Below are 53,536 nucleotides of genomic sequence, written 5' to 3'. Positions count from 1 at the left end.
CCCGCCCCCCCCCCCCCCCCCCCCCCCCCCCCCCCCCCCCCCCCCCCCCCCCCCCCCCCCCCCCCCCCCCCCCCCGGGCCCCCCCCCCCCCCGCCCCCCCCCCCCCCCCCGTCACCGGGGGACCGGGTGGAAGGTCACGTCGTGCAGCGCGCCGTCGGCGGCGACCGCCGTCACGAAGGTGCCGTGCGGCTGGCGGCGGCGGTCGGTCGGCGACCCGGGGTTGAGCAGCCGCAGCCCGGTCGCGGCGGTGGTGTCCCACGGGATGTGGCTGTGCCCGAAGACCAGCAGCTCGGCGTCCGGGAAGCGGGCCGCGCAGCGGGCCTCGCGGCCCTTCCTGTCCCCCGTCTCGTGGACGACGGCCAGGCGGATCCCCTCGATCTCGGCGCGGGCCACCTCGGGCAGCCGCTCGCGCAGCGCACCGTGGTCGTTGTTCCCGTGGACGGCGACCAGGCGGCGGGCGCGCGCCTCGATCCGGTCGAGGAGCGTGACGTCCACCCAGTCGCCGGCGTGCACGACGACGTCGGCCGCGTCGATCGCGGCCCACAACGCATGAGGTAGGTCACGCGCGCGCTTGGGGACGTGCGTGTCCGAGGTGAACACCAGGGAGGACGGCACGTGTCCATGCTCGCAGGCGGCTAGGTTCCTCTGTCGTCCGGCGACCGGACACTCCCCCTGGACGACCTCGAGGACTCCCCCACATGACAGACCCCATGACCACGCGCGCCTCCGGCGCCGGCCACGTCGGCGAGGAGCCGTACCCGAGGCGGTGGCTGGCCCTCGGGGTCATCGCCATGACCGTCCTGCTGGTCATCCTGGACGCCACCATCGTCAACATCGCCCTGCCGGCGGTCTCCGCCGACCTGGGCGTCACCGCGGCGACACAGCAGTGGATCGTCACCGCCTACACCCTCACCTTCGGTGGCTTCCTGCTGCTGGGTGGGCGGATCGCCGACTTCTGGGGCCGCAAGCGCACCTACCTGGTCGGCGCCGGCGGCTTCGCCGTCGCCTCGGCGCTCGGCGGGGTGGCGCAGAACGAGGGCATGCTCTTCGCCGCGCGGGCGCTGCAGGGCGCCTTCGGGGCACTCCTCGCCCCCGCCTCCCTGGCGCTGCTCACGGTGCTGTTCACCGACGCCAAGGAGCGGGCGAAGGCCTTCGCCGTCTACGGCGCGATCGCCGGCGGCGGCTCGGCCGTCGGGCTGCTGCTCGGCGGCGTCCTCACCGAGTACGCCGACTGGCGCTGGTGCTTCTGGGTGAACCTGCCCGTCGCGATCGTCGCCGTCGTGGCCGCCATCCCGATCGTCCCGGAGAGCCGGGCGCCCGGGGACACGAAGTACGACATCCCCGGCGCCGTCCTGGTCACCGCCGGCATCGCCGCGGTCGTGTACGGCTTCACGCAGGTCGCCGAGAAGTCGCAGGAGAACGCGGCCGCCGGCATCCCCGAGAACGGCTGGACCGACCCGTCCGCCCTGGCGTTCATCGGCGTCGGCGTCCTGTTGGTCGTGGCGTTCGTCGTCGTGGAGCTGCGGGTGCGCAACCCGCTGCTGCCCATGCGGATCGTGCTGGACCGCAACCGCGGCGGCGCCTACCTGACCTCGACGCTGGTCGGTGCCGGGCTGATCGGCGCCTTCTTCTTCCTGAGCCTGTACTTCCAGCAGGTGCTGGGCTACCAGCCGGTGCACGCCGGGCTGGCCTCGCTGCCGACCACCCTCGGGGTGCTCATCTCGGCCGGCACGGCCAGCGCGATGGTCCCGAAGGTGGGGCCGAAGCCGCTGATGGTGCTCGGCGGCCTGCTCGCCGCCGGCGGCCTGTTCGTGCTGTCCTTCCTCACGGTGGACAGCAGCTTCTGGACCCACGCGTTCCCCGGTCAGCTGCTCCTGGGCCTGGGCCTCGGCTTCACCTTCGTGCCGCTGTCCAACCTGGCCCTCGTCGGGGCCGGCGCCCACGACGCGGGCGCCGCCAGCGCCATGTTGAACGCCACCCAGCAGGTCGGCGCCTCGATCGGCACCGCGCTGCTGGCGACGCTGTCGGTCGGCGCGATCACCGACCACGTGACCGGCGTGGCCACCTCCGGCGGGGACCCGCAGGACCCTGCGGTGGGCCTCCAGGCGCAGGTGGAGGGGTACACGACCGCCTTCACGTGGGCGGCCGCGCTGCTGGTGCTCGGGGCGCTGGCCTCCGCGGTGCTCATCAAGGCCACTCGGGCCGACCTGCCCGCCGAGGGCGACGCCGTCGTCCACGTGGGTTGAGGCCGTCCACGACCAGGTGACCTGATCCCGGCGCGTCCTCCCGCAGCGCACACCGTGCGGGAGGACGCGCCGCGGCACGGGAGGACGGCCGGGTCGCTGCTCCGGTCAGCCGTCCCGGGCCGCGAGCGCCTTGAGCCGCTCGTTGTAGGCCTGCAGCTCGGCGTCCTCGGTGCGCGCGGCGGCCCGGTCCAGGCGCCTGCCCTTGCGCTCCTCGGAGCTCATCCAGGAGAACAGCACGATCGCCATCACGAAGACCGTCGGCAGCTCGCCGAAGGACCACGCGATGCTGCCGGCGGTGCTCTGGTCGCTGAGCGGGTCGACGCCCCACCCGGCCGGCGGGTGCGCGAACGTCTGCACGACCAGCGAGCCGGCCATCATGACCGCGACGCCGAAGAAGGCGTGCAGCGGCATGGGGATGAGCAGTTCGAGCATCCGGCCGCCGTGGCCCGTCGTCCGCGGCCACGGGTCCTGGCTCAGGATCGGCCCGAAGAACAGCAGCCCGGTCACGGTGAAGTGGGCCAGCATGAACTGGTGCCCCACGGGGTTGCCCATCAGCGCGTCGAAGAGCGGCGTGAAGTAGACGCCGTAGAGGCTGCCGAGGAACAACGGCAGCGTGAACACCGGGTGGGAGACGAACCGGGCCACCCGGCTGTGCAGGGCGTCGAGCAGCAGCGCCCGCGGGACGCCGGCCACCCCCTTGCCGCGTGGCAGCGTGCGCAGCGCCAGGGTCACCGGGGCGCCCAGGAGCAGCAGCAGCGGCGAGATCATCGACAGGACCATGTGCTGGGCCATGTGCACGCTGAACAGCACCATGCTGTAGCCGTTGAGCCAGGTGCCGGTGACCGCGAACAGCGACAGGCAGCCGGCGATCCACGACGCGGTGCGCCACCACGGCCAGGCCACGCCCGAGCGGCGCAGGACCACCAGGGCGAGGAGGTAGCCGACCACCCCGAGCAGGCTGAGCACCGCGAGCACCGACCAGGCGTCCAGGTGCGGCAGGAACAACCGCCCCCAGGTCGGCGGCTCGGCGGGCACCCACATGCCCGAGTGCGAACCGTGGTCCACCGGTACCTCCTGCCCGTCTGTCGAACTGCGCCTCCACTGTCCCACCGGGCGGCGCCGCCCCGGGTCCCGCCCCGAGCCCGGTGACGTGCTGGGACGGGCATCCCCAGGGACCCGCGCCGAGCCGGCGAGGGGTGGGGAGGACGGGGTCCGTTCTCAGTCGTGGACCGGCGCCTCGTGCCCGGCGTGGGTCCGCGCCTCCAGCTGGAAGGTGCAGTGCGCGACGTCGAAGTGGCCGCCCAGGCACGCGCAGAGGGCGTCGAGCACCCGCCCCCCGTGCCCGGCCTCGAGCGCGTCGTCGGTCACGACGACGTGGGCGGAGAGGACCGGCAGCCCGGAGGTGATCGTCCAGGCATGCAGGTCGTGCACGTCGAGGACGCCGTCCACGCCGAGGATGTGTGCCCGGACCTGGTCCAGGTCGACGCCCCGGGGAGCGGCCTCGAGCAGGACGTCGACGGCCTCGCGCAGCAGCGCCCAGGCGCGGGGCAGCACGAGCGCGGCGATGACGAGGGACGCGACGGTGTCCGCGGGCGTCCAGCCGGTGGTGGCGACGACGACGGCGGCGACGATGACCGCGACCGAGCCGAGCGCGTCGCCCAGCACCTCGAGGTAGGCGCCACGGACGTTGAGCGAGTCCCGCCGGCCGCGGTGCAGCAGGGCCAGGCCGCCGAGGTTGACCGCGAGGCCGGCCGCGGCGACCGCGAGCATGACGCCCGAGCCGATCTCCGGGGCGTCGCCGAACCGGCGGACCGCCTCCACCACCACGTAGCCGGCGACCCCGACCAGGAGCAGGCCGTTGGCCACCGCGGCGAGGATCTCCACCCGCTGCCAGCCGAACGTCCGCCGTCCGCGCGCGGGCCGCTGGGCGAGGGAGACCGCGCCCAGGGCCAGCGCCACCCCGAGGGCGTCGGTGGCCATGTGCCCGGCGTCGGCGAGCAGCGCGAGCGACCCGGACACCACGGCGCCGACGACCTCGGCGACCATGACGGCGACGGTCAGGCCCAGGACGACGGCCAGCCGCCGGCGGTGCCGGGCCGACGGGGTGCCCGGGACGTGCCCGTGGTCGTGGCCGTGCCCCATGAGCCCATCCTCCCCGTGGTCCACCCCCCTGGAGTGTCCCGCAACGCACGGCGCCCTCCGCCCGGGACGAGCCGGGAGGAGGGCGCCGTGCGGCCCCGTTGCTGGGGGGGACCTCCCTCAGATCTGGACGCCGCGCTCCCGCAGCCACGGCAGCGGGTCGATCTTCTGCCCGTTGATGCCGCCCACGTGCACCTCGAAGTGCAGGTGCGGCCCGGTGGACTGCCCGCGGTTGCCGAGCAGCGCGATCGTGTCGCCGGCGCGGACCACCTGCCCGGGCGAGACCAGGATCTGCTCCATGTGCCCGTAGACGGTGACGTCGCCGTTCTCGTGCTGGATGTAGACCGCGTTGCCGTAGCCGCTCGCCGGGCCCGCCTCGAGGACGACGCCGTCCACGGCGGCGTACTCGGGGGTCAGCATGGGGGCGGCCAGGTCGATGCCCGCGTGGAGGGTGCCCCACCGGGCGCCGAAGGTGCTGGAGAGCCGGGCACCGGACACGGGGAGCACGGCCTTGGGCCGGGCGGCCTCCGCGGCGGCCTCGGCGGCGAGCCGGTCGGCCTCGGCCTGCGCCTGGGCGGCGGCGGCCTGTTCGGCCTCGCGCGCGGTGCGGCTGGCGGTCATCTCCTCCAGCCGGGCGGCGTCGGACTCGACCAGGGTGGCCTGCGACTGGGTGTCCAGGCCGAGCTCGGCGGCCACGCTCACCGACTCGCTGACCGCCTCGGCGGAGTCGGCCTGCGCCATCCGGTCGCCCGCCGAGAACAGCCCGAGGCCGGTGGCGCCGACCAGGGCGGCGGCCAGGTACATCGCGGGACGGCGGTGGCGGGCCGGGGGTGCCGTGCGGCCGCGCCGCCCCCGGGGAGCGGCGGGCGCCGCCGCGGCGTCGGCCGGGCGGGTGTCCTCGGCGCGGACCTCCGGGAGGTCGATGCCGGCGCGGGCGGTGGCCTCGGCCAGCCCGGTCAGGCCAGCCAGGTCGGTGACCTCGGCCAGCTCGCGCGCCGGCCGGTCCTCCCGCGTCGTGGCCGGGGTGTCCTCCGACGGCTGCGCATCCCCCGAGCGCGGCGTCGGAACGGTCTGGGTCGACGGCTCCGTCGCGGGCAGCCGTCGCGAGGACGGGGCCGCGGCCGGGGTCTCGGCGCCCGGTACGGGCGCCGACCGCTCGGCGAGGAGGCGGTCGAAGTGGAGCTGAGTCATGCACCTGGCTTCCGGAGGGGACGGGACGTCGTGCAGTGCTCGGGGGAGCGAGCGGGACCCATGTAAACACGTCGTTATCGATTCGTGATGTGGACATTGGGGTATTGACCTGCGGTTTCGTGATCTGCACCACAGGGTTCCAGCATTGTCATTGAACGCTGCGTCGAAATGACATGACCGTGCGTGCCTGACTCGCCGGGTGCGGCCCGATACAGGGGCGATCCAGCTCACGACAGGGCAGAAGGCCCCTGTCGCAGCCCCTTGACAGCCGACCTGAGGAGCAACCCCCCATGCGCGCAGTGACCTGGCACGGCCGTGCCGATGTCCGGGTGGAGACCGTCCCCGACCCGACCATCCAGGAGCCGACCGACGTCGTCGTCGAGGTGACCTCGAGCGGGATCTGCGGGTCCGACCTGCACCTGATCGAGGTGATGGCGCCGTTCATGACCGTGGGCGACGTGATGGGCCACGAACCGATGGGCGTGGTCCGCGAGGTCGGGGCGGAGGTGACGGCCGTCCGGCCCGGCGACCGCGTGGTGGTGCCGTTCAACATCTCCTGCGGCACGTGCTGGATGTGCTCGCAGGGGCTGCAGTCGCAGTGCGAGACCACCCAGAACCGCGACCAGGGCTTCGGGGCCTCGCTGTTCGGCTACACGAAGCTCTACGGGCAGGTCCCCGGCGGGCAGGCGGAGTACCTGCGCGTGCCGTTCGGCAACACGCTGCCGATCACGGTCCCCGAGGGTCTCCCCGACGACCGCTTCGTGTACCTCTCCGACGTCCTGCCCACCGCCTGGCAGGCGGTCCAGTACGCGGCGGTCCCGCCCGGCGGGACGCTGCTGGTCCTCGGCCTGGGCCCGATCGGCGACATGTGCACGCGGATCGCCCACCACCTGGGCATCGAGAAGGTGTTCGCGTCCGACATCGTCCCCGAGCGGGTCCAGCGGGCCGCCGCACGCGGCACGGAGGTCATCCGCTCGACGCGGAAGGACGACGTCGTCAGCGCGATCCAGGACGCCACGGCCGGCCGCGGCGCGGACGCGGTCATCGACGCCGTGGGCATGGAGGCGCACGGCTCCCCGCTGGCGAGCATCGCGCAGAAGGCCACGGCGATCGTCCCGGACGCGATCATGGAGCGGGTCATGCAGGTGGCCGGGGTCGACCGGCTGGCCGCGCTGAACACCGCCATCGACGCGGTGCGCCGCGGCGGGACCATCTCGCTGTCGGGCGTCTACGGCGGCGCGACCGACCCGCTGCCGCTCATGCGCATGTTCGACAAGCAGATCCAGCTGCGCATGGGCCAGGCCAACGTGTGGCGCTGGGTGCCCGACATCCTGCCGATCCTCACCGAGGGCGACCCGCTCGGTGTCGACGACTTCGCCACGCACCACGTGCCGCTCGAGCAGGCGCCGGAGGCCTACGCCAACTTCCGTGAGAAGAAGGACGGCGCGGTGAAGGTGCTGCTCAAGCCCTGAGTCGGACAGCGGGACCTCCCGGGGGACCGGGAGGTCCCGCGTGTGAGGAGACCCACCCGGGGTTACGGGCATGCCCTGACCGGGCAGTGCCTTGGCCTGAGAGAGGGTCGGACACCGACCCCGGCAGGACGACGCAGTCCACGCCACACCCGTACTCGCCGTCGTCCCCCAGGAGTCCGCCCCGTGCCCCGTGGCCTGCTCGCCCTCGCCATCGGCGCCTTCGGCATCGGCACCACCGAGTTCGTCGTGATGGGCATGCTGCCCGACATCGCCGCCGGGCTCGGGGTGTCGGTGTCCGCCGTCGGCATGCTCATCTCCGCCTACGCGATCGGCGTGGTCGTCGGCGCCCCCACGCTGACCGCGCTCGGGGTGCGCTTCTCCCCCCGCCAGACGCTGGTCGGCCTGATGGTGGTGTTCGTCGTCGGCAACGCACTCTCCGCGCTGGCGCCGACCTACGAGACGCTGGCCGCGGCCCGCGTGCTCACCGCGCTGGCCCACGGCTCGTTCTTCGGCGTGGGTGCGGTCGCCGCGCGCCGGCTGGTCAGTCCCGACCGCGCCACGCAGGCCATCTCGCTGATGATGGTCGGCCTGACGCTGGCCAACGTCATCGGTGTCCCGCTCGGCACGTTCGTGGCCCAGCAGACCAGCTGGCGGGTCGTCCTGGGCGCCATCGCGGTCATCGGCCTGGTCACCATCGCCTGCCTGCTCGCGTGGATCCCCCGCGGCATGAACGAGCCCGGGGACCTGCGCAGCGAGCTCGCCGCCTTCCGGCGCGGCCAGGTGTGGCTCGTGCTCGGGCTGACGATGGTCGGCTTCGCCGCGCTGTTCGCCGTCTACAGCTACGTCAGCCCGATCCTCACCGAGCTCGGCGGCATCCCGGTCGAGTGGGTGACGCCGGTCCTGGCGCTGTTCGGCATCGGGACGACCGTGGGCACCCTGGTCGGGGGCCGCTTCGGGGACCGGTACGGCTTCTCCTTCGTCGCCGTCGGCCTGGTGGGCACGGCGGTGGTCCTGGCCGCGTTCGCCTTCCTGGCCCGGACGCCGGTCGCCGCGGTGGTGCTCCTGGTGCTGTTCGGCGCCATCGCCTTCTCCCTGGGGCCGGTCGTGCAGAACGGCGTCATCGTGGCCGCCCGGGTGCCCGGCGGCAGCCTGGTGTCGGCGGCCAACCAGGGCGCGTTCAACGTGGCCAACGCCGTGGGCGCGGCGCTGGGCGCGCTGGTCCTCTCGCTGGGGATGGGCTACACCGCGCCGATGTGGGTCGGTGCCGTCGTGGCCCTGGTGGGTGCCGCCATCGCCGTCCTGGCCCGGCCGATCGGGCGGCGGGAGGCGGCCCCGGTCGCCGCCGCCCCGCAGGCCGTTGCTCCGCAGGTCGGTGCCGAGGTCCACCGCGCGGCGGCGTGACCCGGTGGCGGTGGCCTCCGCCACCGCCTGAGCCGGCGCCGGCCGGGGTAGGGCGGGGTCATGACGACGATCACCGCGGAGCGCTCCGGACTGTTCCCCCTCGGCGACCGGTCGGTGCACCGGCTGGGCTACGGCGCGATGCAGCTCGCCGGCCCGCACGTCATGGGGCCGCCGGCCGACCGCGACGCCGCCGTCGCCGTCCTGCGCCGCGCCATCGAGCTCGGCGTGGACCACATCGACACCAGCGACTACTACGGGCCGCACGTCACCAACGAGATCATCCGCGAGGCGCTGCACCCCTACCCCGAGGACCTGGTCATCGTCACCAAGGTCGGCGCGCGCCGGACGCCGGACGGCGCCTGGCCCGAGGCTCTCTCCCCCGCTGAGCTCCGCTCCGCGGTCGAGGACAACCTGCGCAACCTCGGCGTGGACGCCATGGACCTGGTGGACCTGCGGATGCCGGGGTTCGCCGAGCCGGTGGAGCGGTCGCTGGCCGAGCCGTTCGAGGCGCTGGCGGCGATGCAGCAGGAGGGGCTGGTCAAGCACCTCGGGGTCAGCAACGTGACTCCCCAGCAGCTGGCCGAGGCCCGGGCGATCGCCCCGGTCGTCAGCGTGCAGAACCACTACAACCTCGTGCACCGGCACGACGACCCGATGATCGACGCGCTCGCCCGCGAGGGCATCGCCTACGTGCCCTACTTCCCGCTCGGCGGGTTCACGCCGCTGCAGTCGGCCGCCCTCGAGACGGTGGCCCGCCGGCTGGAGGCCTCCCCCATGCAGGTGGCGCTCGCCTGGTTGCTGGCCCGCAGCCCGAACCTGCTGCTCATCCCCGGCACCTCGTCGGTGGCCCACCTGGAGGAGAACCTCATGGCGTCCGCGCTCGTGCTCGGCCCGCGGGAGCTGGAGGAGCTCGACCGGATCGGGGGCACGCCCGCGGCGTGAGGGGTCACCGGCCGGGCGCCGGGCCGAGCAGCCGGTCGAGGTGGGCGTTGGCCAGCACGCCGGTGGGGTCGAGCTCGTCGCGGACGGCGAGGAACTCGTCGAACCGGGGATAGCGCTGCCGCAGCGCGTCGGCGTCGAGTCCGTGCAGCTTGCCCCAGTGCGGCCGGCCACCGACCGCGCCGGCGATCGACTCCAGCGCGCCGAACCAGGGACCGGGGTCGGTGGCGGCCGGCACGTGGGCGGCGATGTAGGCGGTGTCGCGGCCGGAGGCGGTCGACAGCGGGATGTCGTCGGCCGCCGCCAGCCGGACCTCGACGGGGAAGGCGGTGCGCCAGTCGCCGGCCTCGTGCACCCGCCGCAGCTCGGCCAGCACCGTCGGGGCCTCACCGCGCGGGACGGCGTACTCCATCTCGAGGAAGCGCACCCGCCGGCGGCTGACGAAGACGCGGTGGGAGTGGTCGGTCCAGCTTCGGGCGCCCAGCGCGCGGGCGGAGACGCGGGCCAACGGCGGCACCAGCGCCGGGACGCGCCGTCCGGCCGCGACCACCCCGGCGAAGGCGGCGTTGGCGAGCACCTCGTCGTTCCAGACCGCCCGCCACCGCGGCAGCGGGTCGAGCCCCCGGGCGAGGGGGACGCGGGTGTTGCACTTGACCAGCGTCGCGTCGGTGTGCGGGAACCAGTAGAACTCGACGTGGTCGGTACAGGTCATGAGCTCCTCGAAGCCCCGGAGTGCGGTGGTCAGCCGCCCGGGACCCTCCACCGCGTGCAGGGCGAAGGCCGGCTCGGCCTGCAGGGTCACCGCGGTCACCACGCCCAGCGCGCCCAGGCCCACGCGCGCGGCGGCGAACACCTCGGGGTGGCTGTCGGCGTCGCAGTGCAGCCGCTTCCCCGACGGGGTCACCAGGTCGAGGGCCCGGACCTGGGTGGCCAGCCCGCCGAAGCGGGCACCGGTGCCGTGCGTGCCGGTGGCGAGCGCACCCGCGACGGTCTGCCGGTCGATGTCGCCGAGGTTGATCAGCGCCCAGCCGGTGCGCGACAGCTCCGCGTTGAGCCGGTACAGCGGCGTCCCGGCGCCGACGGTGACCAGGCCGTCACCGGTCACCGAGACGCCGCACAGCTCGTCGAGGACCAGCTGGACGTCCTCCGGCCGCCCGATGGGCGAGAAGGAGTGGCTGCTTCCGATGGGCCGCACGCGCCGGCCGTCGTCGGCCGCGGCGGTGAGGACGGCGGCGACCTCGTCCGGTGAGGAGGGGTGCACGACCACCACCTCGGCCCGGTGGTTGCCCGCCCAGTTGCGCCACCGTCGCACGTCCACGGGGCCCGCCGGTCCGTCCGCCACGCCGACCTCCTCGTCCGCGATCGGTCCCGGGCACAATGCACGGGCGGGAGAGTGCAGGTCAACGGCCTGTCCGGGGGGTTGACCCTCCGCTGTCGGGCGGCCACGCTCGCCGGGGTGACCGCCGTCCTCCAGCCTCCGGCCGAGGCGGCCCGCGACCGGCTGGACCGGGCCACCGCCGACCTCGACCCGCCCCTGGCCGTGGTCGACCTCGATGCGCTGGACGCCAACGCCGCCGACCTGGTGGTGCGCGCGGGCGGGCGGCCGATCCGGGTGGCGAGCAAGTCGGTGCGCAGCCGCGCGGTGCTGCGCCGGGTGCTGGCGCGGCCGGGCTTCGCCGGCGTGCTGGCCTACTCCCTCGCCGAGGCGCTGTGGCTGGCCGGCGGGGACGACCCGGTCGCCGACGACGTCGTCGTGGCCTACCCGTCGGTGGACCGGTGCGCGCTGCGGCAGCTGCTCACCGACGAGACGGCGGCGGCGCGGGTGACGCTCATGGTGGACTCCCCCGACCACCTCGACCTGGTCGACTCGGTCCTCCCGCCCGAGGGCCGGCCGGTCGTGCGGACGTGTCTCGACGTCGACGCCTCGCTGCGGGTCGGCCGGCTGCACGTGGGGGTGCGCCGCTCACCGGTGCACGCGCCGGCGCGGGCCGCCGACCTCGCGCGGGCCGTGGTGGGCCGGCCGGGGTTCCGCCTGGTCGGGCTCATGGCCTACGAGGCGCAGATCGCCGGCGTCCCCGACGCGCCCCCGGGCCACCGGACGCGGGGCCTGGCCGTGCGCGGGGTGCAGGCGCTGTCGGCCCGCGAGCTGGCCGGTCGGCGGGCCGCCGCGGTGGCCGCGGTGCGGGCGGTCGCGCCGCTGGAGTTCGTCAACGGCGGCGGCACCGGCAGCCTGGAGCGGACCGCGGCCGATCCGTCCGTGACCGAGCTGGCTGCCGGCTCCGGGCTCTACTGCCCCACGCTGTTCGACGGGTACCGCGCCTTCTCCCCGCGCCCGGCCGCGTTCTTCGCGCTCCCCGTCACGCGGGTGCCGGCGCCGGACACCGTGACCGTCGCGGGAGGCGGCTGGATCGCCTCGGGCCCGCCGGGGGCGGACCGGCTGCCTCGGCCGGTGTACCCGTCCCGGCTGCGGCTGCTGGGCACCGAGGGCGCCGGCGAGGTGCAGACGCCGCTGCGCGGGCCGGGCGCCTCCCGCCTGCGGGTCGGGGACCGGGTGTGGTTCCGGCACGCCAAGGCCGGGGAGCTGTGCGAGCGCGTCGACGTCCTGCACACGCTGGCCGGCGACGCGCTCGCCGGCGCCGTCCCCACCTACCGCGGCGAGGGCCAGGCGTTCGGCTGACCCCGGCGGTCCGCCGGTCAGGCGGTGCCGACGTCAGTCGGCCTCGGAGCCGGCGAGCGCCCGGGCTGCCGCGGCGTCGGTCTCGTCGAACCCGATCGCGCCCACGGTCCCGTGCTGCGCCGCCTGCCCGTCGATCCACCGGCGGTGCGCCTCCCACGCCGACTGCCGGGTGGTGCCCAGGGCGTGCCCGATCTCGGCCCAGGAGGCGCCCGCCGCCCGCGCCGTCCGCACGGTCAGCTGCCGCCCCTGGCCCGCCCGACGGGCGATCACCTCTCCCAGCGCCAGCAGCTCCAGCGCCTCGGCGCGGTCCAGCGGGCGCGGACCGCCGGGGTCGTCGGGGTCGGTGAGCGAGTCGCGCGTGCGCAGCTCCTCGTACCGGCGGACGGCGGTCAGCAGCGTGTGCTCGCGTTCGAGCGTGTCCACGTCGACCATGTTCCCCAGCGTCCGTCAGGCCAGCCTGACTGTCAAGGCGCCCTGACATGCCTCAGCGGGCCCGCGCGACCCGCCCCTCGTCGAACACCGGCTCGGCCGACTCGTACACCCGGCCGTCGGCGCCGAAGACGAGGAACCGGTCGAACGAGCGGGCGAACCAGCGGTCGTGGGTGACGGCGAGCACCGTCCCGTCGAACGCGGCCAGCGCCTCCTCCAGGGCCTCCGCGGAGAGCACGTCGAGGTTGTCGGTCGGCTCGTCGAGCAGCAGCAGGGTCGCGCCGGAGAGCTCCAGCAGCAGCACCTGGAAACGTGCCTGCTGCCCGCCGGAGAGGGTCCGGAAGAGCTGGTCGCCCTGGGCGGTCAGGCCGTAGCGACGCAGCGCGGCCATCGCCCGCCCGCGGTCGACCCCCGGCCGTCCGGGCTCGCCGTGCCAGAGCAGGTCGACCAGGGTGCGCTCCAGCCACTCGGGGTGGGCGTGGGTCTGCGCGAAGAAGCCCGGGACCACGCGGGCGCCCAGCCGCCACGAGCCGGTGTGCGCGACGTCCTGCCCGGCCAGCAGCCGCAGGAAGTGCGACTTGCCCGCGCCGTTCGCCCCGAGGACGCCGACCCGGTCGCCGTACCAGACCTCGAGGTCGAACGGCTGCATGAGGCCGCTGAGCTCCAACTGCTCGGCCACCACCGCCCGGACGCCGGTGCGCCCGCCGCGCAGCCGCATCGCCACCCGCTGCTCGGGCGGGCGGTCCGGCGGCGGACCCTCGGCCTCGAACCGGGCCAGCCGGGTCTGCATGGCGCGGTAGCGGGAGGCCATGTCCGGCGAGTTGGCCGCCTGCTGCTGGAGGGTGCGCACGAGCTCGACCAGCCGCTGGTGCTCCTCGTCCCAGCGCCGGCGCAGCTCGGCCAGCCGGTCGTGCCGCGCCGTCCGGGCGTCGGCGTAGGAGGCGAAGCCACCGCCGTGCACCCACGCGGTCCCGCCCTCGACGGTGACCACCCGGTCGGCGACGCGGGACAGCAGCTCGCGGTCGTGGCTGACGAACAGCACCGTCTTCCGGGTCTCGAGCAGCCGCTGCTCCAGCCAGCGCTTCCCCGGGACGTCGAGGTAGTTGTCCGGCTCGTCGAGCAGGAGCACCTCGTCGGGACCGCGGAGCAGCGCCTCCAGGGCCAGCCGCTTCTGCTCCCCGCCCGACAGCGTCGACAGCTCGCGGTACTTGCAGCGGTCGTAGGGGACGCCGAGCGCGGCCACGGTGACCGTGTCCCAGGTGACCTCGGCGTCGTAGCCGCCGGCGTCCCCCCACTGTCCCAGCGCGTCGGCGTAGGCCAGCTGGGCGGCGTCGTCGTCGGTCTCCATGAGGGCCAGCTCGGCTGCCTCGACGGCGTCCCACGCGGCGCGGACGGCGGGCGGGGAGAGCTCGACGAGGAACCGCTGCACCGTCGTGTCGTCGCGCACCGAGCCGATGAACTGCCGCATCACGCCGAGCCCGCCGCTGCGGGCCACCGCCCCGGCCTCGGGCACGAGGTCGCCGGCGACGATCCGCAGCAGCGTCGTCTTGCCCGCGCCGTTCTCCCCGACCAGCGCCGCCCGGGCGCCCTCACCGATCCGGAACGACACGTCGCCGAGCAGCACCCGCCCATCCGGCAGGGTGTGCCGCACCCCGGTCACGTCGACGTAGCCCACCGGGACATCGTCCGGGTGGCCGCAACCGGGTTACCCGGGCCCCTGCAGCGGGGCCTCCCTCACGCCACCGACTGCAGCCGCTCCCGCGCCAGGCGCTCGACCAGCTCCGGCAACGCCGTGGCCGGCACCCCGCTGAGGTCCCGGCGGCAGCTGCGCACCACGGTGCCGATGACCTGCGGCCGGAGCCGGGCGCGGAACTCGTCGGCGAGCCGGGCGACGGCCTGGTCGACGGCAGGGTCGTCGGTCAGCGTCATGCGGGGAGCCCCCTCGTGCGGGCGTGCCGGGGATGGCACCGGTGGCGCCGTGGGCGCCCGGTCGGTCGGTCCCGTACACCGTTGCTGGCCCTCCGCGCTCCCACCAGGGACCTAGGTCCCCGGCAGCCCCGGCTGCGGTGACCAACGTCCCCTGTCGGCGACCGCCGCCGGCGCGGAGCATCGGGGCGGGAGGTGCCCGTGCCGTTCCTCGACCGCCGGGACGCCGGACGGCGGCTGGCCCGGCTGCTGGCCCCGTTGCGCGGCAGCGACGTGGTCGTCCTCGGCCTGCCCCGCGGCGGGGTGCCGGTCGCCGCCGAGGTCGCCCGGGCCCTGGGCGCGCCGTTGGACGTCGTCGTGGTGCGGAAGCTGGGCGTCCCGGTCCAGCCGGAGCTGGCCATGGGCGCCGTGGGCGAGGGCGACGTCACGGTGGTCGACGCGCGGGTCCTCGCCCTGACCGGCGTCGGCCCGGCCGACCTCGCGCGGGTGGAGGAGCGGGAGCGGGCCGAGGTCGACCGGCGGGCCCGCGCCTTCCGCGGCGGCCGGCCGCCGGTGCCGCTCGCCGGCCGCACGGCGGTCGTGGTCGACGACGGGATCGCGACCGGGTCCACCGCGCGGGCGGCCTGCGCTGTGGTGCGGGCGCAGGGGGCCGCCCGCGTCGTCCTCGCCGCCCCGGTGTGCGCCCGCGACGGCGCCCGGGCGCTGGAGGCCGAGGTGGACGAGCTGGTGTGCCTGGAGACGCCGCGGCGGTTCGCCGCGGTGGGGCAGTTCTACGACGACTTCGGTCCCACCGAGGACGCCGAGGTGGTGGAGCTGCTCACCGCCTGCGCGCACCCGGCGACCGCCACCCGGTCCGCCGTCGACGAGGAGGTCGCGGTGCCGGCGGGTCCGGCGGAACTGGCGGGCTCCCTGAGCGTGCCGCCGGACGCCCGCGGGCTGGTCGTGTTCGTCCACGGCAGCGGCAGCAGCCGGCACAGCCCGCGCAACCGGTACGTGGCCGGGGTCCTGCACGAGGCCGGGCTCGGGACCCTGCTGTTCGACCTGCTCACCCCGGCGGAGGAGGCCGACCGCGCCACCGTCTTCGACATCCCGCTGCTGGCTGCCCGCCTGGGCGAGGTCCTCGCGTGGGTGCGCAGGTCCCCGGCGGTCGGCGGGCTGCCGATCGGCTGCTTCGGCGCCAGCACCGGCGCGGCCGCGGCGCTGGTGGCCGCCGCCGACGACGACGGGGTGGCCGCAGTGGTGTCCCGCGGCGGCCGGCCGGACCTGGCCGGGCCGCGGCTGGCCGACGTCCGCGCGCCGACCCTGCTCGTCGTGGGCGGCGCCGACGAGCAGGTGCTCGAGCTCAACCGGCAGGCGGCGACCCGGTTGCGGTGCGAGCACCGGCTGGCCGTCGTCCCGGGCGCCACCCACCTGTTCGAGGAGCCGGGGACCCTGCAGGCGGCGGCGGAGCTGGCCCGCGACTGGTTCCTCGCCCACCTGGCCCGTGCACCCGGGCACAGCGGCTGAGGGCGCCGTGACCGACCGGTCGGTGACGCTGTTCCTCGGCGGCGACGTGATGCTCGGCCGCGGCGTCGACCAGGTGCTGCCCTCCCCCGCCGGCCCGGAGCTGCGCGAGCGGACGGTCCGGGACGCCCGCACCTACGTCCGCCTGGCCGAGGAGGCACACGGGCCGATCCCCCGCCCGATGCCCCCCGCCGCGCCGTGGGGCGACCTGCTCGCCGTCCTCGACGCGGCGGCACCGGACGTCCGCATCGTGAACCTCGAGACCAGCGTGACCGCCGACGGGGACCCCGCGCCGGGCAAGCCGGTCTGCTACCGCATGCACCCGGGGAACCTGCCGTGCCTGGCGGCGGTGCGGCCGGACGTCTGCGTGCTGGCGAACAACCACGTGCTCGACTTCGGCCCCCGCGGCCTGGCCGACACCCTGGGGGCGCTCGCCGCGGCCGGGCTGCGCGTGGCCGGGGCGGGGGCGGACGAGGACGCCGCGTGGACACCGGCCGTCGTCCCGCTGCCCGGCGGTCGCCGGCTGGTGGTCACCGCCTTCGGGACGCCGTCCAGCGGCATCCCGGCGGAGTGGGCCGCGACCGGACGGCGGGCCGGCGTGGCCCGGCTCGACCGTCTCACCGACGCCACGGCCGACCGCGTCCTCGCCCGGGTGGCGGAGGTGCGGCGCCCGGGCGACGTCGTGGTGGCCTCGGTGCACTGGGGGTCGAACTGGGGCTGGCCGGTGCCGCCGGAGCAGGTGCCCTTCGCCGCCCGGTTGGTCGACGGCGGGGTGGACGTGGTGCACGGCCACTCCTCGCACCACCCGCGCCCGGTCGAGCTGCACCGCGGCCGGCTGGTGCTGCACGGGTGCGGTGACCTCGTCGACGACTACGAGGGCATCGGCGGCCACGAGTTCCACCGCCCGGACCTGCGGGTCGGCTGGCTGGCGACACTCGACCCGGACGGCGGCCTGGTCGAGCTGCGGGGAACGGTCCTGCGGGCCCGGCGGATGCGGCTGGAGCGCGCGCCCGCGGCCGACGCGGCGTACCTGGCCGAGCGGCTCAGCGACGCCGGCGGCCGGTGTGCGCTGCGGCTGCGCCCGACCCCGGCGGGCGAGCTGGTGGGCCGGCCCGGTCAGGCGGCGGAGTAGGCGTTGCGGCCGGCCGCGGTCGCCGCGACGGCGTCCTGGAGCAGGGTGCGCAGCTCGGCCTGGTCCACCTTCCCGAGCGCGGTGAACCGGATGCAGCTCTTGCCGCAGGAGACCTTCCCCAGCCGCTCGGCCCTCGCCTCGGGCAGGTACTCCCCGTCGACGACGGCACAGACGTAGAGCGACAGGTGCCGCTTCTGGGCGGCCAGCGCGATCAGCGGCCAGGAGGTGGTCTCCCTCGCCGACCTCGCCCGGTAGGGCATGAGGCCGTAACCCAGCATCGTGCCGGTGCCGACCGGGACCAGCTGCCGGTCGATCCCCGGCGCGGCCGCCATCACGAGCGCGTCGGCCCGGCGCAGCTCCTCCTCGCGCGGGCCGGCCGCAGCGAACCACTGCTCGATCTCGTCGGACCCGGTCACCGGCGTCTCCTCAGCCCAGGGCGAGCGACAGCACCGTCGCCGCCGCCGCCAGCACCAGGGCCAGCACGACCACCGCCGCGACCAGCCGCCGTCGCCGCTCGGCTCGGGGGCCGCCGGCACCGCCCATCCCCATCACGAGCGGCACCGTACCGCCGGAGAGCGACCGGTCAGCCCCTCCGCCGTCCCCACAGCAGGGTGTCCAGCGCGGTGCCGTCCGCGGTCTCCCGGCGGACCTGCTCGAGCCGGTCGACGTCGAGCAGCTCGGCGACCGGCGCCAGCCGCTCGACGCTGGACAGGATCGCCGGGTCCTGCGGCCCGCCGACGCCGTGCGCCACGTTGTCCACGTCGTGGCCGAGGACGAGCAGCCGACCCCCGGGCCGCAGCCAGCCGACCGCCCGGCGCAGCAGCGCGGTGGTGTCGCGCTCCGGCAGGTGCAGGTAGGCGACCAGCACCAGGTCCAGCGCGTCGCCGGCAGGCGCCCAGGTCAGGACGTCGGCGGTGACCCAGGTGACCCGCTCGGCGCCGGGGCGCGCCCGGCCGCGGGCCAGCCCGGCCGCGGAGAAGTCGACGGCGGTCACCCGCCAGCCGCGCCCGGCCAGCCACAGTGCGTGCCGCCCCTCGCCCGCGGCCAGGTCGACCGCGGCTCCGGCCGGCACGTCCCCGAGCAGCTCGGCCACCAGCGCGTTGGGCCCGGGCGACCACTGCTGCTGCTCGGCGTAGCGCGCGTCCCAGTCCGATGCCTGCACACCGGGAGTCTGTCAGTGCAGGAGCATGCCGCCCGCGACGTTGAGCGCGTCCCCGGTGAGGTAGTCGGCGTCGCTGGAGGCCAGGAACAGCGCGGCGCGGGCGACGTCCTGCGGCTCGCCGAGGCGGCCGAGCGGCGAGAGCGCCGACCAGCCGGCGACGTGCGGGCGGCTGAGCGCCGCGGCTTCGGCCGGCTCGACGACGTAGCCCGGGCACAGGCAGTTGACCGTGATGCCGTGGGGGCCGAGCTCGTGCGCGGCGGCGCGGGTCAGGGCCATGACCGCCGCCTTCGACGCCGCGTAGTGCGCCTGCCCGCCGCCGGCGGTGCCGCCGGCACTGGCCACGTTGACGATCTTGCCGGCGCAGTCGTCCCCGGGGGCGCGGAAGCCGACCATGGCGCAGGCCGCGGCCTGGATCGCGATGAGCATCGACTGCGTGGGCATCGCGAAGGCCTCGCCCAGTTCCGCGGGGTCCATCTCGAGCAGCGGCGCGAACCGCTGCACCCCGGCGTCGTTGACCAGGACGTCGATCCCGCCCAGGCCGGCGATGGCCTTCTCCATCGCCTCCCGGGTGTCGGTGACGTCGGAGAGGTCGACCGGGTAGGACCGCCCGCGGACCTCCTCGGCCAGGCGGGCGGCCTCCTCGGCACGCGGGTCGAGCACCGCGACCGTGGCCCCCTCCGCGGCGAACGCGCGGACGATCGCGGCACCGATGTCCCGGGCGCCGCCGGTGACCACGACCCGTCGTCCGAGCAGCCGCATCACCGGGCCGCCCGGCCGGGACGGGAGGAGTCCGCGCCCGGGGACGGGCGTGCGGGGGCCAGGAGGAAGTGGATCATGGGGAGGTCTTCCGTCGGGTGCAGTCCGCGGACGCCGATACCCATTCCCATCCCGGACTCACATGCGTGCGCCACCGGACCGGCACGTGTCGCAACGGCGCTCAGCGTGGCCCCAGCGGTCACGGTGGGTGACCGGATCGGCCCAGAGTCACCCGAAGAGGGGACGGCTCTCGGCGCGCGGACCCGGCACCTGCGTTCCTAACCTCGGGTGACGAACCGGTCACATCTGGTGGAGGGAGCGCGATGTCCGACGCTCCGCCTGCCCTCCTCCGCGCCGGTCGTCGGCGCCGCCGGGTGCTCGGCCGGGCAGCGCTCCTCGGGGGGCTGGGCCTGGGCCTGTGGCTGCTCGGGACGTCGTCCGCCGCGGCCGACGACGCCCGCTCCCCCCTCACGGCTCCCCCGTCGCTCTCCGGGCTGGTCGAGTCCGCAGGTGCCGCGCCGCGGGCGCTGCAGGTCGCGGTCGCCGAGGCCGCGGTGGCTCCGGTGGACGCCGTCTCGTCCCTGGTGCCCGACCTGCCCGAGGTCGCCCCGGTGACCGGGGCCGTGCGCGCCGCCGTCGAGCCCGTGGTGGCTCCGCTGACGGCCGCCGTCCCGCAGGTCGTCCGGTCGGGCACGGCGGTCGTCGAGCCGGTGATCGAGCCGGTGACCGAGCCGCTCCAGCCGTCGCTCGAGGTCGTCGTCCCGGCCCTGACCCCGCCGGGGACCGGCGGCCTCGAGCGACCCGCGGACGCCGGGGCCGCGCCGGCCCCCGTCCCGGACACCGAGCCCGCAGCGGCAGCGGCGCCCGCTGCGGCACCGATCGCTCCCCCCACCGTCGAGCCGGGTGCACCGGCGGCCGACCTCCCGGTCGTCGCGCACGCAGCGCCCACCGCCGAGCCGGCGTCGGGCCCGGTCCCCGCCGCGGCACCGGACCGCCCGCTCGCCGCCGGGCCGACCCCGCCGCCGGGCACCCCGCCGGCCGCCCCGCCCGCGCCGTGGACCGGGAGCACCCCGCCGCCGTCACCCGCGGCCGGCCCGGGCGGTTCCACTCCCGACGCCGGCAGCGCCGTCCTGGCCGCGGGCGTGCCGGCCGCCGTCCTCGTCGCGTCGCGAGCCCGGTGGGCCGACGCCCGGGACGCGACCGCCGACCTCGCCCCCGACCCGTCCTCCTCCCCCGACTGAGTGCCCCGGGCCGGCTCGCGCAGCCGGCACGGCACGTCACCGGTCCCGGCCGGGGCCGGTCCACTCAGACCCGGAGAGAGACAGCGATGAACACATGGGTGCAGCGCGGCCTGCGGACCGCCCTGCTGACCGGCGGCCTCCTGGCCGCCGGAGCGGGCGTCGCCGCAGCCGACGAGAACGACGTCACCGCCGACGTGCTGGGGGTGACCGCGACCGTCCCGGTGGAGGACGGCGCGCTCCTCCAGACCCCGGTCGTCACCGGGACCGGCGAGGACCTCACCGTCGGGGACGGGGCCGGCGACGGCCTGGTGCTCCCCGTCGACACGAGCACGGAGCCGGGGACGACCGCCCTCGGCGACGACGGGAGCGGGGGGCTGAGCGCCCCGGTGCGCGTCACCGAGGCCGACGACGCCCCGCCCGACCCGACCGACGGCCTGACCGTCACCGTCCCGGTCGGCACCTCCGGCGGCGGGACCGCCGGCACCGAGGTGACCGTGCCGATCGCGACCGGGGACCTCGGCGAGGTCCTGGACGGCGACCCGAGCACCGGCACCGTGGTCGACGTCGACCTGACCGACCCGGTCGTGCCGGGCCCGGGCGGGTCCGGCGTGCTCCTGGACCTCGAGGACGCGGTGTCCGTCGGCGACGGCGACCCGGCGACCGGCCGGGAGCCCGTGCTCGAGATGCCGGTCTCCGTCGACGGGGACCGCCCGACCACGGTGGAGCTGCCCGTCCCGGGGACCGAGGACGACGGTCCGCTGTCCGGGGACTCCGTCGAGGTGGACCTCGGCGGCCTCCTGGGGACGGGCCGGACCGACGAGGACCAGGACGACGGCGACCGGGACGACGAGGCCGACCTGTCCCTGCCGATCGGGACCGGCGACCTGCTCCCCGACCTGCTCGGCGGCACCGCGGCCTCCGACAGCACCGTCGACGTGGACCTCGGCGGCCTGCTGGGCGACGACGGGACCGTGGTCGCCGTGCCGGTGGACGAGGGCGGGGCGGGCACCGGCAGCGACCTGCTGGTCCGGGTCACCCTCCCGATCGGCCTCCCCGGCCTGTCGGGCGGTGCGGACCGCGACGGCACCGAGGACGGGCACGGCTCCGGCCAGGGCGACGGCTCCGGCTCCGGCCAGGGCGACGGCACCGGCACCGGGACCGGCGACGGCGACGGCACCGGGACCGGCGACGGGCCGGCACCCGACTCGGGCGCTCCCGGGACCCGCACCGAGGGCAGCGGCACCGGCACCGGCACCGGCGGGACCCGCGCCGGCGGATCCGGCACCGGCGGCACCTCCGCCGGCGGTGCCCACGGCGACTGCACCGGCACCGGCGGCGTCCCGGGCACGGCCGGGGGCGACACCTCCTCGGGCACCGGGCCGGCTCCGGGCGGGGCCTCCGCCAGTGGTGCCGCCGGCAGCGACCCGGGCCGCGCCGGTGCGGCGACCGGGGACGCCTGCGGCACCGGCTCGCCCCAGGCCGCGGCGACGCGGCCGGCGTCCACCACGGCGACGCTCGGCGGGCCGCTGACGGCCTCGGCCGGCCTCCTGGTCACAGCCGGGCTGCTGCTGGCCGCCGGTCGCGGCCGGCTGTGGCGGGACCCGGTCCGGCGGTAGCCGCGATCCGGCGGTCCGGACGTCCCGCGCGGGGCGTCCGGACCGCCGGCGTGCGCGCCCTCCCTCCCGGCGGCATCGTGACCGGGTGCGCCCCGAGCACCCGGTCCGCCTGGTCCCCTTCGAGCCGGAGCACCTGCTCGCCGTCCTGCCGTGGTTCGACTCCCCCGAGGTCCAGCGGCGACTCGGCGGGCGGGAGTGGCCGGAGCGCGAGCTCGCGCTGCGCACGACCACCTGGACCGATGAGTTCCGCGGGCGCCGGGTGCTGCGGGCGCACACCTTCGTCCTGCTCGACGCCGACGACCGGCCGGTGGCCCAGATCGGCGGTGACGTCTACGACCGGTGGACGATGTGGGACCCGGTGCGGGAACGCGTCGTCTCCACCGACCCGCTCCGGACGATGGGCGCCGCCTACGTCGTGGACCCGGACCGCTGGGGTCGGGGGTACGGGCGGGCCGCGCTGCGCGCGCTGGTCGAGGCGCCGGAGACCGCCGACGTCGAGCAGTTCGTCCTCGGCATCGAGCCGGACAACACCGCGAGCCTGCGCGCCGCCGCCGCGGCCGGGTTCGAGCCGCTCACCACCGAGCCCGACGCCGAGGACATGGTCCACCTCCGGCTGCGGCGCTGAGCCCCCGATCGTCGGACCTGCCTGCCAGGCTCCGGCCATGACGACGGCACGCGAGCCGGCCCTGCTGCGGCTGGTGGCCCAGCGGATCGCCGGGCCCCGGCCGGCCACGGCGGCCGAGGCGGTGCGCAGACTGACCTGTCTGCAGGCGCAGGAGTTCCCGGGCGCGCTGACCTCGGTGGCCCTGCGGACGGCGGAGCGGTCGCGGGCCGGGGTGGAGGCGGCGCTGGAGACCGGGGAGGTCGTCCGGTCGTGGCCGATGCGCGGCACCCTGCACCTGCTGCTCGCCGAGGACCTCCCGTGGATGCTGGAGCTGCTCGGGCCGCGGGTCCTGGCCGGCGCGGCGCAGCGGCGGGCCGGCCTCGGGCTGACCGATGCGGAGGTCGAGCGGGCCCGCGAGCTGGTCACCGCCGTCCTGAGCGGCGGCCGGCGCTGCGGCCGCAAGGAGCTCCTCGCCGCCGTCGCCGAGGGCGGGGGGGCCACCACCGGCCAGCGCGGCTACCACCTGCTCAGGTACCTGGCGCAGACCGGGACCCTCTGCCTCGGCCCGGTGCGCGACGGCGACCAGATGTTCGTGCTCCTCGACGAGTGGGTGCGCGCCCCACGGCGGCTCGCCCGCGACGAGGCCCTCGCCGAGCTGGCGCTGCGCTACCTCACCGGCCACGGCCCGGCGACCGTCGCCGATCTCGCGCGGTGGGCCGGGCTGCCGGTGACCGCCGTCCGGGCCGGGGTGGCCGCCGTCCGGGAGCAGCTGGCCGCGGTGGAGGTCGACGGCCGCGAGCACCTGATGGCGCCGGAGACGCCCGACCTGCTCGCCGAGCACCGCGCCGAGGCCGCCGGGCTGTTCCTCCTGCCCGGGTTCGACGAGTTCGTCCTCGGCTACGCCGACCGCAGCTGCGCCGTCCCGCCCGAGTTCGCCGACCGCGTCGTCCCCGGCAACAACGGCGTCTTCCGGCCGACCGTCGTCCACCGCGGGCAGGTGCTCGGGACCTGGCGGTGGGACGGGCAGGGCGCACGGCGGGCGGTCGCCGCGACACCGTTCACCGCCTTCCCCGAGGAGGTCGCGGCGGCTCTCCCCGCCGCGGCGGCGGCGCTGCCCTGACGCGCCCGCGACCGGGTGGGCGAGGGCGCGGGGTCCTGGGCAGCCGCCGGTACTCGCGCACCACGAGGACGGCGATCAGGAGGTCGAGCGCGGCGGCGACCCCCAGCAGCACCGACCCGGTCTGCACCGCTCGCTGGGCCTCGTAGACGACGAAGACCCCGAGGACGGCGACCGCGACCGGGTAGGCGGGCCGGATCTCGCGCAGCAGGGCGACGACCAGACCGAGCTTCACCAGGCCGTGCAGGGTGAGGTAGACGATCGCGAACGTCCGGTCGCCGCCGGCCAGGGCGGCCTCCCCTGCGGCGAACCGCTCGGCCAGCTCACCGCGGGGACTGCCGAGCAGGTGGTGCTCGACCACCCGGCGGGTCAGCCCGGCGAGCGCCTGCGGTCCCGCGACGGCGAGCGCGACGCCCGCGAGCAGCTCGACCGCGCCGTCGAGTCCCTTGAGGAACAGCGCGGCGCGCAGCAGCCGGTCGGTGGTCGTGGCCGCGATCGTCCTCGGCCCGGGAGACGCCGTCCAGGGCCGCAGGGACCCAGGGACGCGGGACCCAGGGACGCAGGGACCCGGGACGGGGACCGGGGACCAGGGACGGGGATCACGGCGCCGCCGGACGGTGTGCGGCCTGCCCAGCGGTGAGGATGAGGGTCGTGTCCGCTGCCCCCTCCCGCGTGCGGCGGGTGCGCCCGCACCTGGTCGGCCCACCGCTGCCGGGGCTGTCCGCGCTGTGGCGGTCCGGCGGGCGGCGGGGGGTCACGGCCGCGGTCTGCATGACCGTGCCGCTCGCCCTCGGGGTCAGCCTCGGCCGGGCCGATCTCGGCTCCGCCGCGGCGCTCGCCGCCCTGACCGCCGTCTACGGGCACGCCCTGCCCTACCGGCGCCGGGCGGTGGTGGTCGCGGCGGTCGCCGTGTCGTCCACCGTGGCGAGCACGCTCGGCGCCCTGGCCGGCGGGCACCCGGTCGTCCTCTCCCTGCTGCTCGGCGGGCTCGCCGCGGCGGCGGCCGCGGTCACCGTGCTGTGGCGGGTCGGCCCACCCGGGCCGCTGGGCGTCGTCCTGGTGGCGGGCGGGTCCAGCGCGCTGGGCACCACCCCCGCCGACCTGGGCCTGCACGCCCTCGCCGCGGCCGGGGGTGCGGCGCTGGCCTGGGCCGGCTGCATGCTGCCGTGGCTGTGGGACCCCACCGGGCCGGAGCAGCGGGCGCTGGCCGCCGCCGAGGCGGCGGTCGGGGTCGTCGAGCGCGGGGAGCCGGGCACCCAGCGGCCCGGCGCGGTCGCCCGCGCCATCCGCGTGGCCGAGGCCGCGGTCGGCAGCGGCAGCCGGCGGGGCGACGGCACGCTGCGGCGGCGCCTCGACGAGGTCGAGCAGCGGTTCATGCGGACCCTCCCCGAGAGCCACCCCGACCCGGCCCCCCTGCCGGAGGCGGAGGTACCCGACCACCGCTGGTGGCACTCCCCGTGGGCGGCGACGGCGCTGCGCATCGGCGTGGGCGCCGCGGCGGCCGGGCTGGTCGCCACGGCGCTGGGCCTGCAGAGCCCGTACTGGGCGGTGACGACCGCGGTCGGCGTCCAGTTGGGCACCGACGCGCGGGCCACCCGGGCGCGCGCACTGCACCGGGCGACCGGCACCGTGCTCGGCGTCCTGGTCGCGGGCCTGCTCATCTGGCTGGACCTGCCGGTCGGCGTGGAGATCGCGCTGGTGGGCGTGCTGCAGCTGGCCGTCGAGCTGCTCATCGCGCACCAGTACGTGCTGGCGGTCTCCTCCATCACCCCGCTGGTGCTGCTGCTGGTGCACATCGGCCTGCCCGGGCGGTCGGGGGCCGACCTGGTCGGCGAGCGATTGGCCGAGACGGCGGTCGGCATCGTCCTCGCCCTCGCCGTCGGGCTGTCGCTGCTGCCGCGCGCCGCCAGCCGCCGACTCCCGGGCGCGGTCCGCGCCACCGCCGATGCCGCGGTCGCCGCCGCCGCGGCCGACCCGGGCACGGCGGCCGACCGCCGGCTGCACGACACGCTGGTCCACCTCAACGAGGTGGCCACCGCCGCGCGCGCCGAGCTGCTGCCCACCCCGGCGGGGACCGCCTGGACCTCCCGGTCGCGCTGGGTCGCCGACCTCGGGTGGGGGCTGCTCGGCGCCCGCGCCCGCGGCGACACGCAGCTGGGCGGCTCGCTGGCCCGCCGGATCACCGACGAGCTGGCCTGACCGGGGTCAGGACTGCAGCCGGCCCGCGATCTGCTCCAGGTCGTCGAGCACCAGCCGGGCGCCGATCGGCCCGATCGCCAGGAACCAGCGGTCGTCGTCCACCTCGAAGGCCCGGCCCTGCTGCACCGCCGACATGCCCTGCCAGAGACCGCCGGCGGTGACCTGCGCGGCGGCGGTGCGGCCGTCCTCCCCGTAGGCGGCGGAGAGCACCAGGTCCGCGTCGGCCGCAGCGACCTCCTCGGGGCTGACCTCCACGAAGGTCTCCGCCGTCCGTTGCTGCTCGGGGCGGGCGAAGCCGACGTCGGCGAGCACCGACCCGATGAAGGAGCCCTCCCCGTAGAGCCGGACGGCGGTGCCGTCGAGGAAGCGGACCACGCTCACCTCGGTGCCCGCGGGGTCGCCGAACAGCGCGCCCACCTCCGCGGCCCGGGCCGCGTGCTCGTCGAGCAGCCGCTCGGCCTCCTCGGAGCGGTCGAGGGCCTCGCCGGCCAGGCGCAGGTTCTCCTGCCAGCTCTCACCGATCGACTCGGCGAACACGGTCGGCGCGATCGCCGAGAGCTGGTCGTACACGTCGGTGTGCCGGACGGCGTTGGACAGGATGAGGTCCGGATCGAGTGCGGCGATCGCCTCCAGGTCCGGCTCGGCGATCGTGCCGACGTCCGCGACGTCGGCCGGGTCGGCGCCGGCGTCCTCGATGTAGGCGGGCAGCTCGTCGCTGACGTCGGTGCGCACCGCGCCGACCGGGGTGACGCCGAGGGCCAGCACGGCGTCCAGCTCGCCGGTGTCGAGGACGACGACCCGCTCGGGCGCGCCCTCGATCTCGGTCGTGCCCAGCGCGTGCTCCACGGCGCGGGTCTGCGCGGCCGGCGCCGCCTCCGTGGTGCCGTCGTCGGCGCCGCAGCCCGCGAGCGCGAGCCCCGCCGTCAGCGCCAGCACCCCCGCGTGGAACCGCCCGATCCCCTGCACAGTCGTCCTCCGGTCCGCCGGTCCCTCCGGCTCTTCGGAGAACTTAGGACAGCCTCACCTAGCCGGGATCACGCGGGGCGCCGCTCGACGACGAACACCGGGATCTCCCGGTCGGTCCGCTGCTGGTAGACGGCGTACTCGGGGTACACCGCGACGGCTCGCTCCCACCACTGCGCCTTCTCCTCGCCGGTGACCTCGCGGGCGACGCCGTCCCACGGCTCCGGGCCGTCCTGGACGGTCACCTGGTCCGGGTACCGGCGCACGTTGGCCACCCACGCCGGGTCCTTGGGCGCACCGCCGACGGAGCCGACCATCGCGTAGGCGCCCTCGTGCTCGACCCGCATGAGCCCGTTCTTGCGCACCTTCCCGGTCTGCGCACCGCGGGTCCAGAAGATGGCGATCGGGATCCCGGTGTCCCGCAGGGTGTTGGCCTCGCGCCCGCCGGTGGCCTCGTAGCGCTCCACCTGGTCGCGGACCCACTGCTGCGTGCTCGGCTCGTACTCACCCTCCAACGGCATGCCCGGACCCTAGGTCGGCCGCCGCCCGCCGGCCTGGGGAGCCCGGAAGTCGATGGTGTGCGGCACGAACCAGCTGAGGTTGTCGGTGATCAGCCCGTCGCTCTCCCGGATGCCCAGTCCGGCCGGTTCCCCGTCGACCACCCAGGCACCCAGCACCGGGTGGTGCGGGCCGTCGGCGCCCGGGAAGTCGGGCAGCGGGGCGAACTCCTGGACCACCCAGCCCTCGGTGCCGTAGCGGCCCGGCTGGGCGACCTGGACCTGCCCGCCCCGCACGATCGAGACGTTGGCCCCCTCCCGGCCCCACAGCGGCTTGCGGACGTAGTCCCGCCAGGACGAGGGCATCTCGTCGGCGAAGTAGGCCGGCAGCAGCAGCTGCGAGAGCTCCGCGTCACCGCCGAACAGCTGCCAGAGCACCGGCAGCAGCGCCTTGGTGCTCCACAGCATCTTGTAGGCCGGCTCCACCCAGGTGGTCCCGCCGGGCCGGGCGGCGTCGGCGAGGACGGCCTCGCCGAACTCGTCCTCGATCAGCCACTCCCAGGGGTAGAGCTTGAAGACGACGTCGAGGTGGCGGCCCTGCGGGTCGTAGAAGCGGCCGTCCCCGTCGTCGAGCGCGATGTCCTCGACGACCAGCTCGATCGCCTCGTACCCGGCCTGCACCACGGTGTCCATCAGGTAGGCGACGGTCATCCGGTCCTCGCCGGAGGTCTCCTCCGACGTCCAGGCCAGGTGCACCCGGGGACGCACGCCGGTCCGCCGCTCCCAGCGGGTGAGGTTGCGCTGCCAGGCGGCGACCAGCCGGTCGTGCAGGGCGTTCCACTGGTCGGTGCCCTGGCCGGTGAACAGGTGCCAGTTCCACTGGGTGACGGCGGACTCGACCAGGCCGGTCGGGGTGTCGGCGTTGAACTCCAGCAGCTTGGGCGGCCCCTGCCCGTCGTAGCGCAGGTCGAAGCGGCCGTAGACGCTGGGCGGCTCGGCCTCCCAGGTGCGGCGGACCTCCGGCCGGGCGACCGGCGGGATCCGCATCCGGTCGAACAGGTCGTGCTCGACGACGTGGTCTCCGGCGGCCACGCACATCTCGAACAGCTGGGCGACCCAGCCCTCCAGCCGCTCCACCTCGGCCATCGTGAAGTCGTAGAAGGGTCCCTCGCGCCAGTAGCTGCGGACCTCCCCGCCGGGCGTGGTGGTGCGGTTGTAGACCAGGCCCTGGGCCTCGATCTCGGCCTCCCACCCCGGCCGGACGACCCCGCCCTCGACCCGCCTCACCAGACCTCCTCTCCTCTCACCCGCGAGATCTGCACACTCGCGGTCGTGCCGCGGCTGAGGGCCGCCACCGTGCACATCTCGCTGACAGGGAGTCCTCAGCCGCCCGCCGTCCCGACCCGTCCGCCGGTGCCCGACCCGATGCCCCCGGTGATGCGGGTGCCGCCGGTCACCTTGCCGGTGGCGGGCAGGCCGGCCCGCTGCCGGGCGGCGGTGTCGGCCGGGTTGATGCGGGTGCCGCCGGCGGGGAGCACGGTGCCGAGCGGCAGGCCGGGGCGGAAACCGCCGAGGTACAGGAAGAACAGGCCGGCGCCGGGACCGCGGTAGCCGTCGTCGCAGTAGTCGTCGTCGACGATCTCGCCGTCCTCGTTGGTGCAGTAGGCGACCTGCTCCTGCTCGTCGTCGTCCGTCCCGCACCCGGCGAGGAACCCGGTGGCCGCGGTCGCGAGCACCGTCGTGGTGAGGGCGCTGCGGACGCGGTTGGAGACGGCCATGTGTTCTCCCGGCTGTGTCGAGGATGTCGCCCGACCCTAGATCGACACCCGCGGGCGGTCACCCTCCTCCCGTCGTCGACGAGCCGGAGCGGCCGCCGGGCACTAGCGTCCGGACTCCGAGGCCCGCTGCCGCGTGGAGGCGCGATGTCCGACCGCCAACCCCCCGAGATGGCCCAGGTGGCCAGCGAGACGGGAGCCAAGAAGGTCCACCGGACGTGGGACCGCGTCCTGGTCAGCGCCTTCCTCGGGGGTGCCTACATCGCCTTCGGCGCGCTGGTGGCGATCACCGTCTCCTCCGGCCTGGACCCCGGCACGTGGGGCACGCTGCCCACCCTCTTCATGGGCGCGGCCTTCACCCTCGGCCTGGTCCTGGTGCTCATCGCCGGCTCCGACCTCGCCACCGGCAACATGCTGCTGGTCCCGCTCGGTGCGATGCAGGGCCGGCTCAGCACCGGCGACGTCGCCAAGAACCTCACCCTGGTGCTGCTGGGCAACCTGCTCGGCGCCCTGTTCGTGGCGTACTTCCTCGCCGTCCAGACCGGGGTCATCGGCACGCCCGGCGCCTCGGGCAGCGCCGCGCTGACCCACGACCGGCTGGCGGCGATCGCCGAGGCCAAGGGCCTGCACGAGTCGCCCTGGCAGGTGTTCCTGCGCGGCGTCGGCTGCAACTGGCTGGTCTGCCTGGGGGTGTGGATGTCGCTGGCGGCGTCCACGGTGTCGGGCAAGGTGCTGGCGATCTTCTTCCCGATCATGGCGTTCGTCGCCATGGGGTTCGACCACGTCGTGGCCAACATGTTCTTCCTGCCGGCAGCGATCTTCGCGGGGGTCCCGGACCTCGGCTGGGCCGACGTCCTGCTCAACTGGCTGATGGCCGGGCTCGGCAACCTGGTCGGCGCGGTGGTCTTCGTGGCGACGTCCTACTGGTACCTGTTCCTCCGCGACCAGCCGACCGAGCAGCCCAGCCGGACGCCGACCGGCGGGGAGGCCGCCGAGCGCGCATGACCGGGGCCCGCCCGGGGCACCGCCGCTGAGCCGGGCACCGCCCTGGCGGGTTCCACGACCGGGAGGGAAGTGCTCGATGAGGTACAGCGAGGGCGCCGACCTCGACACGTCCGGCGTCCAGGACCGCCGCGGCGGGGGCGGGTTCGGCGGCGGCCGCGGGCTGGCGGTCGGCGGCGGGGGGCTGGGCCTGGTGGGTCTGCTCGTCGTCGTCCTCGTCCAGGTGCTCGGCGGCGGGGGCGGCGGCGGGACCGGCGCGGCGCTGGGCCAGCTGGGCAGCCTCGGCGAGGGCCAGACCGCCGACAACGGCCAGCTCGAGCAGCAGTGCCGGACCGGGGCCGACGCCAACGAGTCGGTCGACTGCGCGGTGGTCGCCGACATCGAGTCGATCCAGGACTACTGGTCCGGCGTCCTCGGCGACCGGTACCAGCCGACCGACACCGTCTTCTTCAACGGCTCGGTGCCGACCGGCTGCGGCGGCGCCACCAGCGGCTCGGGTCCCTTCTACTGCCCGGGCGACCAGCTGGTCTACATCGACCTGTCCTTCTTCGACACGCTCCAGCAGCAGTTCGGCGCCGAGGGGGGGCTGTTCGTCAACGCCTACGTGATCGCCCACGAGTACGGCCACCACGTGCAGGACCTGCTCGGCACCAACCAGCAGGTGACCCCCGGGGAGACCGGCCCGGCCAGCGGCACCGTGCGCCTGGAGCTGCAGGCCGACTGCTACGCCGGCGCCTGGGCGAACCACGCCGAGACGGTGCCCGACGAGTCCGGCCAGCCGCTGATCGCCGAGATCACCCAGGACGACGTCGACCGGGCGCTGGACGCCGCGGCGCGCATCGGCGACGACTTCATCCAGCGCAACCTGGGCGGCGGCACCGTCGACCAGGACGCGTTCACCCACGGCTCGTCGGAGCAGCGGCAGCGCTGGTTCACCACCGGGTACGAGACCGGTGACCCGGCGCAGTGCGACACCTTCGCCACCGACGACCTCGGCTGATGGCGGAGGACCGGGTCAGACCGCCAGGACCCGGTCGTCGGCCTCCACCGCCGCGTTCCACTCGGCCTTCTCCGCGCGCCAGGTCTCGTCGGTCCGACCCAGCCGCCAGTAGCCGGAGACCGACAGCAGCTCGCGGGGCACCAGCCGCTCGGCGCGGAGGAACCGGCGCAGGTCCCGCACGAAGCCGGCCTCGCCGTGCACGAAGGCGTGCACCGAACCGGCCGGCAGCTCGGCGGCGAGGACGGCGGCGACCAGCGCGGTGCCCGGCTGCCCGGCGCGGTGCACCCAGACCAGCTCCACCCCCGGCGGGAGGACCAGGTCCTGCTCCTCGGCGGGGTCGGCCACCTCGACGAAGGCCCTCGCCGACGCCCCCGCCGGGAGCCGCTCCAGCGAGGCGGCGATGGCCGGCAGCGCGGTCTCGTCGCCGACGAGCAGGTGCCAGTCGGCGTCCGGGCTCGGGCTGTAGGCGCCGCCCGGGCCGAGCACCTGCACGGGGTCCCCCGGCCGGGCGGCCACCGCCCACGGGCCGGCCACCCCCTCGTCCCCGTGGACGACGACGTCGAGGGTGAGCTCGCCGGCCGCGGCGTCCCACGCCCGCACCGTGTAGGTCCGCAGGCACGGCCAGTGCTCCTGCGGATGGGTCGCCTTGACCTCCTCGACGTCGAACGGCGGCGCGTAGGGCGCGCCGGACGGCGGCAGGACCAGCTTCACGTAGCTGTCGGCGTGCTCCGGCGCGAAGCCGGCCAGCCCCTCCCCGCCGAGCACGAGGCGCACCAGGTGCGGGGTCGGCCGGGAGGTGCGCAGCACCGTGGCCAGCCGGGGGGTGCGCCGGCGGCGCGGGGCCTGGTCGGCCATGGAGGCTCCTCTGCTCACGAGTAAGGCGTGCCTCACCTTAGTCCGTCCCCGCCCGTCGTGGCGGCCGCCCAGCGGACGCGGTCGTTTCGCCGCTCCGAACAGGGGGTATCCGTCGGTCTGCGACACGGCGCCACCAAGACGCGGTGAGCACGACCGGCCGCGCAGTCCGGGACCCGGGATCCCGGAGCTGACGGCCACCGCGACGACTCCTCCGCCGGCCCGCGACGACGCGTCCGGCGGTCGATCACCGCGCGATTTGGCCCACCTCTCCCAGGGGGCCGGCACCCCTGACTACCTGCACGTTCGGCCGCGACGACCGTCCGCCGGATGTGTGGGTGATCGCGATCTGGGTAGCGCCTGCACCGACCACGACGCACGCCGAGGAGGAACCATGACGCACTCCATGGACACCCCGCTCCCGCCGCCCCCGTCCACGCCCGGTTCGGGCGCGACCGCCGGGACGAGCACGACGGGCACGACGACGATCGGCACCACGACCACCACGTACGGCTCGGACTCCCCGTCGACGACCGACGTCGCCAAGGACGAGGCCCGCAACGTGGGGCAGACCGCGGCCCAGGCCGGCAGCCAGGTCGCCTCGACCGCCGCCGACCAGGCCAAGGAGGTCGCCTACGAGACCAAGCAGCAGGCCCAGAACCTGCTGGACCAGGGCCGTTCCCAGGTGCGCCAGCAGGCCGTCACCTCGCAGCAGAAGGCCGCCGAGGGGCTGCAGGGCATCGCCTCGCAGCTGCGCGGCATGGTTGACGGCACCGGCGCCCCGTCCGGGCCCGCCCGCGACCTGGTGGAGCAGGGCACCGCCAAGGTGGAGGAGCTCGCGACCTGGCTGCAGAACCGCGAGCCCGCCGACCTGCTCGAGGAGATCCGCTCCTTCGCCCGCCGCAAGCCGGGCACCTTCCTGCTCGGCGCCGCCCTGGCCGGCGTCGTCGCCGGCCGACTGACCAGCGGGGTCAAGGCGGCGCACAGCAACTCGGGCACCTCGACGGGGCAGCACCGGGCCGCTGCGACGAGCTACACGCAGACCAACTACGTGGAGCCGGCGCCGGCCTACTCGACCTACACCGGCACGACGACCGGGTACACCGAGACGACCGGTTACGGCGAGACCGCGGGCTACAGCGGCGCCCCGACCACGGGCACCGCGCCGGTCCCGCCCCCGCCGTACGGCACCGTGCCGCCCGAGGGTGCCGCCGTGCCGCCGACCACGGCGTCCGGCTGGGACGACCCGACCCGCCGACCCGGTCAGGGGGTCTGACCGATGACGTCTCCCTACTCCGGCGCGACGCCGGTCGGGTCGCCGCAGGGCTACCAGGACCCGTCGCAGGGGACCTACACCCAGGGGAACTACGCCGTCTCCCCCGACCAGGCGCAGGCCTACGGCGCGCACAGCGGCGCCATGGGCACGCCCGTGACCGAGCAGGGGCGCCCGGACGTCGAGGGCACCTCGGTCGGCCAGCTGATGGGCGAGGTCGCCAAGGACCTGTCCACGCTGATGCGCCAGGAGCTCGAGCTGGCCAAGGCCGAGGTCAAGGCCGAGGCGAGCAAGGCCGGCAAGGGCGCCGGTCTCATGGGTGCGGCCGGGTTCGCCGGCTACATGGTGCTGCTGTTCCTCTCCATCGCCCTGTGGTGGGCGCTGGAGAACGTGATGGACGCCGGGCTGGCCGCGCTGATCGTGGCGGTCATCTGGGGCGTCATCGCGGCGGTCACCTTCGTGATGGGCCGCAAGCAGCTCAAGCGCGTGAACCCGAAGCCCGAGCGGACCGTCGACACCCTCCAGCAGGTGCCCGACGCGCTGAAGCCCCACTGACCCTCGGCCACCGGCCCTCCCAGACATCGGAGTTGGAACATGACCACCAGCAACGACCCTGAAGTCATCCGTCGGCAGATCGAGGCCACCCAGCGTGAGCTGAGCTACGACGTCGACGCGCTCAACGAGAAGGTCAACCCCGCCCGGGTGATGGACCGGCGGGTCACCGCGGCCAAGGGCCGCATCACCCGCGCGAAGGAGAGAGTGATGGGGAGCGCCCAGAACGCCCGCAGCTCGGTGATGGGCAGCGCGCACGACACCCGCTCGACGGCGCAGTACCACGCGCAGAACGTGTCCGGGACCGTGCAGGACAAGGCGCACAGCGCGGCCGAGACCGTGCAGGACGCCGCCTCCTCGGCGGCGAGCGCCGTCCAGCAGGCGCCGGACACCATCGTCCGGCAGACGCAGGGCAACCCGCTGGCCGCCGGGCTCATCGCCTTCGGGGTGGGCTGGCTGGTCTCCAGCCTGATGCCGGCCACCGAGAAGGAGCGGCAGCTGGCCCAGCAGGCCGAGACGGCGGTCCGCGAGAACAAGGACGCGCTCCTCGCGCCGGCCAAGCAGGCCGCGCAGGAGATCGGTGACCAGCTCAAGCCCGCCGCGCAGCAGGCGGCGGAGGAGGTCCGGTCCACCGCGCAGGACGCCGCCCAGACGGTCAAGGAGGAGGGCCGGTCCGCGGCCCAGGACGTCCAGGGCCAGGCCCAGGAGTCGCGGCAGACGGTGCAGAGCCGCACCAGCAGCTGAGCGCTGCCGCGCGCCACTCCCCCACCGCGCCCCGCCGGGTCCCCGGCGCGGCGCGGTGCTGTCCGGGGTCACCCGCCGGGGTGAGCGCCGCCCCCGGCGGGTCCAGGTCGGGGCCCGGGACGCCGACGTCGGAGGGGAGAGACACACCGGCGCGGGCCAGCGGGCACCGGCCGCACGACCGAGGGAGCCCGCCCGTGCCGACCGCGCCGCCCCGCGTGCTGGTGGCCGACGACGAGGACGACATCCGCGCCCTCGTGTGCCTGGCCGTCCGCAGGGCCGGCGGGACCGTGGTCGCCGACGTGGCCGACGGCACCGCGGCCCTGACCGCGGCGATGGCCGGTCCGCCCGACCTCGCCGTCCTCGACGTGTCCATGCCGGGCGCGAGCGGGCTGGAGGTCTGCGCCGCACTGCGCGCCGCCCCGGCCACCGCCGCCGTCCCGGTCCTGCTGCTGTCGGCCGGGGCCTCCGCCGACGACGTCGCGCGGGGGCTGGCCGCCGGTGCCGACGCCTACCTCGCCAAGCCGTTCTCGGTCGCCGGCCTGGTGGCCCGCATCCGGGACCTGACCTCCGGAGCAGCCGCATGAGCACCGCAGAGGCCTCCCCCGCTCCCTCCGACGTCCGGTCGCTGCAGGCGGAGGTGGACCGGCTGCGGGCGGAGAACGCGGCCCTCGCCGCCCGGATGCAGCACCGCGACGGGGAGCTCGAGGTCGCCACCCGCATGCTGCAGGCCCGGGCGCAGACGATGACCAGCGTCATCGACGCGGTGACCGAGCAGTCGATCATCGGCACCGACGTCGACGGCGTCGTCCGGGTCTGGAACCCGGGAGCGGAGCGGATGCTCGGCCTGCCCCGCGCCGACGTCGTCCGCCGGCGGCGGATCACCGACTTCCACCTGGCCGAGGAGCTGGCGGAGGCCGGCGGCGGCCTGACCGCGCTGGTGCGCACCGCGCAGGAGCGGGGCAGCGACGTCCGCGACTGGACCTACGTCACCGCCCGGGGCGAGGAACTCACCGTCTCCGTGGCGGTCACCCCGCGCACCGACGACACCGGCGCGCACGCCGGCTGGAACTTCGTCGGCACCGACATGACCGAGGTGCGCGCCACCGAGCGGATCAAGGACCAGTTCGTCAGCCTCATCAGCCACGAGCTGCGCACCCCGCTCAGCTCGATCCTGGGCTACCTGGAACTGGTCCTCGACGACCCGGACCAGCCCCTGACCGACGACCAGCGGCAGTACCTCAGCACCGTGGAGCGCAACGCCCAGCGTCTGCTGCGACTGGTCGGCGACCTGCTGTTCACCGCGCAGGTCGACGCCGGCCGGTTCAGCCTGCAGCCCGAGGACGTCGACCTCGCCGCGGTGGTCCGCGCCGCGGAGGAGACCGCCCGGGTCACCGCGGCCGGGGCGGGCGTCGAGGTGGCGGTGGACGTGCCCGACGGCGGCCTGGCCGTCCGCGGGGACGCCGTCCGGCTCGGTCAGGCCTGCGACAACCTCGTCTCCAACGCGGTGAAGTTCACCCCGCGCGGCGGCCGGGTCACCCTCGCGCTGCGCGAGGGCTGGCAGGCGCCGGACGGCGAGGTCGCCGGCGACCCGCGGCCGGGAGCGGTGCCCGTCGCGCGGCTGGCGGTCAGCGACACGGGCATCGGCATCCCCGCCGCGGAGCAGGCGCAGCTGTTCGCCCGCTTCTTCCGCGCCTCGACCGCCCGCCGTGCCGCGGTCCCGGGCGTCGGGCTGGGGCTGGCGATCACCAAGGCGATCACCACCGCGCACGGCGGCACGCTGGACGTGAGCAGCGTCGAGGGGCGAGGCACCACCTTCACCCTCACCCTGCCGCGCTGAGCCCCGCCGGCGCCGCACGAGCCTCCCCGGGACCGTTCCCCGCGGGAGGCTTGCGGCTTTCTTGCGGGAGGCGGGCGGGCAGCCTGCGGTTCGGTCCCCAGAGTCGTCCCTGTCGCCGGAACAGCCCGTTCCGGTCCCCACGACAGGAGACGCAGGACATGAGCAGCAAGGCCCGCACCACCACCGCCCGCAAGGTCGTCGGCTCGCTCGGCGTGATCGGTGCGGCCGCGGCCGTCGCCGGCCTGGGCACCTTCGGCACCTTCACCGACTCGACCACCCCGGTCTCCACCCAGGTCACCTCGGGCACCGTGGACATCGACCTGGCCCAGCCGGCCGCCGCGATCCCTGCCGCCACCACCGGGTTCCTGCCCGGCGACTCCATGTCCCGCACGGTCACGCTCTCCAACACCGGGACCGCGCCGCTGTCCTCGGTCACCCTCGGCGTGACGTCGTCCACCGACACGGTGCTGACCAAGGACACCGTCCGGGGCCTGCAGCTGTCGCTGAAGTCCTGCTCGGTGGCCTGGACGCAGGGCGGTGCCGCCAGCGCGCCGACCTACACCTGCTCGGGGACGGAGCGTTCGCTCGGTTCTGGGCCGGTCGTCAACAACCGCACGCTCGACAACCCCGCCAGCCTCAACCCCGGCGGCGTCGACCACCTCGTCTTCACGATCTCGCTCCCCGACGCGGCCGACAACGCGTTCGCCGGCAAGGACACCACGCTGGGCCTCACCTTCACCGGCGTCCAGCGCACCGGCACCGCCCGCTGACGGTCCCGACCGCCGTCCCCTCGAGCAACCGGAGAGCCCGCCATGACCGCCGTCCTCCCCCTCGCCGCGCCGGGGGCAGCCCGCCCGCTGTCCCCGGCCGCGGAGGCCGCCCGCACGGGCCGGCTGCGCCCCGCCCTGGCGTTCGTGTCCCGCTGGGCCGTGCGGGCCCTCGTGGCGGTGGCGGTGGTGGCCTTCGCCGGCCTGGCCCTGGGCCCCCACCTGCTCGGTTACCGCACCATGACGATGCTCACCGGTTCCATGGCCCCGGCCATCGACCCCGGCGACGTCGTCATCAGCACGCCCCTCGACGTCACCGACGTCACCGCCGGGATGATCATCACCTACCACATCCCCATCGACGACCACCGCGTCGTCACCCACCGGGTCACCGACGTCACCCACGCCCCCGACGGCACCGTCACCGTGCACACCCAGGGCGACGCCAACGACGACCCCGACCCCTGGACCGCCGTGCTCCAGGGCGACACCGCCTACCAGGTCCAGGCCGTCATCCCCGAGGTCGGCCACCTGATCACCGCGCTGCGCACCCCCTGGGTCAGCCACCTGCTCGTCTACGGCGCTCCCGCCCTGCTCGCCGGCTGGCTCCTGCTCACCATCTGGCGCCCCTCCGAGACCGACGAGGACGACCACTCGTGACCGCCACCCGCCGCGTCCTCGTCCTGCTCGCCCTCACCCTCGCCATCACCATCGGCGCCAGCCTCCCCGCCACCGCCGCCCACACCGCCGTCGAGACCCTCCCCGTCACGGCAGCGACGACCGTCGACGTGGTGGCACCGTCGAACCCGAGCACCGCCGGGACCAGGTGCTCGACGTGGTACGACCCCTACGGTCGGCCGCACACCACGCTCGAGGCCGAGCTCTCGTGGGAGGCGAGCACGACCCCCGGCGTCGTGCGCCACGTGGTGAACGCCCACGTCAACGGCACCACCCACCCGTACCCGGTCGCCGCCGTGGACGCCCCGGCCACCACCGCCCGGGACACCCACGACGCCTCGGTGACCGCCAACGACATCCGGGTCAGCGTCACCGCCGTCACCAGCTACGGCTGGACCGAGCAGTCCGCCCGGTCAGGACTCATCACATGCTGACCGCCCTCGTCGTCGACGCCGACGACACCGACCGCGCCCGGGTCGCCGACCTGCTGCGGGTCACCGGGTGGCAGGTCCGGGAGGCCGCCGGCACCCGGGAGGCCCTCACGCTGGCCCGCCGGCTGGACCTCGACCTTGTCGTCGCCGACCTCGCCGCCCCGTCCGGCGAGTGCCCGGCCCTGCTCCGTCGCCTGCGCCTGGCCGGCTGCCGCGCCCACCTGGTGGTCGTCGCCGGTGACTCCACCCCGGAGGACCGCGCGGCCGCGCTGGCCGCCGGCGCCGTCGCCTGCCTGCCCGAGCCGGTGGGGGCCGAGCTCCTGCTCGACTTCCTCCTCGACCGGACACCGGCTCCGCGGCCGGGGACCGAGATCGGCGACATGCACGACGCCGGCGTGGTGGACGACGCCGACGTGGTGGACGACGCCGACGTGGACGCCGACGTCATGGACCGGCTCCAGGACCTCTACGTCAGCGCGCTGCCCGACCGGCTGACCGCCATCGCCGACGGCGCTCGGAGCGGCGACGCGGCGTCCCTGGCCCGGGCGTCCACGACGCTCGCGGGGACCAGCGCCCAGCTCGGCCACCCGGAGGTCGCCGAGGTCTGTCGGGCCATCGCCCGCGACGCCCGACGCGGCATCCTCGCCCACGACCTCGTCGTCGAGCTCCGGGCGGTCGCCGGCGCCTGAGCCTCCGCCGGGCCCGCACGGGACCCCGCGAGAGCCTGCGCGAGCCTTGCGCCTCTCTTGCGGAACGCCCGTGGGTGCCCTGCGGTTCGACCTCCAGAGTCGTCCCTGTCGCCGGGACACCCCAGAACCGGCCGGACGCAGGAGACGACAGACATGACCAGCAGGACCCGCAGCGCCACCGCCCGCAAGGTCGTCGGCTCACTCGGCGTGATCGGTGCGGCCGCGGCCGTCGCCGGCCTGGGCACGTTCGGCACCTTCACCGACTCCACCACGCCGGTCTCCACCCGGGTCGCCTCCGGCACCGTCAACCTGGACCTCGCCGAGGACCCGGCCACCGTCGCCGCGCCGGTCGCGCAGTTCGTCCCCGGGGACACGATGTCCCGCGCGGTGACCCTGGTGAACAGCGGCGACTCCCCGATGTCCTCGGTCGCCCTCACCGTCACCCAGGCACCCGGCAGCACCCTGACCAGCGCGCTGCGCCTCTCGGTGCAGTCCTGCGCCCAGCCGTGGACCACCTCCGGCGCCGGCTACACCTGCGCCACCGGCGCCCGCGACGTGGTCGCACGGGGCGGCGTCCTGCGGTCCAACGAGCCCCTGCTGACCCCGGCCAGCCTGACCCCGGGGGCCCGGGACCACCTCGTCTTCACGATCGAGCTGCCGAACGGCACGGGGAACGAGTTCCAGGGCAGGACCGCCACGCTGTCCCTGACGTTCACCGGCACCCAGCGCGGCGGCACCACCCGCTGAGCCGCCCACCCCCGACCGAACGATCCCGAGGAGCAGACGTGCGCACCCGCCGCCGCATCCTGGTCACCCTGGCCCTGACGCTGGGCGTCATCCTGACCGCCGGCCTCCCCGCCCAGGCCGCGTTCGGTGACAGCGTCACCGCGACCACGGCGCCGATCACCGCGGTGACCGTCCCCGGGGTGGGCAGCCTGACGGCGACCGCGCCGTGCACGGCCGAGACGACGACCTGGACCACCACGACCAGGAAGTCGGCGACCGGGGTCGTGCTCAGCTCGACCTCGTCCCCCCGGACCGTCACCTACAACGACAAGATCAAGGCGCCGGTCACCGCCAACGACACCGTGGTGGAGTCGCAGTACCGCGATGCGGACGGGAGCACCACGACGGTCACCCGCACGACCGTCATCCGCACCAGCGTGTCGGGCAAGGCGACCTGGAAGGCCGTCTCGCCCCGCGGGTTCGCTGGGTACACGCTGATCGTGCCGGGCCCGGACCCCTTCACCGCCCACGTGGGCAGCGCGACCCGGTACGACTACGGGCCGGTGTGGCTCGACAGGAACTACGAGTCCATCCCGGTCACCGTCGTCACGACCACCACGTACGGCTGGACCGCCAGCGCCGTCGTCTCGGTCAGCACCTGCCGGTAGCCGCGGCGGGCCGGCAGGGCACAGCAGAACGGGGCCCGCGCCCCCCCGCGCGCCCCGGCCCGGGCGGCGCGCGGACGGCCGCCCCCCCCCCCCCCCCCCCCCCCCCCCCCCCCCCCCCCCCCCCCCCCCCCCCCCCCCCCCCCCCCCCCCCCCCCCCCCCCCCCCCCCGCCGCACGTGGAGGGCTACGCCACCAACCGGTAGCCGACGCCGCGCACCGTCTTGATCTCCGGGGAGCTCAGCCCGGCCGCCTGCAGCTTGCGGCGGAGGTTGGACATGTGCGCCTCCACCAGGCGGACGCTGCCCTCCCAGTCGGTCTGCCAGACCTCGCGCAGCAGCGTCTCGCGCTGCAGCACGCGGCCGGGCCGGGAGGCGAGGGCGGCCAGCAGGTCGAACTCGGTGCGGGTCAGGTCGACGACCACGCCGTCCACCCGGACCTCGCGGCTGTCCTCGTCCACCTCGAGGTCGGCGAGGCGGAGGACGGACTCCTCGACCGGCGCCGGGCGGGGGGCGGGCACGCGCGGACGGCGCAGCATCGCCTGCACGCGGGCGACGAGCTCGCGAGGCGAGAACGGCTTGGCCATGTACCCGTCGGCGCCGACGGCCAGCCCGATGAGCAGGTCGACCTCCTCGGCACGCGCGGTCAGCATGAGGACGTAGCACTCGCTCTCGGCGCGGATCTGCCGGCACACCTCGGTGCCGTCGGCGTCGGGGAGGCCCAGGTCGAGGACGACGACGTCGGGGACCGCACGCCGGACCTCGGCCAGCGCCTCGGCACCGGAGGGGACCGCACGGACGTCCATCCCCGCCTTGCGCAGGACCGTGCAGACCAGTTCCCGGATCTCCTCGGTGTCCTCCACGACGAGCACGGACTGCTCGGCCACGACCTCTCCTCCATCCGCTCCGGTGGGACTGGGGCGACGGTGCCCCGTCACCTGAGCGGGTGATCGGCGCCGCCTCCGGCCGGCTTGAGCGGTGCGGCCGGGGCTCCCCCGAAGGGATGAGGACGAGGCCGAGCCGGCGTCAGCTCCCGGGGAGCTCGTCGGGACCGGGGCGGTGCAGGAGGACCGCAGCCGATCCGATCGGCGTGCCCGGGCGCCGGGACAGTCCCGTGATCCCGAGGCCGTGGGGTGCGGCGTGCGCGGCGACCGAGTCGACGACGGCGGTCTCGGTGTCCGGTCGCATGACCGAGAAGGCCACGACGACCCGCCCGCCGGGGGCCAGCACTCGATCGACGGTGGCCCAGGTCGCCGCGGCGCCGGAGTCCCAGAAGGCCCGGACGTCGAACGCGACCACGACGTCGACCGACGCTGCGTCGAGGTCGGCGTCGCGCAGGGCCACCGCCTGCAGGTGCACCCGGCCGGCCTCGACGGCGGTGCGGTTGCGCCGGGTGGCCGCGTCGACCTGGGCCGCCGAGCGGTCGACCCCGACCACCTCCGCCCCGCGCTCGGCGAGCAGCGCGACGAGGGCACCGGGACCGCACCCCACCTCGAGCACCCGCTCCCCCGGGGCGGGGGCGACCACCTCCGCGGCCCAGGCCATCCGCTCCGACGCTGCGGCCACGGTGCTCAGCTCAACCGGCGGGTGCCCGGCGGCAGGACGCCTCCGCCGACCAGCTGGGTGACGGCGTCCTGCAGGGCGGTGAGGGCCACGCGCTGCGGGAAGGGTCCGGTGGACACCCGGGCGACGCCGAGCTCCTGCAGGTCCCCGACCGACGGCGAGGCCCCCGGCACGGCCAGGACCGAGAGACGGTTCGGGCCCAACCCCTCGACCAGCGCGGCGATCTCCTCGCGGTCGACCACACCCGGCACGAACACGACCGGCGCCCCCGCCTCGAGGTAGGCGCGGCCGCGTCGGACCGCCTCCGCCAGCAACCGTCCGCGGTCGGCACCGGGCCCGGCGTGCAGCACGACGTCGGTGCGGGCGTTGAGGACGAAGTCGATGCCGGCGGCGCGGCCCGCGGCGAGCACGGCCTCGACCGCGGCGACGGACTCGTCCAGCCGGCGGCCCTGGTCCTCCAGGTTGCCGCCGACCACCCCGCGCTCGATCGCCCGGCGGGTGGTCTCCCCCGGATCGCCGTACCCGGCCTCCATGTCCATCGTCACGGGCAGGTCCACCGCACCGGTGATGCGCTCCACCATGTCCAGGTGCAGGTCGAGCGGGATGTGCTCGCCGTCCTCGTACCCGAAGGTGGCCGCGATCGAGTGGCTGGCGGTGGCCAGCGCGGTGACCCCGGGGGTCGCGGCGACGACCCGCGCCGAGGCGACGTCCCACACGTTGGCCAGCACGAGGATCTCCGGGGCGGTGTGCAGGTCCATCAGCGCGCGGGCGCGGGCGGCGAGATCGGTCATGCCGCCGAACCTAGGGCAGCAGGTGCGGCCGGTCCCCCGGCTCCGCTGCGGGCCGTCAGGGTGCGGGGACCGCGTCGGGGCCCAGCCCCCAGCGGGGAACGGCGCCGCCACGTTCCCGCGGGAACGCTCACCCGATGGGGGCGGGCACCCCGGCCGGGCTCAAGGGCGACCGCGCGACCGCCGAAGGAGTGGCTGCCCGAACCGAGGGGCCGCCGCTGGGGCCCGATGCCCCGCCGAGCAGGAGGACCGCCATGATCGGTCTCATTCGCCGCAGCGGCGACTACTGCTGCCTCGATCCCGACACGATCGAGCGCGTCGAGACCGTGCCGGACACCGTGGTCTTCCTGACCGACGGTGCCAAGTACTGCGTCGTCGAGACGATCGACGAGATCATCGAGAAGATCCGCGACGACCGCGCCGGCGTCATCGCCGCCTGCTACGTCCTCGACCGCGGCGAGGACCCCGACCCGATGGGGTTGGGTCACTCCCCCACGGCACCCGAGGCCCACGCACCGGGCCCGGTCATCCCCGTCCGGGTCCCGTAGCGCCACAGGCCTCGCGGAGCCGGACATGCCGGCGCGATCGCCGCCGACACCCGGCTCAGCGCCTCAGCGGGTCCGGCGCCGTCCCGCTGCACCCCGGTGGCGACGCAACGGCACCCCGCCGCTGCGGCAGGACCTCGGCACGGAGTACGGACGACGGCCCGGGGCAGGGACCGATCGGTCGGCCCCGCGCGGCAGGGGTGACGGCGATCGCGGGGCGGGCCATGATGTGCCGGTCACGAGACCCCGTGACGACGTTGCGAGGCCTCGATGCGCGGAGCGCCGGATGACCGGTCCCCACCGCTCGCCACCCGTGGCGGCATGGCGCCTCGTCCTCACCGTGGGGACCGCCTACGCCGCCGGCGCGGCCGTCTCGTTCGCGCTGTTCGAGGCCTCGGCCATCGGCGCGGTCCTGTTCCCGCCCGCAGGGGTCACGTTCGCAGCGCTGGTCCTCACCGAGCCGCGCCGGTGGCCGTGGGTCCTCGGCACCGTGGCCGTCGTCGAGGTCGCCGTCGACCTGTGGTTCGGACTGCCCCTCTCGTCGCTGGTCGGCTTCGCGCTGGCCAACACCGTCGAGCCGCTGGTGGGCGTCCTCCTGCTGCGCCGCTTCGTGCCGCGCATCGACCTCCGGCGCCGGCGCGACCTCGGTGCGTTCATCGGCTGCGGCGTGCTGGCCGGCCCGTTCGTGGGCGCACTGATCGGCGCGACCACCAACGACCTGGCGATGTCCCGCGTCTGGCTGGACGCGTTCTTCCCGTTCTGGGCGGGCGACGGCCTCGGCGTCCTCACGGTGGCGGGCACGGTGCTCACCTGGCGGGACGGCGGCACCTGGCCCTCTCTCGGGACGACGCTCCGGCGGGCGCTGCTGGTCGCCGTGGCGGCCGCGGTCACCGTGCTGGCGTTCTGGCCCGAGACGGTGCCGCTGTCCTACACCGCCCTCGCGCTGCTCGTGGTGTACGCCTTCCGCTCCGGCGTCCCCCTGGTCACCGCCGCTGGGCTGGCCGTCGCCCTCACCGCCAACGTCATGACGGCGGCAGGCCGGGGTCCGTGGGCGGCCCTGGCCGGCGTCCCGAACCTGGAGATCGCCAGCCTGCAACTGTTCCTCGCCGTCGCCGTCCTCACCGCCTGGCTGCTGGCGGTCGAGATCGGCGAGCGGCAGGAGGCCCGGAGCCACTCGGCGCGGGAGACGGCGCTGCGCCGGCGGGTCGAGGCGCTGCAGGAGGTGACGGCGGGGCTGGCCACCGCGGCCACGTCCGAGGCGATCGCGCAGGTGATCGTGCGGCGTGGCATCGGCCTGGTGGCCGACCAGGGCGCGGTGGCCGTCCTCACCCCCGACGGCGCTCGGCTGCGCACCTGGGCCACGGTGCCGGAGGACTCCGAACCGGTGGAACGCGAGCTGCCGCTGGACGCCGCCGCCCTCCTCGCCGTCGCCGTCCGCGGCGGCGGGCAGGTCCGCGCGCAGCCGCCGGCGTCGCTGCGCGGGACCTTCCCCGCGGGCCTGGCCGGCGAGCCCGACGCCGACACCCGCAGCGCGCTGGCGGTGCCGGCGCGGATCGGCGAGGTCACCGTCGGCGCCCTCGGCTTCGGCTTCGGCTCGGAGGCCGCGGACGACGACCTGGCCCCCGTCGCGACCACCCTCGCCGAGCTCATGGCCCAGGCCCTGCTGCGCGCCCGGCTCTACGAGCGTGAGCACGAGGCCGCCCACCAGTTGCAGCAGGCGTTCCTGCCGCTGCTGCCCGACCGCCTGCCCGGGGTCGACGTCGCCGGCTGCTACCGGCCGGCCGACGAGGAGCACGACATCGGGGGTGACTGGTACGACGTCTTCCCCCTGGCCGGCGGGCGGACGGGTCTGGTCGTCGGCGACATCGTGGGGCACGACCTGCCCGCGGCGGCCGCGATGGGGCGGGTGCACGCCGCCCTGCGGGTCGTCGCCGGTGGCCGGCACGCCGGGCCACGGCAGGTCCTCGACGCGCTGGACGAGGCGTGCCCGGACATCCCCGGGGCGGCGTTCGCCACGCTCGCCTACGGCGAGTACGACCCGCGGACGGGTCTGCTCTGCTACGCCTGCGCCGGCCACCCGCCCCCGCTGCTCGTCACCGACCACCGCGCCCGGTACCTGCAGGGCGGCCGTTCCACCCCGCTCGCGGTGGCCGCCGGCGCGCGCACCGAGGCAGTGGTCACGATCCCGCCCGGCTCGATGCTCATCTGGTACTCCGACGGCCTGGTCGAGCGCCGCGGCAGCGACCTCGACGCCGGGATGGAACTGCTCGCGGCCGTCGCCGCGGAGATCGACGACGACGACCCGGCGGTCTGGCGGGACGTCGTCATGACGCGGCTGATCGGCGAGCGCCGCCTGCAGGACGACGTCGTGCTGCTGTGCCTGCGCATGGGCCGGACCCGCGCGGTGGACGGCGAGGACCCCACGGCGCGGGAGCCGCTGCGCCTTCCACCGGTCCGCGCCGGGCTGCACCTGGCGACCCCGGACCCGGCCGGCTGACCGGCGGTCCGCCCACCAGCCGGTGTCGCCCAGCCAGTGCGCCAGCCGGCGCTGCGGTGCACGGCGACCGGTCACCGACCTCGCGGACGGCACGCCCGACCGCCCTTCGCACCACGTCCTGCCGGCACCGGCCCGGGGCCGTCGCCCACGGGCGTCCCGACTCTCACTGTCGACGCACGGCCACTGCCGGCCGGAGACGACTCAGGCCGTTCTCCTTGTGGGAGGACGGCCTGGTCGATCGGGGTGGAGCTGAGGGGACTCGAACCCCTGACCCCCACGCTGCCAGGGCGGCTGGTGGTAGTGCACGGAAGTCCGCGGTCGTCCGTCTCCGCAGGTCGGACGCGAATGCGGTCGTCAGGAACCGCTGCGGACCACTGTGAACGCCATGGTCTGGCCACCGTCGTGGCACCACGCTGAGGTCGCCTGACGAACGTGCTGAGCCTCATCGCCGTGGGACGACAAGGAGACTCCTCGCCCGCCGGGATGGGCGATGGGCTGGAGGAACAGCGTGCCTTTCGCACGATCCCGATCATGTCGAGGAGGGTGTGGACGGCCTGTCGGGTCGGAACGTCCCGCGCCAGGATGCTGTCCAGGTGCCTGCCGTCAAGCGCCACCCGTCACGCGCTGCGCTGCTCACCGAGCCGCCCCGGGCGGGGCTGGACGTCGCCGCCCTGGCGGCTGCCTGGCCGTTGCTCGCGGCCGCCCGCCGCGGGGACGGCCACCCGGTGCTGGTGCTGCCGGGGCTGATGACCGGCGACCCCGCCACCCTGGTGCTGCGGACCGCGCTGCGCGCCCTGGGCCACAGCGTGTCCGGCTGGAGCCTGGGCCTCAACCGGGGCCCGACGGGCCGCGTCGTCGACACGTTGCGCGCACGACTGGAGCGGTTGCACCGGACCTCGGGACGGCGGGTCAGCCCGGTCGGCTGGAGCCTCGGTGGGCTCTGCGCGCAGGAACTGGCAGAGCCGCGCCGGGGAGCGTCCGCGGGACTGGTCACACTCGGCACGCCGGTGGTGCGAGCGGCGCCCTGGGTCCGCACCGCCTCGGGGATCGTCGACGGCGAGCACCGCCGACCCGGCGGCCGACAGCGGGGCGGCGGGCAGCCCGGGCAGAGGCAGTGGCCGGCCGGCGCGGGCGAGCACGACCCCGGCGGTCGCGCCCCGCACCGGGCGCGCTCCGGCCATGATGAAGCGCATCGGATCGAGCGCGTACCCGAGCGTCGGGGCGAGCGCGCCAACCAGGTCCCGGGCGGCGTCGGTCGGGTGCACCGGGGTGTCGGTGTGCACCGCCAGCAGGCCCAGATGCCACCCATCCACAGCGGAGAGTGGCAGCGCGAGGGTCTCCCGAAACCCGGCCGGGTCCAGGTGCTCCACCCAGGCGGGTAGCTCCTCGGGCGGGACCGGGGAGTCGCGCAGCCGCAACGGCCGCCGGGGCCGGTGCAGGCCGAGCAGCTCGATCTCGTCGACGATCGCCGGGCCGGGGATGTAGGAGACGAACCCGTCGGCGTACCCCTGGACGGCCAGAGACACGAGCAGGCGTTACTCCGGGTCGAGCAGGCCGATCCAGCCGGCCGCGAACGGCACCATCCGGCGCAGCGCGGCCAGCACCGCCTGCGCCCGCTCCCCCTGACTGATCGGCCCGACCCCAGCCGCGATCCCGGCGACCTCGGCCGCGACCCGTGCCTCGCGCGGTGACAGCTCAGCAATGCCCGGTTCCGTGGCGGCCGATCACGGGGGAGGGCGGCACGAACAGCCCGCCCGCTCCGCGCGCACCGCGGCGGGGGTCCGGGACGGCGCCGCCAGCTTGACCAGGATGTGCTCCAGGTGCGCGGCGACCGCACCGGCGCCCTCGCTACCTCGTCGACGACGACGTCTCGCCAGGGGCCCGCGCCACGGTGGGGTGCAGGCCGGTCCGCCAGCGGAAGGACGCTTCGGCGGGGATCGTCAGGGGCAGGTGCTCTGGTGCGGACGGCCGGGCGAGCAGGTACCCGCTGGCGGAGTCCACCCCGAGGGCGCTGAGCGCGGTCAGCTGCGGCAGGGACTCGACCCCCTCAGCGATGACGTGCGCGCCGATGGCCTGCGCCAACGTCACGATGCCGGCCACCAGCGCCTCGCCGCGGGCCGTCCCGAGGTCATGGACGAAGGACTTGTCCACCTTGATGACGTCGACGGGGAACTCGCTCAGGCGGGCCAGCGAGCTGTAGCCGGTCCCGAAGTCGTCGATGGCGATCGCCACCCCCAGGTCGCGTATCCGCTCCAACACCTCCCCCGGCCGGGAGCTCTGTGCGAGCGCCGACTCGGTGACCTCGATCCCGAGACGGTGCGCGGGCAGGCCGGCACGGTCCAGCTGGGCAGCGAGCCGGGCGGGGAACCCGCGGTCGGCCAGCTGCTGCGGGGACACGTTGACCCACACCCGCAGCTCCTGGAGGTGCGCCCACCGGCCGGCCTGCGCGACGGCTCGGGCGAGGACCAGCTCGCCGATGCGGTGGATCAGCCCCGTCTCCTCGGCGACCGGGATGAACTCCTGCGGACCGACGAGGCCACGGACGGGATGCCGCCACCGGACCAGGGCCTCGACGTGGGAGATCCGCTCGACCCGGAGGTCGAAGGCGGGCTGGTACTCCACGAGCAGCTCGTCCCGGTCCAGGGCGTGGCGCAGGTCGTTCTCCATCTCGACCCGGTGCACCGACTCCACGTGCATCTGCTCGTCGAACCAGACGGCCCGTTCCCGTCCGGTGTCCTTGGCGCGGTAGAGCGCCGCGTCGGCCTCGCGGAGCAGGACGTCGAGATCGGCCGCACCGGTCGCCGCCGCCAGGCCGACGCTGACGGTGACGAGGAGGCGCGCACCCACCTCGACCGGCTCCCGGCTCGCCTCGATGACCTCCTGGGCAAAGCGGCCGGCCTCCTCCGTGGAGCGGTCCACCAGGACCACCACGAACTCGTCGCCACCGAAGCGGGCCACGGGATCGGCCGGACCTGCCAGAGCGTCGAGGCGACGTGCGAACTCGCTCAGCAGGCGGTCCCCTGCGCCGTGCCCCAGGCTGTCGTTGACCAGCTTGAACCGGTCCAGGTCGATGAAGGCGACGGTGAGACGGGCATCCGGCTGCCCGGAGAGGACGCGGTCCACCTCCTGCAGCAACCCGGCGCGGCTCAGCAGACCGGTCAGCTCGTCGTGCGTGGCCCGGTGGGCCAGCTCGCGCTGCGCCCGTTCCGCTGCCGCGCGGGCCGCCCGCTCGGCGGTCAGCAGGCGTTCCCGCTCCTGCTCCATGGCCCGCCGCTCGGAGATGTCCCGGAAGTAGATGGCGATCCCGCCCCGGCGTAGCGGGTACACGCGCGCCTCGCACCACAGATCCGCCTCGTCGTAGCGCGCCTCGAGGGTGGCGGCCCGTCCGCTGCGTGCGACCCGGCGGTAGGTCCTCTCGAACTCGGTGCCGAGCAGTGCGGGGAACCGGGCCCAGATGTCCTCGCCCACGACCTCGTCGCGCGCCAGACCCAGCCGGGCCTCGGCCTGCGCGTTGATGTACGTCAACCGCCAGTCGGCGTCGACGCCGATGTACATGTCGCTGATCGACTCGAGGCTGTCGATGAGCTCGGCCGCCGTCCGCGTGGTCGCCTCCGACCGCGCCGCCTCGGCCTCCGCCGTGCTCACGTCCCGGAAGGACACGTACGCCCGCCGGAAGTCCCCGTCGAGGAACGTGGCGGTGGTGACCTCGGCAGGGAAGGTGGACCCGTCGCTGCGGCGCAACCGGAGCACCCCGCGGAACGCACCCTCCCGGGCCCGGGTCTTGAGCGCCTCCCTCCACCGGGGGTCACGCCGGTCGACGATCCCGTCGCGGCCGAGCTCGATCAGCTCGAGCTCCGTGCGGCCGAGCAGCTCGCAGGCCCGCGCGTTCGCGCCGAGGGTGCGCCCGTCGGCCGAGGTGATCAGCACCCCGTCGAGACCGTGGACGAACAGCGCCTCGTACACGCTGCTGCGCAGCGTCGAGGGAGCCGACTCGAGGATCACATCGGCGTATCGGCGGATCGACGCTTCTGGTTGACCGTGTTCCGCAATTCGGGTGAGCCGGTTCTGCCGGGGCGCCCCGTCCCTCGGAGCGGCGATCACGGCCTCCCGGGGTCGCGTGCGGTGGCCGGCCGGTGGGTCGGCCGGCGCGTCATGCGGTGACCGTCCGAGCATCGGTCGCCGGACGAGGGGGTTCGGCCGGACGGCGGCATGTGATGCCGATGGGACCGATCGGCGCAGGCGATGGCCAGCAGCGGGCCCGCGCCGCGGATCAGCCCCCGACGCGCTCCCGGCACTGCCGCCGGTAGGTGTCCAGGACGCGCGACCGGCAGCCCCTCGGAGCGCCTCGTCCCTGGTCGCGAGGCCGAGTTCCCACATCGGCGCACCGTGCAGGGTGGCGACCGCCAGGTCGCTGAACAGGGTCGCGTCCACGCAGGCCAGCGGGCCGCACGCGATGCCCATCCCGCGGCGGATCAACGTCAGGACGCCGAACCACTCGTCCACCTCGAGACGCACGCGGCGGGGCTGGTTGCGCTCCGCGTACATCCGGTCGAACAGCTCGCGGACCCACCTCCCTCGAGGTAGGTCGATCAGCGGCTCGTCGACCACGTCGCCGAGTTCCACGCCCCGAGCCCCCGCGAGCCGGTGCCCCGGCGGGCAGAGCAGGACCAACGGCGTGCTGAGCAGGGCGTCGAAGCGCGCCGCCGGCGTCGTCCAGTGCGTCAGCGGCGTGATGGCGAAGTCCGCCGTGCCCTCGGCGACCAGGCCGAGGAGGTCGCGCGCGCCGTCGTGCAGCACGCTGATCGCCACCCCCGGATGCTGCTCCCGCAAGGGCCGGTTCGTCTCGAACACGTCGACGTCCCTCGGCACTGCCACCGTCGCGACGCGGACGGGCCCGCGGAGCAGACCCGCGACCTCGGCGACGGCGTCACGGGCCCGCTCGGCGTCGCGCAGCGCCGCCCGGACGGGTCCGAGGAGGGCACGGCCGGCGTCGGTCGGCTCGGCGCCCTTGCGGCCGCGGGTGAACAGGTCGTGCCGAGCTCCTTCTCCAGTCCCAGCAGGGACGCCGACAGGCTCGACTGGACCATGTACAACCGCGCCGCGGCGCGGGTGAACGAGCCCTCCTCGAGCACCGCCAGGGAAGTACTCCAGCTGCCTCCGTCCGCCCCTGTCCGCCCTCTCGGAACGTCCAGCCCCCGGGGCCCCGACTCGGGCGGGTCGTCCCGGAACGCCTGGCCCGGCCCCGGCCAGGAGCGCGGGACGGCGGGCCTCCGCGTCGTCCGGGCACGGGTCGGCGCCGTCCCCGGCTGCCCACCCCAGCCGCACCACCTATCCCTGCTGCCCCAGGTTGGTGACGAGGTTGACGGCCACGGCGATGACGACGGTCCCGAACAGGTAGGACAGCAGAGCGTGCCCGAGGGCGACCTTGCGGATGGACGTGTCTTCGAGCTGGGTGTCCGGCACCGCGAAGCTCATGCCCACGGTGAACGCGACGTAGGCGAAGTCGCTGTAGGCGGGCGGTTCCCGCTGGCCGAAGTCGATGCCGCCATCCCCGCCGGAGTAGTACCGGCGCGCGTACTTGAGGGCGAAGACCGTGTTGACCAGCGCCCACGACAGGATCACCACGAGGACGCCGAGCACCACGGTGGCGACTCCGACGGCACCCCCGGAGCTGGACCGGACGAGGCCCTCGACGACGGCGGCGAGGCTGGCCACCGCCGCACCCAGCACGGCAGTGTCCGTGACGCGGGTCCGCCCCTCCTCCTCGGCCAGCCGTTTGGTCCCCTCCGCGTCGCGCGGCCAGCTGATCCGCCACACCCGGAGCAGCAGGCCGCCGGCGGCGACGGCCCAGCCGACGAGCACCGCGATCTCCGGGACGCCGGCGACCGTGGTCAGTCCGGCCGCGACGAGGCCGCCGCCGAGACAGATCAGCAGGCGGCGCCACGACAGGATCGTCGGCCGCCGGTCCGCCTCCACCGTCGTCCCGCCGCGTGCAACGCTCACCCCGTGGCCCCGCACCAGGCCGGCAAGGGCCCGACGCCGGCCCACCGTCCGGCACGGCGCCGGGGACCGGGGCGGTCCGCCCGTCGGCGCCTCAGCCACCCGGACGGAACACGGCACGGACGCACCCGTCCTCCTTGTCCTTGAACATCCGGTAGCCCTTCGGCCCGTCGTCCAGCGGCATCACGTGGGTGGCGAGGTGCTCGGTCCTCACCTCGTCCCGGCTCATGCGGTCGAGGATCTCCGGGATGTAGCGGTGCCCGTGCTGCTGGGCGCCGCGCAGCGTCAGCGCCTTGTTCATCACCGCGCCGAGGGGGAACTTGTCCACGAGACCGGCGAAGACGCCGAGGGTGAACACCGTCCCGCCCTTGCGGCAGGCGTAGATCGCCTCGCGCACCGCTGTGGGTCGGTCGGTCTGCAGCCGCAACTGCTGCTTGACCTGGTCGTAGAGGGACTGCGGGCCCGGGCTGTGCGCCTCCATGCCCACCGCCTCGATGCAGACGTCCGGTCCCCGCCCGCCGCTCATCTCGCGCAGCTCGGCGGGGACGTCGACCTCCTCGTAGTCGAGGGTCTCCGCACCGACGTGCGTGCGGACCTGCTCGAGCCGGTTGTCGTACCGGTCGATGACGACGACCCGCTCGGCGCCCATGAGCATGGCCGCGCGGGCGGCCATCTGGCCCACTCCCCCGGCGCCCCACACCGCGACGACGTCACCCGGCCGGACCTCGGCCTGGTGCGCGCCCGTCCAGCCGGTGGGTGCGGCGTCGGAGGCGAACAGCGCCCGTTCGTCGGAGACGCCGTCGGGGATGGTGAAAGCCCCCTGGTCGGCGTAGGGCACCCGGATGTAGGGCGCGTGACTGCCCGCCCAGCCGCCGAGGGCGTGGGAGTACCCGTAGCAGCCGCCGATGGCCTGGCCCCACAGCGCCTCGGTGATCCCGGGGTTGGGATTGCCGTTGTCGCACAGCGACCACAGCCCCTGCCGGCAGTACCAGCACTGCCCGCAGCTGGTGAAGGAGACCACCACCACGCGGTCGCCCACCCGGTGCTTGGTCACGCCGGGGCCGGCCTCCGCGACCGTGCCCATGAACTCGTGCCCTAGCACGTCCCCCGCGCGCATGGCAGGGATGTAGCCGCCCACCAGGTGCAGGTCCGAGCCGCAGGTCGCACTCAGCCCGACCTCGAGGATGATGTCGTGGTCGTTGAGGATCGTGGGCTCGGGGACGTTCTCGACGCCGATCTCGTTGACCCCGCGCCAGGTCACGGCCTTCACCGGACACCCGCCTTGGGCGCCACCCGGGTCCACGCCTCCAGGGGCACGCCGCCAGGGGTCGCCGTCCGCTTGCCGTGCGGTCCGGGGTCCACCGCCAGCACCTCACCCACCTCGATGAGCTGCTTGGCCCGGCGCAGCGCCGACCGCAGGTCGGCCTGAGGGTCGCCGCCGCTGAGCCGACCGAGAGTGCTGCCGGTGGGCTGGTCGCGCAGCCGGGCGCCGAGCTCGGTGCCCTTGCCGCCGGGGGCCGCGCGGACGCGGACCTCGATCCGGTCGCCGAGCTCGGCCAAGGGTGCGGGCAGCGCGGCGGTGTCCACGTCGGACGGCTCGCGGAACACGGTCACCACGAGCCACCCGGACGCCGACTGACCCGCGCCGGCCGGCCGGGCAGCGGACGGGTCGATGGCCGACCGCACCTGGCGGACGACGCTCCCGCCGGCGCGGGCGGCGAGGGACGCCACGTTCCCGATCGAGCTGGTCACGCCCGACCTCCCGCGGCGGCGGCCTGCGGGGCCCGCGCGAACTCCTGCACGATGCGCTCGCAGAAGGCCGGCAGGTCGTCGGGCGACCGGCTCGTCGTGATGTTGCCGTCGGTCACGACCTCCTCGTCGACCACCTCCGCCCCTGCGTTGCGCAGGTCGGTGCGGATGCTCGGGAACGACGTCAGCCGCCGT

The 53,536-nt window shown here is 75.6% G+C and carries 54 protein-coding genes and 1 pseudogene (1 of these 55 only partly in view); 28 read left to right on the top strand and 27 right to left on the bottom strand.

The annotated features are described in order from the left end of the window. Window positions 1–111 precede the first annotated feature (111 nt). Window positions 112–615, bottom strand: a complete 504-nt coding sequence (locus tag ACI79C_RS16600) for a metallophosphoesterase family protein (RefSeq protein WP_456946768.1) — start codon at window positions 613–615, stop codon at window positions 112–114. 83 nt (window positions 616–698) lie between these two features. Here ACI79C_RS16600 and ACI79C_RS16595 point away from each other — a divergent pair, with 83 nt between their 5' ends. Further along, window positions 699–2,246: an MFS transporter gene (locus tag ACI79C_RS16595; RefSeq protein ID WP_456946767.1), complete on the top strand. Its 1,548-nt coding sequence runs from the start codon at window positions 699–701 to the stop codon at window positions 2,244–2,246. Window positions 2,247–2,351: 105 nt separating this feature from the next. Here ACI79C_RS16595 and ACI79C_RS16590 read toward each other — a convergent pair whose 3' ends face one another. The 3 genes from ACI79C_RS16590 to ACI79C_RS16580 all read right to left on the bottom strand — a co-directional run bounded on the left by ACI79C_RS16590 (window position 2,352) and on the right by ACI79C_RS16580 (window position 5,576). Beyond that, window positions 2,352–3,311 carry a cytochrome c oxidase assembly protein gene (locus ACI79C_RS16590; protein WP_456946766.1) on the bottom strand — a complete coding sequence of 320 codons (960 nt, stop codon included), beginning with the start codon at window positions 3,309–3,311 and terminating at the stop codon, window positions 2,352–2,354. A 153-nt stretch (window positions 3,312–3,464) separates the two neighbouring features. After that, the gene (locus ACI79C_RS16585) at window positions 3,465–4,388 is read right to left on the bottom strand and encodes a cation diffusion facilitator family transporter (protein ID WP_456946765.1); all 924 of its coding nucleotides are present in this window, start codon (window positions 4,386–4,388) and stop codon (window positions 3,465–3,467) included. A 117-nt stretch (window positions 4,389–4,505) separates the two neighbouring features. Next, a complete protein-coding gene (locus ACI79C_RS16580) occupies window positions 4,506–5,576 on the bottom strand; it encodes a peptidoglycan DD-metalloendopeptidase family protein (RefSeq protein ID WP_456946764.1) in 1,071 nt (356 codons plus the stop codon). 290 nt (window positions 5,577–5,866) lie between these two features. Between ACI79C_RS16580 and ACI79C_RS16575 the strand changes: the two genes are divergently transcribed. The 3 genes from ACI79C_RS16575 (at window position 5,867) to ACI79C_RS16565 (ending at window position 9,391) form a co-directional block, all read left to right on the top strand. Then, window positions 5,867–7,048 (top strand): alcohol dehydrogenase catalytic domain-containing protein, encoded by a 1,182-nt coding sequence (locus ACI79C_RS16575; RefSeq protein WP_456946763.1) that lies wholly within the window; start codon window positions 5,867–5,869, stop codon window positions 7,046–7,048. A 183-nt stretch (window positions 7,049–7,231) separates the two neighbouring features. Continuing rightward, window positions 7,232–8,449, top strand: coding sequence for an MFS transporter (locus ACI79C_RS16570; protein WP_456946762.1), 1,218 nt, complete (start codon window positions 7,232–7,234; stop codon window positions 8,447–8,449). A gap of 60 nt (window positions 8,450–8,509) precedes the next feature. After that, window positions 8,510–9,391 carry an aldo/keto reductase family oxidoreductase gene (locus tag ACI79C_RS16565; RefSeq protein WP_456946761.1) on the top strand — a complete coding sequence of 294 codons (882 nt, stop codon included), beginning with the start codon at window positions 8,510–8,512 and terminating at the stop codon, window positions 9,389–9,391. 4 nt (window positions 9,392–9,395) lie between these two features. Here ACI79C_RS16565 and ACI79C_RS16560 read toward each other — a convergent pair whose 3' ends face one another. Beyond that, window positions 9,396–10,730 carry a D-arabinono-1,4-lactone oxidase gene (locus tag ACI79C_RS16560; RefSeq protein WP_456946760.1) on the bottom strand — a complete coding sequence of 445 codons (1,335 nt, stop codon included), beginning with the start codon at window positions 10,728–10,730 and terminating at the stop codon, window positions 9,396–9,398. Window positions 10,731–10,844: 114 nt separating this feature from the next. On the opposite strand from ACI79C_RS16560, the gene ACI79C_RS16555 reads away from it, so the two are divergent. Beyond that, on the top strand, window positions 10,845–12,065 hold the full coding sequence (locus ACI79C_RS16555; RefSeq protein WP_456946759.1) for an amino acid deaminase/aldolase: 1,221 nt from the start codon (window positions 10,845–10,847) through the stop codon (window positions 12,063–12,065). Between the two features lie 33 nt (window positions 12,066–12,098). Here the strand turns inward: ACI79C_RS16555 and ACI79C_RS16550 are convergent, their stop codons facing one another. From ACI79C_RS16550 to ACI79C_RS16540, 3 genes are read right to left on the bottom strand one after another with little or no spacing between them, the layout of a single operon-like run. Continuing rightward, entirely contained in the window at window positions 12,099–12,497 is a 399-nt protein-coding gene (locus ACI79C_RS16550; protein WP_456946758.1) for a hypothetical protein, read from the bottom strand. A 52-nt stretch (window positions 12,498–12,549) separates the two neighbouring features. Continuing rightward, a complete protein-coding gene (locus tag ACI79C_RS16545) occupies window positions 12,550–14,169 on the bottom strand; it encodes an ABC-F family ATP-binding cassette domain-containing protein (protein WP_456946757.1) in 1,620 nt (539 codons plus the stop codon). Between the two features lie 59 nt (window positions 14,170–14,228). Then, a complete protein-coding gene (locus ACI79C_RS16540) occupies window positions 14,229–14,423 on the bottom strand; it encodes a three-helix bundle dimerization domain-containing protein (RefSeq protein WP_456946756.1) in 195 nt (64 codons plus the stop codon). A 198-nt stretch (window positions 14,424–14,621) separates the two neighbouring features. Between ACI79C_RS16540 and ACI79C_RS16535 the strand changes: the two genes are divergently transcribed. Both ACI79C_RS16535 and ACI79C_RS16530 read left to right on the top strand, forming a co-directional pair. Then, a complete protein-coding gene (locus tag ACI79C_RS16535; RefSeq protein ID WP_456946755.1) occupies window positions 14,622–15,926 on the top strand; it encodes a phosphoribosyltransferase family protein in 1,305 nt (434 codons plus the stop codon). A gap of 7 nt (window positions 15,927–15,933) precedes the next feature. After that, on the top strand, window positions 15,934–17,055 hold the full coding sequence (locus tag ACI79C_RS16530; protein WP_456946754.1) for a CapA family protein: 1,122 nt from the start codon (window positions 15,934–15,936) through the stop codon (window positions 17,053–17,055). Here the strand turns inward: ACI79C_RS16530 and ACI79C_RS16525 are convergent. Genes ACI79C_RS16525 through ACI79C_RS16510 form a run of 4 tightly spaced genes read right to left on the bottom strand, consistent with a single transcriptional unit; the run spans window position 17,040 to window position 18,952 of the window. Then, window positions 17,040–17,471, bottom strand: coding sequence for a DUF1801 domain-containing protein (locus ACI79C_RS16525; RefSeq protein ID WP_456946753.1), 432 nt, complete (start codon window positions 17,469–17,471; stop codon window positions 17,040–17,042). The two genes, ACI79C_RS16530 and ACI79C_RS16525, sit on opposite strands and share 16 nt — an antisense overlap. 10 nt (window positions 17,472–17,481) lie before the next feature. Continuing rightward, entirely contained in the window at window positions 17,482–17,607 is a 126-nt protein-coding gene (locus ACI79C_RS16520) for a hypothetical protein (protein ID WP_456946752.1), read from the bottom strand. A 31-nt stretch (window positions 17,608–17,638) separates the two neighbouring features. Further along, on the bottom strand, window positions 17,639–18,217 hold the full coding sequence (locus ACI79C_RS16515) for a class I SAM-dependent methyltransferase (protein WP_456946751.1): 579 nt from the start codon (window positions 18,215–18,217) through the stop codon (window positions 17,639–17,641). Window positions 18,218–18,229: 12 nt separating this feature from the next. Next, window positions 18,230–18,952 (bottom strand): SDR family NAD(P)-dependent oxidoreductase, encoded by a 723-nt coding sequence (locus ACI79C_RS16510; RefSeq protein ID WP_456946750.1) that lies wholly within the window; start codon window positions 18,950–18,952, stop codon window positions 18,230–18,232. A gap of 344 nt (window positions 18,953–19,296) precedes the next feature. Here ACI79C_RS16510 and ACI79C_RS16505 point away from each other — a divergent pair, with 344 nt between their 5' ends. The 4 genes from ACI79C_RS16505 to ACI79C_RS16490 all read left to right on the top strand — a co-directional run bounded on the left by ACI79C_RS16505 (window position 19,297) and on the right by ACI79C_RS16490 (window position 23,554). Further along, window positions 19,297–20,214 (top strand): hypothetical protein, encoded by a 918-nt coding sequence (locus ACI79C_RS16505; RefSeq protein ID WP_456946749.1) that lies wholly within the window; start codon window positions 19,297–19,299, stop codon window positions 20,212–20,214. Between the two features lie 86 nt (window positions 20,215–20,300). After that, window positions 20,301–21,830 carry a hypothetical protein gene (locus tag ACI79C_RS16500; protein ID WP_456946748.1) on the top strand — a complete coding sequence of 510 codons (1,530 nt, stop codon included), beginning with the start codon at window positions 20,301–20,303 and terminating at the stop codon, window positions 21,828–21,830. 85 nt (window positions 21,831–21,915) lie between these two features. After that, complete coding sequence (locus tag ACI79C_RS16495; protein ID WP_456946747.1) at window positions 21,916–22,455, top strand: GNAT family N-acetyltransferase; 540 nt, start codon at window positions 21,916–21,918, stop codon at window positions 22,453–22,455. A 37-nt stretch (window positions 22,456–22,492) separates the two neighbouring features. Beyond that, window positions 22,493–23,554, top strand: coding sequence for a winged helix DNA-binding domain-containing protein (locus ACI79C_RS16490; protein ID WP_456946746.1), 1,062 nt, complete (start codon window positions 22,493–22,495; stop codon window positions 23,552–23,554). On the opposite strand, the gene ACI79C_RS16485 is transcribed toward ACI79C_RS16490, so the two are convergent. Then, complete coding sequence (locus ACI79C_RS16485) at window positions 23,493–24,257, bottom strand: DUF2127 domain-containing protein (protein ID WP_456946745.1); 765 nt, start codon at window positions 24,255–24,257, stop codon at window positions 23,493–23,495. The two genes, ACI79C_RS16490 and ACI79C_RS16485, sit on opposite strands and share 62 nt — an antisense overlap. On the opposite strand from ACI79C_RS16485, the gene ACI79C_RS16480 reads away from it, so the two are divergent. After that, window positions 24,203–25,750 carry an FUSC family protein gene (locus ACI79C_RS16480; RefSeq protein ID WP_456946744.1) on the top strand — a complete coding sequence of 516 codons (1,548 nt, stop codon included), beginning with the start codon at window positions 24,203–24,205 and terminating at the stop codon, window positions 25,748–25,750. The genes ACI79C_RS16485 and ACI79C_RS16480 overlap by 55 nt on opposite strands. Before the next feature lie 6 nt (window positions 25,751–25,756). Here ACI79C_RS16480 and ACI79C_RS16475 read toward each other — a convergent pair whose 3' ends face one another. The 4 genes from ACI79C_RS16475 to ACI79C_RS16460 form a co-directional block, all read right to left on the bottom strand. Further along, a complete protein-coding gene (locus tag ACI79C_RS16475; protein WP_456946743.1) occupies window positions 25,757–26,716 on the bottom strand; it encodes an ABC transporter substrate-binding protein in 960 nt (319 codons plus the stop codon). A gap of 68 nt (window positions 26,717–26,784) precedes the next feature. Next, on the bottom strand, window positions 26,785–27,234 hold the full coding sequence (locus ACI79C_RS16470) for a nitroreductase family deazaflavin-dependent oxidoreductase (RefSeq protein WP_456946742.1): 450 nt from the start codon (window positions 27,232–27,234) through the stop codon (window positions 26,785–26,787). A 9-nt stretch (window positions 27,235–27,243) separates the two neighbouring features. Then, on the bottom strand, window positions 27,244–28,497 hold the full coding sequence (locus ACI79C_RS16465) for a glutathionylspermidine synthase family protein (protein WP_456946741.1): 1,254 nt from the start codon (window positions 28,495–28,497) through the stop codon (window positions 27,244–27,246). Window positions 28,498–28,592: 95 nt separating this feature from the next. Beyond that, complete coding sequence (locus ACI79C_RS16460) at window positions 28,593–28,988, bottom strand: hypothetical protein (protein ID WP_456946740.1); 396 nt, start codon at window positions 28,986–28,988, stop codon at window positions 28,593–28,595. Window positions 28,989–29,132: 144 nt separating this feature from the next. On the opposite strand from ACI79C_RS16460, the gene ACI79C_RS16455 reads away from it, so the two are divergent. Continuing rightward, window positions 29,133–29,990: a formate/nitrite transporter family protein gene (locus ACI79C_RS16455; RefSeq protein ID WP_456946739.1), complete on the top strand. Its 858-nt coding sequence runs from the start codon at window positions 29,133–29,135 to the stop codon at window positions 29,988–29,990. A gap of 76 nt (window positions 29,991–30,066) precedes the next feature. After that, on the top strand, window positions 30,067–30,987 hold the full coding sequence (gene ypfJ / locus ACI79C_RS16450; protein ID WP_456946738.1) for a KPN_02809 family neutral zinc metallopeptidase: 921 nt from the start codon (window positions 30,067–30,069) through the stop codon (window positions 30,985–30,987). Between the two features lie 15 nt (window positions 30,988–31,002). Here ypfJ and ACI79C_RS16445 read toward each other — a convergent pair whose 3' ends face one another. After that, window positions 31,003–31,842: a siderophore-interacting protein gene (locus ACI79C_RS16445; protein WP_456946737.1), complete on the bottom strand. Its 840-nt coding sequence runs from the start codon at window positions 31,840–31,842 to the stop codon at window positions 31,003–31,005. A gap of 391 nt (window positions 31,843–32,233) precedes the next feature. Here ACI79C_RS16445 and ACI79C_RS16440 point away from each other — a divergent pair, with 391 nt between their 5' ends. From ACI79C_RS16440 to ACI79C_RS16390, 11 genes are all read left to right on the top strand, one after another. After that, on the top strand, window positions 32,234–33,115 hold the full coding sequence (locus ACI79C_RS16440) for a hypothetical protein (RefSeq protein WP_456946736.1): 882 nt from the start codon (window positions 32,234–32,236) through the stop codon (window positions 33,113–33,115). 3 nt (window positions 33,116–33,118) lie between these two features. Then, window positions 33,119–33,667, top strand: a complete 549-nt coding sequence (locus tag ACI79C_RS16435; protein WP_456946735.1) for a phage holin family protein — start codon at window positions 33,119–33,121, stop codon at window positions 33,665–33,667. A 39-nt stretch (window positions 33,668–33,706) separates the two neighbouring features. After that, entirely contained in the window at window positions 33,707–34,408 is a 702-nt protein-coding gene (locus tag ACI79C_RS16430; protein WP_456946734.1) for a DUF3618 domain-containing protein, read from the top strand. A gap of 194 nt (window positions 34,409–34,602) precedes the next feature. After that, on the top strand, window positions 34,603–34,992 hold the full coding sequence (locus tag ACI79C_RS16425) for a response regulator transcription factor (protein ID WP_456946733.1): 390 nt from the start codon (window positions 34,603–34,605) through the stop codon (window positions 34,990–34,992). Continuing rightward, on the top strand, window positions 34,989–36,245 hold the full coding sequence (locus ACI79C_RS16420) for a sensor histidine kinase (protein WP_456946732.1): 1,257 nt from the start codon (window positions 34,989–34,991) through the stop codon (window positions 36,243–36,245). The genes ACI79C_RS16425 and ACI79C_RS16420 overlap by 4 nt, the downstream gene beginning before the upstream one ends. 158 nt (window positions 36,246–36,403) lie before the next feature. Continuing rightward, window positions 36,404–37,015, top strand: coding sequence for a TasA family protein (locus ACI79C_RS16415; protein ID WP_456946731.1), 612 nt, complete (start codon window positions 36,404–36,406; stop codon window positions 37,013–37,015). Window positions 37,016–37,057: 42 nt separating this feature from the next. Further along, complete coding sequence (locus ACI79C_RS16410; RefSeq protein WP_456946730.1) at window positions 37,058–37,672, top strand: signal peptidase I; 615 nt, start codon at window positions 37,058–37,060, stop codon at window positions 37,670–37,672. Then, a complete protein-coding gene (locus ACI79C_RS16405) occupies window positions 37,669–38,124 on the top strand; it encodes a hypothetical protein (RefSeq protein WP_456946729.1) in 456 nt (151 codons plus the stop codon). Before ACI79C_RS16410 ends, ACI79C_RS16405 begins: the two co-directional genes overlap by 4 nt. Continuing rightward, window positions 38,118–38,810: a response regulator gene (locus ACI79C_RS16400; RefSeq protein ID WP_456946728.1), complete on the top strand. Its 693-nt coding sequence runs from the start codon at window positions 38,118–38,120 to the stop codon at window positions 38,808–38,810. Before ACI79C_RS16405 ends, ACI79C_RS16400 begins: the two co-directional genes overlap by 7 nt. A 153-nt stretch (window positions 38,811–38,963) precedes the next feature. After that, on the top strand, window positions 38,964–39,557 hold the full coding sequence (locus tag ACI79C_RS16395; protein ID WP_456946727.1) for a TasA family protein: 594 nt from the start codon (window positions 38,964–38,966) through the stop codon (window positions 39,555–39,557). Window positions 39,558–39,595: 38 nt separating this feature from the next. Next, window positions 39,596–40,204 (top strand): hypothetical protein, encoded by a 609-nt coding sequence (locus ACI79C_RS16390; protein WP_456946726.1) that lies wholly within the window; start codon window positions 39,596–39,598, stop codon window positions 40,202–40,204. 183 nt (window positions 40,205–40,387) lie between these two features. Here the strand turns inward: ACI79C_RS16390 and ACI79C_RS16385 are convergent, their stop codons facing one another. From ACI79C_RS16385 to ACI79C_RS16375, 3 genes are all read right to left on the bottom strand, one after another. Beyond that, window positions 40,388–41,086, bottom strand: a complete 699-nt coding sequence (locus ACI79C_RS16385) for a response regulator (protein WP_456946725.1) — start codon at window positions 41,084–41,086, stop codon at window positions 40,388–40,390. A 139-nt stretch (window positions 41,087–41,225) separates the two neighbouring features. Beyond that, complete coding sequence (locus tag ACI79C_RS16380) at window positions 41,226–41,765, bottom strand: SAM-dependent methyltransferase (RefSeq protein ID WP_456946724.1); 540 nt, start codon at window positions 41,763–41,765, stop codon at window positions 41,226–41,228. Window positions 41,766–41,770: 5 nt separating this feature from the next. Next, window positions 41,771–42,553 carry an isocitrate lyase/PEP mutase family protein gene (locus ACI79C_RS16375; RefSeq protein ID WP_456946723.1) on the bottom strand — a complete coding sequence of 261 codons (783 nt, stop codon included), beginning with the start codon at window positions 42,551–42,553 and terminating at the stop codon, window positions 41,771–41,773. Between the two features lie 251 nt (window positions 42,554–42,804). On the opposite strand from ACI79C_RS16375, the gene ACI79C_RS16370 reads away from it, so the two are divergent. The 3 genes from ACI79C_RS16370 to ACI79C_RS16360 all read left to right on the top strand — a co-directional run bounded on the left by ACI79C_RS16370 (window position 42,805) and on the right by ACI79C_RS16360 (window position 46,974). Further along, window positions 42,805–43,098 (top strand): flagellar FlbD family protein, encoded by a 294-nt coding sequence (locus ACI79C_RS16370; protein WP_456946722.1) that lies wholly within the window; start codon window positions 42,805–42,807, stop codon window positions 43,096–43,098. 283 nt (window positions 43,099–43,381) lie between these two features. Then, window positions 43,382–45,592 (top strand): SpoIIE family protein phosphatase, encoded by a 2,211-nt coding sequence (locus ACI79C_RS16365; RefSeq protein WP_456946721.1) that lies wholly within the window; start codon window positions 43,382–43,384, stop codon window positions 45,590–45,592. Between the two features lie 593 nt (window positions 45,593–46,185). Further along, window positions 46,186–46,974: an esterase/lipase family protein gene (locus tag ACI79C_RS16360; RefSeq protein WP_456946720.1), complete on the top strand. Its 789-nt coding sequence runs from the start codon at window positions 46,186–46,188 to the stop codon at window positions 46,972–46,974. 466 nt (window positions 46,975–47,440) lie between these two features. Here ACI79C_RS16360 and ACI79C_RS16355 read toward each other — a convergent pair whose 3' ends face one another. The 6 genes and pseudogenes from ACI79C_RS16355 to ACI79C_RS16330 form a co-directional block, all read right to left on the bottom strand. Continuing rightward, the gene (locus ACI79C_RS16355) at window positions 47,441–50,497 is read right to left on the bottom strand and encodes an EAL domain-containing protein (RefSeq protein WP_456946771.1); all 3,057 of its coding nucleotides are present in this window, start codon (window positions 50,495–50,497) and stop codon (window positions 47,441–47,443) included. 134 nt (window positions 50,498–50,631) lie between these two features. Continuing rightward, window positions 50,632–50,724 (bottom strand): annotated as a pseudogene (locus ACI79C_RS16350) (LysR family transcriptional regulator); the annotation flags it as partial. Between the two features lie 196 nt (window positions 50,725–50,920). Then, on the bottom strand, window positions 50,921–51,595 hold the full coding sequence (locus ACI79C_RS16345) for a DUF1345 domain-containing protein (protein ID WP_456946719.1): 675 nt from the start codon (window positions 51,593–51,595) through the stop codon (window positions 50,921–50,923). Window positions 51,596–51,686: 91 nt separating this feature from the next. After that, entirely contained in the window at window positions 51,687–52,862 is a 1,176-nt protein-coding gene (locus ACI79C_RS16340; protein WP_456946718.1) for a zinc-dependent alcohol dehydrogenase, read from the bottom strand. Continuing rightward, window positions 52,859–53,344, bottom strand: coding sequence for a hypothetical protein (locus tag ACI79C_RS16335; RefSeq protein ID WP_456946717.1), 486 nt, complete (start codon window positions 53,342–53,344; stop codon window positions 52,859–52,861). The genes ACI79C_RS16340 and ACI79C_RS16335 overlap by 4 nt, the downstream gene beginning before the upstream one ends. Next, on the bottom strand, window positions 53,341–53,536 hold the end of the coding sequence (locus ACI79C_RS16330; protein WP_456946716.1) for a type 1 glutamine amidotransferase domain-containing protein. The gene runs 380 nt beyond the window's last position; only the last 196 of its 576 coding nucleotides appear in the window; its start codon lies beyond the right edge, outside the window; its stop codon occupies window positions 53,341–53,343. The genes ACI79C_RS16335 and ACI79C_RS16330 overlap by 4 nt, the downstream gene beginning before the upstream one ends.

The sequence above is a fragment of the Geodermatophilus sp. SYSU D00697 genome (assembly GCF_054050175.1).
The sequence above is the reverse complement of the archived record's forward strand: the minus strand, read 5'-3'. Positions and strand labels throughout refer to the sequence as shown.

Bases quoted from the DNA above. Each gene is read 5' to 3' on its own strand.
- ACI79C_RS16580 (WP_456946764.1), bottom strand. From the start codon at position 5,576: ATGACTCAGCTCCACTTCGACCGCCTCCTCGCCGAGCGGTCGGCGCCC.
- ACI79C_RS16365 (WP_456946721.1), top strand. From the start codon at position 43,382: ATGACCGGTCCCCACCGCTCGCCACCCGTGGCGGCATGGCGCCTCGTC.
- ACI79C_RS16505 (WP_456946749.1), top strand. From the start codon at position 19,297: ATGTCCGACGCTCCGCCTGCCCTCCTCCGCGCCGGTCGTCGGCGCCGC.
- ACI79C_RS16595 (WP_456946767.1), top strand. From the start codon at position 699: ATGACAGACCCCATGACCACGCGCGCCTCCGGCGCCGGCCACGTCGGC.
- ACI79C_RS16500 (WP_456946748.1), top strand. From the start codon at position 20,301: ATGAACACATGGGTGCAGCGCGGCCTGCGGACCGCCCTGCTGACCGGC.
- ACI79C_RS16375 (WP_456946723.1), bottom strand. From the start codon at position 42,553: ATGACCGATCTCGCCGCCCGCGCCCGCGCGCTGATGGACCTGCACACC.
- ACI79C_RS16420 (WP_456946732.1), top strand. From the start codon at position 34,989: ATGAGCACCGCAGAGGCCTCCCCCGCTCCCTCCGACGTCCGGTCGCTG.
- ACI79C_RS16490 (WP_456946746.1), top strand. From the start codon at position 22,493: ATGACGACGGCACGCGAGCCGGCCCTGCTGCGGCTGGTGGCCCAGCGG.
- ypfJ (WP_456946738.1), top strand. From the start codon at position 30,067: ATGAGGTACAGCGAGGGCGCCGACCTCGACACGTCCGGCGTCCAGGAC.
- ACI79C_RS16455 (WP_456946739.1), top strand. From the start codon at position 29,133: ATGTCCGACCGCCAACCCCCCGAGATGGCCCAGGTGGCCAGCGAGACG.
- ACI79C_RS16575 (WP_456946763.1), top strand. From the start codon at position 5,867: ATGCGCGCAGTGACCTGGCACGGCCGTGCCGATGTCCGGGTGGAGACC.
- ACI79C_RS16410 (WP_456946730.1), top strand. From the start codon at position 37,058: ATGACCGCCGTCCTCCCCCTCGCCGCGCCGGGGGCAGCCCGCCCGCTG.
- ACI79C_RS16565 (WP_456946761.1), top strand. From the start codon at position 8,510: ATGACGACGATCACCGCGGAGCGCTCCGGACTGTTCCCCCTCGGCGAC.
- ACI79C_RS16470 (WP_456946742.1), bottom strand. From the start codon at position 27,234: ATGCCGTTGGAGGGTGAGTACGAGCCGAGCACGCAGCAGTGGGTCCGC.
- ACI79C_RS16415 (WP_456946731.1), top strand. From the start codon at position 36,404: ATGAGCAGCAAGGCCCGCACCACCACCGCCCGCAAGGTCGTCGGCTCG.
- ACI79C_RS16585 (WP_456946765.1), bottom strand. From the start codon at position 4,388: ATGGGGCACGGCCACGACCACGGGCACGTCCCGGGCACCCCGTCGGCC.
- ACI79C_RS16400 (WP_456946728.1), top strand. From the start codon at position 38,118: ATGCTGACCGCCCTCGTCGTCGACGCCGACGACACCGACCGCGCCCGG.
- ACI79C_RS16550 (WP_456946758.1), bottom strand. From the start codon at position 12,497: ATGGTCGACGTGGACACGCTCGAACGCGAGCACACGCTGCTGACCGCC.
- ACI79C_RS16395 (WP_456946727.1), top strand. From the start codon at position 38,964: ATGACCAGCAGGACCCGCAGCGCCACCGCCCGCAAGGTCGTCGGCTCA.
- ACI79C_RS16445 (WP_456946737.1), bottom strand. From the start codon at position 31,842: ATGGCCGACCAGGCCCCGCGCCGCCGGCGCACCCCCCGGCTGGCCACG.
- ACI79C_RS16370 (WP_456946722.1), top strand. From the start codon at position 42,805: ATGATCGGTCTCATTCGCCGCAGCGGCGACTACTGCTGCCTCGATCCC.
- ACI79C_RS16435 (WP_456946735.1), top strand. From the start codon at position 33,119: ATGACGTCTCCCTACTCCGGCGCGACGCCGGTCGGGTCGCCGCAGGGC.
- ACI79C_RS16440 (WP_456946736.1), top strand. From the start codon at position 32,234: ATGACGCACTCCATGGACACCCCGCTCCCGCCGCCCCCGTCCACGCCC.
- ACI79C_RS16430 (WP_456946734.1), top strand. From the start codon at position 33,707: ATGACCACCAGCAACGACCCTGAAGTCATCCGTCGGCAGATCGAGGCC.
- ACI79C_RS16460 (WP_456946740.1), bottom strand. From the start codon at position 28,988: ATGGCCGTCTCCAACCGCGTCCGCAGCGCCCTCACCACGACGGTGCTC.
- ACI79C_RS16540 (WP_456946756.1), bottom strand. From the start codon at position 14,423: ATGACGCTGACCGACGACCCTGCCGTCGACCAGGCCGTCGCCCGGCTC.